The following is a 57,183-nucleotide window of genomic DNA, read 5'->3' as shown; positions in this document are numbered from 1 at the left end:
CTGCGTCCCGGTGCGATCTACCAGCGAATACTGATAAATCCAGCCGACGCCCGTGGCGTCCGGCCCAAGCGTGGCCTTGGCGGAAGGTGGCAATCGCGACTGCACCTGATTGAGATATTCCAGCACCCGGGATCGTGCCCAGTACAAGTCGGTGCCATCCTCGAACAGCACGTAAACGAACGAGTCGCCGAAGAACGAATAGCCGCGCACCGTCTTGGCACCGGGCACCGAGAGCATGGTCGCGGTCAGCGGATAGGTGATCTGGTTTTCCACAATGCGCGGTGCCTGACCGGGAAACGTGGTGCGGATGATCACCTGTACGTCTGACAGATCGGGTAGTGCATCAAGCGGTGTTTTGAGGACAGAATAGACACCCCAAGCGCTGACCATCACCGTGGCCAGCAGCACGAGAAAGCGGTTGACGATGGACCAGCGAATCAGCCTGGCAATCATGGCTTTTTTCCGGCTTTGGCCGCTGGGGCGGCGGGGACGGACGGTGCGGCTTTAACCTCTGGAGCCATCGGTGTGATGATCGTGATTTGCGGAATTCCTTCGGCCGCCTCATAGAACTCGAAGCTCACGCGATCCCCCGCCTGAACGTTACGCGGCAACCCCTTCTCCGGTGGCTTGAAATCCATGGTCATCGACGGCCACTTGATCGACGGGATCGGATCGTGCGACAGCGTGATGGCATCGCGGGTGATGGCTTCAACTTTCGCTTCGCCCTGATGCCGTTTGGCGGTGTTGGCTACGATGGGTTTGGGGGCGTCGTTGAGGCGCGCTTCAACCCCCTTCAAGCTCGCTTCCGAATCAATCAGGAATTGCGAGGACACGACGACGCGCTGGCCGAGTTTCAGGCCGCGTTTGATCTCGGTCTGGTTGTCGCTTTCGATGCCTGCTTCGACCTCGACGGGGCTGAACTTGCCGTTGTCTTCAGCCAGCATCACTACGGTGCGCTTCCCAGTCTGGATCACGGCTTCGGTCGGAATCAGGAGCGACTTTTCTGCGCGGTTGTCGGTCAATTGCATGGTGACGAACATGCCGGGCACCAGGCGCGCGCCGGGGTTGGCGAGTTCGAGTCGGGCCTTGATGGTGCGGGTGGCCGCGTTCACCTCGGGCAGGATCGCCTGCACCTTGCCCTCGAAAGTCGTGCCCGGCACTGCGGGGCTCCTGGCAGACACTTTCGCACCGGGGCGCAGCAACGCCGCCTGCGTCTCCGGCACTTCCGCATTGGCCCAAACGGTGCCCAAGCCATTGATGCGGAACAGCGTCGCACCAGACATCACGGTCATGCCTTCGCGTGCGAGCAGTTCGACGACGACGCCATGTTGTGGTGAAGTCAAGATGACACGCGGTTGCGTGATACCGGTCGTCTCCACAAGGCGAATCTGCGCCTCACTCATACCCACCTGCCGCATGCGCTGGCGCGCGCCGTCCACAAGAGAGGCGAGATCGGTGCCCTGCATGCGACGCACGGACAGAAACTCCTCCTGTGCCGCAATCCAGTCGGGCACATAGAGTTCGGCCAGCGCCTGACCTTTGGCAACGCGATCCAGCGTGGCACGCACATAGAGACGCTCGACGTAGCCCGTCGCACGCGCCTGTACGATCACTTGGTCGCGTTCGTTATAGGCGATGCTGCCGACGGCAGACACCTGCGGCGAGAGCATGCCCTGCACCACCGGAGCCGTGCGCACACCGAGATTCTGCTGGATGCGCGAGCTGACCGTAACTTTGCTCTGATCCGTGTCGCCATCGGTATAAACCGGCACCAGCATCATGTCCATGAAGGGGGACTTGGCGGGCTTGTCGAACTTGTTTCCCGGCACCATGGGGTCGTGGTAGTAAAGGATTTTTTTGCCAGTTTCGGGATCGACGTCACCGGCTTTGATGCCAGCCGTGATGTGTCGTTTGGTAGCCGCTTCGCCCTGGGCGATGCTTTGCGGGCCGCTGTCGGTGTTGGTCGCGCCGCTCGCACCGGTTTCGGAAGTACCACCCGTCATGCCCATACCCCGGTGCATGCCCAGTTGATACAGGCCGTAGCTGGCGGCACTGACGACCGCGATCACGGCGACGATTGAGAGGGTCGTTTTAAGGCTCATGGTGCGCTCCGACCAGTGGCAGACGTTGAGGTGTTGCCATGTCCTTCAGGATTGAGGTAGTTGAGCTGCGCCCACAAGCGCGCGGTATCCATCGCCAGGCGCAGGCGCTCCATGCGCGCATCAATCTCGCCACGTCGTGCTTCGAGCACCATAGTCAAGCTGCCTGCGCCGCCGCGATAGGCAGCGAGTGCCGCGCGAGTGCGCTCGCTGGCGAGAGGGATCAGCGCGCTGTCATGCCGCGTCAGGCGTTCACGATTGCTTTGCCATTCGATGACCATGCCGCGAATGTCTGCGGCGTGTTCCCGCGTCATCTCTTCGGTTTGCGCGCGGGCCTGCTCGACCAGCGCCAATTTGGCGGCGAGTTCGCGATCCTGCCGGTGCTTCTGATCCCATTGCAGCGGCACCGACAGATTGATCGAAATCATGTTGGAGAATGCGGAGCCGCGCTGGCTGAACATCAGCTCGGCGCTCCAGTCAGCGCGCTTGTTGGTTTGAGCGATGGCCACATCGGCCTGCGCGACATCTTCCTGCCGTTTGAGTACCGCAATTTGCGGGTGATGCGCGACCACGGTGTCCAGTTGCGTCAACTCCACGCCGGGCCTGTCCATCAAGGGCAGACGATCCAGCGGCTGAGTGGCGGCCTCGCCAATCCAGCGTGCCAGTTTGGTGCTGGCAGCCAGTACCTGCCGGTCGGCCTGTGCGATGCGGTCTTCGATTTGCGCGACGGCGGAGCGAGCGGCAAAGACATCCGCTTGAGCGCCCTTTCCGGTGCGATAGGTGGTGTCGGCTGCTTCAATTTGTAGCTTCGCTTCGTCGCGTTGCTGGATCAGCACTTCGCGCATGCGTTCGCTGTAATAGCGCTCAAGCCAGGCCATGGCAGTTTCTCGTTGCAGGTTGGCGATGGTCACGATTCGAGTTGCATACGCGACCTGCGCTTCACTTTCAAAGCGCACTGATCGCGCTTCGCGTTTGTCGCTACGTGTGAATTCCTGCATCACACCGACCGAACGCATGGTCATAAAGTCCCGCGACAGACTGAACCGATCCGAGCTGGTTACGGGCAGATTGTTGATGCCAAGTTTGAGCGTCGGGTCAGGCAACTGTCCTGCGGAGACGGCCATTTCGCGCGATGCGGTGGCTGCACTGTCCTGTGCGACTAGGAGCGAGGAGCGTGCCTGCGCAATCTTCAGTGCAGACTCAAGTGAAAGCGATCCGGGTGGTGCCGATTGGGCAAAGGCGATGCCCGATGAGAGGGCAAACGAGAGAAGTAGTGCGCACGCGGCAGGCAGGGTAGCTCTGCTACGCGCGCCACGAAGAATGGGGTGAAACATATGAATCCAGACAACAAGCAGTGAAGCCAGTGCGCTGCGCCGTGACGCGTCAATGCGTGCAAAGCATGCAAGACGTGAAAGCGGCGAGCGCGACGAACGCGGCAAGACCACCGTTCAGGCGGTCAGCGCGAAGTCGTCGTGATTGCTAAATGCGGAAGCAGCAGTGCAGGATGGCGTGCGGCGGGGGGAGTGCAGCGTGGAGAACGCTGGTTTCAGAGGGCTGGGTCAGAGGCTCGGCGAGCGCAGGAGTGGCTAGCCAGTACAGCGCGGTAAACAGCGCAGGAGGTAATGCTGGGGCATCAGCGTGGTCCGAGCTTTGCTCGTGGTTGTGGCAGTGGGCAGAACAGAGGTTGGACACGGCTGGGCCTAGTGTCCCTGCCATCTGGTCGCAATCAGCGGGCATCGATTCGGCGCTGGCAGTCGCTGCCACGGTATTCGCATCGCCTGTCGCCAAGTTCGGGCACGCATAGGCCGCAACTGCCATCTGGGCGAACAAAATCGCTCCGATCAGGAGTTGGCAGAGGGTACGGCTAAAGCTGCTTCTTGGTGACACGTCAATCATGCACGACCGCATTGAGTGGTCAGTGTAGCTGTTTCTCGGCGCAAGTAGAAACCCGCGCCATTGGCAAACCATGCGAATTGATGATTGATAACAATTGAAAACAAGGGGATTCAAGAGTAAGCAATTTGATCGCTGCTTGTTTTTTTCTTGAGATTGATGAGAGTCTGCCCGACGATACCGATTACTAGTTCAAAAGAGAGCTTACGCCTACAGGCTGGGCCAGTGCTTTCTACATATACAACGGTACAGTGGACGGGATGATATTCAGGTCAACATTGTCTCGACATCAGCTACCAAGTCTGCTCCGGAGCACTCAAGTGCCTTGGCCAACCGCAGGATCAGAACCAAGCTCGGCTGGTTCTCTCCGCGCTCAACTTTCCCGACAAAGCTTCGGTCCGTACTGGAAAGCAGCGCGAGCTGCTCCTGAGCAATTCCAAGGGCGAGACGCCTCCGTCGTATCACCGCGCCAAAAGCGATAGCGGTTGGCGCGTCAAACGTCTTTGTTCCTTTAGGTCGGCCGCGTTGAACCTTTGGTTTCGAGATAGAGGGGGCTGATGCCATCCCTCAAGGCTCGCAACAATGGTTTTCTTGAGCCACGGTTTATGTAATACTTTTATGATGATTAAATTCAATGCATCTGTATCCACATTTGTTCTTGGTATTTCGGCTGTACTTGCGCTGGAACTGGGTGGGTCAACAACCTACGCAAGCTGCGAGGCTTTGGTCGACATCAAGTTCATCTCCCCGCGTGGAGGCGACAATCCCGATGCGCCGAAAGAGAGCACGCTGTCGAAATTCCTTGTAGCGGGCGTGCTTCGAGGTGGGGGAGACGCGTTTGATCGCTACGACGTGAAGACCATCGAGGCACGTGCGACACGGACGATCCCGTCGAATCGGTGGGCAGTTGAACAACCAGCGCCACAAATAATTCCTGCCGTTGGATTGAGCAAAACAATTGCTGTCGGTGAACCGATTGCTCGTCTGGAGCGTTCTGTGAAAGAGCTACGCGCTAAGCTGCCAGAGGGACAATCGACACTGGAACTGCAAGTCAATGCGACACGCCCCTACACCCTATCGTTTCGGCCCGCCGCGCTGCAGCTTGCGGAGGCGATTGAGCTGAAAACAGGCGATACCTTTGCACTAATCCAAATACCCTATTCCGATGACAAGGGTAGTTCGCGCTACTTCATGATTGATATGGACGGCAACGTGTGTCGATACCTGTTGCATCACAATCCCGTTGCCTATGGTTCGGCCAAGAGTCTGATGCCCATTCTGAGTCCGACGTCGACCAGGCTGTCGTTTGTCGAACTGACGCGACCAATGCCCGCTTTAACGTTGCTTTTGGCCGGCGTGGGCACGACGATTGACGTTGAATTGCGCGAAACTAAGTCCGACGGATCCAGCGCCCTGAAGGAACGACGGTCGCTCGATAGGCTGAATGCCCGGCCTGTCAACATAGGACCATTCCATATGGTGGTGGAACGCGTCTAGGGAGCAACTGTAACGATCCGGTTGCAGTAGAAGTCGGCCGTTAACTATCAGCCACAAATTTGCGCAGGTGGCCGCACATCTGGCAGATATTGGCTACCTGAAAAACTGCAAGCGCCCTCGGCATTTTGATGCAAGCTGCAAGATGCACGATGCATGCTGCAAGAAGCATGCAGCTTGCAGCATGCAGAAGTGGCCCCATTCGTCAAGACAACAAACCCCGAAAGATAAGTGGAACTCGGAGGGTGGGTTGAGAGCGTAGCGTTATCCACGGCGCGCGCGAAAACTCGTCGTATAGAGCACGTTTCGCGCGCGCCGTGGGTAACGCGGAGCACGCCGGTTCGCTTCATTCTACGCAGCCGCCTTCAAGCTCCGTGCCGCCAGTTTCTCCCGTGAATTGTCGTAGGCTTGTTTCGGCGTCTGCTCCATTTCGTTGGAAGTGTGCGGTCGCTGCTCGTTGTACCAGTCGATGTACTCAGCCACGTCGGCGCGTGCCTGGCTCACCGTATCGTAGGCACGCTTGTAGATGCGCTCGTATTTGATTGTTCGCCAGAAGCGTTCGACGAAGACGTTGTCGCGCCACGCCCCCCTACCGTCCATCGATAGCTTGATGTTGCGCGTCGTGATCGCCTCAACGAATTTGAGCGCGGTGAACTGGCTGCCCTGATCGGTGTTGACGATCTCGGGCGTACCGAAGCGATGGATCGCCTGCTCGACGATCTCGACGGCGTGATACGCCTCCAGCGTGGTGCAGAGCTTGTGCGCGAGCACTCGGCGGCTGGCCACGTCGATCACGGCGGTGAGGTAGGCGAAGCCGTGACGCATCGGGATGTAGGTGGTGTCGAGCGCCCAGACCGTGTTGGCGTCCATCTGTTCGAAGTTGATGCTGCCGAGCAGGTAGGGGAACACCTTGTGCCGGGGGCCACGCCCTCGCTTGCTGGTGCCGGGCTTTGGACACTGCGCCTCAATCCCCATGCGCCGCATGAGGGTGGCGACGTGCTTGCGCCCCAAGGGTTGTTGCTCGATCCAGGGCTTGATCGATGCGTCGCGCCTGAGCATGCGCAAGAGGCCCCGCGAGCCCCAGAACGGCTGCTCCAGATGCAGCTCATCGATGCGCCGCATCAGCGCCAGATCGCGCTCGGAGACCGCCACGGCCTGGTAGTACACCGCCGAGCGGCTGATGCCAACCAGCGTGGCCTGCCGCGTCAGCGATAGTTTGTGCGTCCGGTCGATCATTTCCCGGCGCTCAGCAATCCGACCTTGGTGAGCGCGCGTTCTAAAAAATCAATCTCCAAGGCTTGTTGCCCAATCTTGGTCTGGGCCTTGACGAGCGCTTCGTCGTCGCCAGCGGCCAGCGTCGTGCTCCCGCCAAAGGCGAGTGTGGCGCGCTCCAGCAATAGCTTCTTCCATTCGCTGATCTGGTTGGCGTGAACGTCAAAACGTGCCACCAACTCGGCTGTCGTTGCGTCCTCCCGCAGCGCTGCCAGGGCAACCCTGGCTTTGAATTCCGGTGTGAGCTTGCGCCGCTGGCGCCGAATTGCGCTGCTCTTCTTCGTTGACATCGAATAGTCTTTCTCGCGGCTTCCGCCGCGTCATTTGCTATCCGAGTTTCCACTTATCCTGCTGTCTTGAAATGTGGGGCCACTTCTTGCAGCTTGCTGCAGGAGAAACGAGCGTTTTCAGTCGATTGAGCCGCTTTTTGCGCGCATGCTTATTCTATTGATATAGCCCCATACAAAACCGGCATGTAGTCAATGCAGTGATTGCTGTTCGAAACAATGCCTACTTTGTGCATCCACTGCAGCTAGCAGCACGCAGCTTGCAGCAAGATGCAAGCTGCAAGCATCAGTGGTTAGCATTTTGTGCCGCAGTTTTGCGCCACAAAGAGCGCCACAAAGTCTCGGCGCATTGGTCTCGAAGCCAGACAAAACGACGGCATTTGGACGCAGCCATAAATCGCGTTACACGTTGCGGGAAGGCGGACACCTGCGCAAGAAACGATAGTCCACGTCAGGTACTAAAAATGGCTCAATCGCCGCAACTCAATAGCCACACGCACTAGCGCCAAAGATCTCGGTGCCAAAGCGATTTGCGCCACATAGAAGTTACCCTAGCTGTGACGAGACCGGCAAACTAGAATTGAATCGGTTGCGAGCGCGCAGACAGATATTGCGTGCTGCCTAAGCCCGTCTACCTTTACTGCTGAAGCGGCGAGTGGGTGTGGTCAGTCAGCCGCGATGTCAATACACGCATGACTAAAGTACTTGCGGGAACGTGACCGACTCCGCGTGCCGTGACAGCCGCAATAGCTCGTGATACGAGCGCCGGGGCGACGTTTAATTGGCGGATCTCGTCGACGATTAGCTGAAGCGTGTGATCCGGACAGAATGCGAGGAACTGCTTTGCTTGGTCTGATTGCTTCTTCTCCAGCTCCGCTGCGCGCTGTTTGTCGAGTTGCTCCGTTGCAGACAGCTCAGCGCGGGCGACCGCCTGTAAACATTCGTTCATGGCTTTCACCCGTCGTAGAAGCGCCTCCTCGACTTCGCTCGGGAATTTGGTATGCGGTGACCGAACAATGGTCTCCAAGTCCTCCGCGCCGACAACACCCGATTCGATCATTTGACGGATGCGTTCAACGCACTTCTTGTCGCGCAGTCCATTGTCCCTTGGCCCGGTGCCCGCAAGCGCAGCCACTTCGGAAATTAGTTTGTCGAGAGAGGGACTGACTCTAAGCTCTCTTTCTTGTTCTCGATCTCTATTACCTAGTGATAGTGAGTGGTCATGCTGCTTCGAAAGATCGGTTGTGCGAACTTCCATGTCGTTTTTTTCACCCATCGAGATGGCACATTCAGGACAAATCGTTCTTAGGCGAACGAAATTGATTGACAGGAATATTCGTTGATCGAACGGCTGTTCCAGGTGTTGGGCATCGTGTACGACGCCAAGCTTACGAAGGTTGTTAAAGACGCGCCTGTATGGGTACTTACTCAGCAACAAGTCCTCTTGGCGACCGATATCGTTCCAGCCGACATAAGTGCGTCCTTGGTGCGCCACGCAGATCCACCTACGCTGCGGGTCTGAATTGGCGCAACGCATGCGAAAAAATAGTTGCTGGAGCACTAGCGCCTCCTCCAAGCCAACCGCGCGCGCCAGAATCGGCGATAACGCGATTGTTTGCCCTCCCACCAGCACTTTGTCTGAGCGTTGCCTCACCTTGCCGCCTCGCGATGTGCGACCATCCATGTCTCGAATTCGACCAAGTTGAACCGAAGTGTTCGACCAACCCGAATCGCTGCCGGAAAGTCACTGAACTGCTTACGCCAGCGAAAAATCGTCGCACGGTCAACACCTACGAGACTGGATATTTCTGCTTGGCTAACGTAAACCAACGAGCGATTTCGCGGCGCGGTATTGACAATGCGAATTGGAGTTACTAGCTCCCGGCCGGCCAAGCCGGATAAAAGGGACGGAGTCATGCATGTACCTCTCGACGCGCCGGAGAGCGCGTTCAGTTTTCAAAAAAAGACTGATGCTTCGGGAGAGGAGGGGCGCGAAGCGCGGCCCCTAGCGGGCAGTCGGCGGACGCGGCAGCACTGCCGAGGTTATGCCGTCACGGAGGTGAACAATTTCCTTGGCGATCGATACTTTCAGAACGCCACAGGACTTCATCAACGAGAAGTGAATCACGATGATGGATAAGAGAGCGAGAAATGTCAGCGCCAAATACCAGGCAGTAGCATGCTGCGCCATGGTGCCAATTCCAGTGTCTTCGGAAACTGCAACGCCGATACTGGCAAACACCATAAGCAGAAGTGCAAGGGTGAAAAATACGCCCAAGACTTTGAGACCGGACCGAGCGCCAGGCGCGTAAAAAGGCTTTTCCCGGAACAGACGCTGGAGCACATGCGCCAGTGAACTGCCGTTGCCGAGAGCGTCGATGGGTGTCGGAGCCATATACAGATCATAGCGCGATATTGCGCAACAGATGGTTGCATAGTGTTGCAGTTAGTGCACACGATTTGTCCCTGTGTCGACTTTTGTGCCTATCGATTTCTCAGTTTTTGAAAAAAGCAAATCGAATCAATAGGTAACGCACGCTTTTCAATTGACGCCGGGTCCACCAATACCAGAATCCCAACCCTTATCGGTTGGGATTTTTTTGCGCGTTCCCCCGGTGTTGGCGCCGATTGAGGACATGGCCTCGCGAGCGCCACCCCCGCGAAGTTGCCATTATTGCCCCCGACGACGCCTCTCTGTTCTCCGTTTTCTCTAGTGGTCGCGCCAGCGTTCTCCACAGCGCCTTCCTTTCTGGCGCGGGTTTAGAGGCGGTCGGTTGTGGTTCGCAATTCCTGTGTCTGTCGCCACCCAGGATAGACAAAGTGCGGAATACAAAGCAGCGGACGGTGCTCGGCCGACAGCAACTGCAGACATGAGTACCTGAGAGCTGTCTTTGAGCGTCCGCATCAATCCGGTGTCGTTATGGAGACTTGATTTCAGTGAACCTGCACGGGGAACCCCCGCGTGGTCATCAGGCCAGTGGCGCTTGCCTGGGTACCATCAGCAGGAACATTCCTATCGCGGCGACTGACATTACCGTCGATGCAGCAAAGGCAGCGCTCGGTGCGACGGCCCACAGGGCCCCTGCAATCAGGGATGCGGGCAGGTACATCACGCCAACGACAAAGTTGTAGACGCCCACCGCCGTGGCGCGCCGCTCTGGCTCAAGGTCGGCGATGAAGGCCTTGCTCTGTGATTCGTCGATGGCGTAGAAGATGCCGTAGATGGCGAACACGACAGCGATCTCCCAGCGGCTGTTGGCAAACACCAGCCACAGAGTGAGGCCTGCATACATTGAATAGCCCAGCAGGACGATGCGGGTGCGCCCGATGCGATCACCCAGCCAGCCGACCCATGGAGCAGCAATCACGCAGGTGGTGTTGAACAGCGCATACAACAGTACGGTCTCGGTCATGCCAAATCCCACGGTGTGAGCTTTGAGCAGAATGAAGCCAAGGCTGAAGTACGCGAGCGCAAAGACTGCGCTCGGCAACAGGAAGCGCTTGAAGGCCAGTGAGAGTTGCTGCCAGTTTCGCCGCACGCCCTCACGCTCATGAACGACTCCCGGCCGGTCAGGAATGCATGTGAGCACCAGAACGCTGATGACAGCAGGCACGAAGGCGACCAGGAACAGCGTGGCGTATGTGCTGGCCGACTCCCCCAGCCAGGACAGCAGCGCATAGGCCACGAGCGGTCCGATTACTGCGCCGGTCTTGTCGAGAGCCTTGTGCACGCCAAATGCAAAGCCCCGTGACTCTTTGTCCGAGAGGGATGCCAGCCATGCATCACGGGGCGGACCGCGAAAGCCCTTGCCCAAACGCTCGATGACACGAAAGATGCTGAGGCCCACGATAGACGACGACACCAGCAGGATGAGCTTTGCCACAGTGGAGAAGGCGTAGCCCAGGGTTGCGAACCACTTGCGCCGACCGCTGCGATCCGACAGCCATCCGGCGAGGTAGTTCAGCGATGAGGCAGAGAAGTCAGCCAGCCCCTCGATCAAGCCCAGCAACGCACTTGACGCACCGGCCACCGTCGTGAAGAAGACGGCGAACACCGCGAAGATCATCTCGGAACTGACATCGGTCAGGAAACTCACCACGCCGAGCTTGAGAACATCGGGGTGGAGTCTCTGGCGCCAGCGTTGTGTCATCAGTTTGAATCGGCGGTAACGAGCGGTAGCTGTTTCTGGGGGGCCGAAGAGTGAGATCGCCTCCAGTATCCCACACGCCATTCGACGCGGCCGCCAACCAGCCTGCCGCCCCCTGTTGCCAAGCCGCGTACTCCCTATGAAGGACATCAATTTAGCGACTACGTCCTGTTGGTTACGGATCGCAGCCCGCCAACCAGATTGGTGTAAAGCGTCGCAAAGAGGTATCATGCAACTCTTGCAGCAATTCCGCTTTCCCTTACTGCAAGCAGGTTCGAAACCGGTTGCGGCACTTTGAGGCCGCACACCCCCGCTGCACACCGCGTCGCTGTGTGTCCTTCACAGTGGTCTGACTTCTCCCCAGGCAAGCCTCACTCCCGCGATCTTTCATGATCGTTAGCGTCCATGCTGCGTCACGTTAGGCGACGGCATGAAACCGCGCCTTGCGCGCAGGAACCGCACTGTCTTGATGTCATTTGCTACTGCCACTCATCCGTTCGCCGTCGGCGAGCTCCGGATCACCCCATTGAGCCGTTCGCACGGCGCCAATCATCACACCGCACTGCTCGCGATCCGCACCGGACGGGGCCGTCAGGCCCATGACCGCATCCACGCCTTTGAGCCGGCGTTCCAATCCCGGGAGAGCGCGCTGATGTATGCCGCAGTGCAAGGCCGTTACTGGCTGCTCAACCCCGCGTCAATGGCGTAACCCTTAACCCCAGGAGGTTTCATGGCCAAAGAAGAACTGATCGAGATGCAGGGCAAGGTGGACGAAATGCTGCCCGATACCCGTTACCGCGTGACGCTGGACAACGGCCACAAGGTGATCGCGTACACCTGCGGCAAGATGCGCCAGCATCGCATCCGCATTCTGGCCGGCGACAACGTCACGCTGGAAATGTCACCCTACGACCTGTCGAAGGCGCGTATCACTTTCCGGCACATCGAAAACCGCCAGCCACGTGCGGCCGGCGCCGCTGCGTTTCAGCGCAGGCGCTGAATCCATTTACTTCCGTGTTTAACCCGCGTGCTGCCAATCGCGGTGCGCTCTCTCTGAAAGGCTCCACAATGAGCAACAAACTATTCGTCGGCAACCTGTCTTACTCGATTCAGGACAGCGATCTGCAAGAACAATTCTCGTCCTTCGGCCAGGTGCAATCTGCCAAGGTCATCATCGAACGTGAAACGGGCCGTTCCAAGGGCTTCGGCTTTGTCGAGATGTCGAGCAGTCAGGAGGCCGAGGCCGCTGTCCGTGGCATGAACGGCAAGAGCCTGGGCGGCCGCGACGTCAATGTGAACATTGCGCGTCCGATGGAGTCGCGTCCTCCGCGCAGCGGTGGTTACAGTGATGCCCGTCGCAGCAGCTATTGATGCCTGACTGAGCGTCGGAAAAAGAAAGCCAGCGTTCGCTGGCTTTTTTTATGTCGCACGGGGTTTGGCTACGATTGAGCTGACACGGAGATTCCTGCGGTCTGCGTGCCACACCCATCGACTCCGTCCAATGCTCCGCATGCGCGAACTTTTTCTCCTCGACCCAGACACTGTTTTCCTGAACCACGGCAGCTTTGGTGCCTGCCCGCGCGAGGTGTTTGACGCGCAGCAGCGCTGGCAGCTTGAGATGGAGCGCAACCCCGTGCAGTTTCTGGGGCGTCGTTCGGCGGGCCTGTTGCGGGAGGCGCGCGAGAGGCTTGGGGCGTTTCTTGGGGCGCGGGCGGACGATCTGGTCTTCGTGCCCAATGCCACCACCGGCGTCAACACGGTGGTGCAGTCGCTTGATCTGAGCGCTGGCGACGAGGTGTTGACTACCGATCTCGAATACGGCGCCTGCGACGCCACCTGGCAGCGCGTGTGTGAGCGCGCCGGAGCCACCTACCGGCGCGTCGAAATCCCGTTGCCGTATCGGCGCGACGAAGTAGTGGCGCGGGTGATGGCGGCGGTGACTGAGCGCACACGGGTGATTTTCGTCAGCCACATCACCTCCACCACGGCGCTGATCCTGCCAGTGGCCGAGCTTTGTGCTGCAGCACGTGCCCGTGGCATCCTGACGCTGATTGACGGCGCTCACGCACCGGGGCAGATCGCGCTCAACATTGATGCCGTGGCTGCGGACTTCTACGTCGGCAATTGTCACAAGTGGATGTGTGCGCCGAAAGGCTCAGGCTTCCTGCACGCGCGGCCGGAGCATCACGCACGGCTTGACGCACTGGTCACCAGCTGGGGGTATGCCGAGGGCACCGGTGGTCACTCCGGTTTTGACGCTTATCTTGGCCGCAGCACGCTGGAGCGCCGCATGCAGTGGCAGGGCACGCGCGATATCGCCTCATGGCTCACGGTACCGGCGGCGATCGACTTTCAGGCGCGGCACCGGTGGCTGGCGGTGCAGCAGCGCTCGCATGCGCTCGCGCGCCAAGCACTGGACGCGCTGACCCAGCGCTTTGGCCTGGCACCCATCGCGCAGGACGACGACTGGGCGCAGATGGTGGTCATCCCGGTCCCCAGGCAGGATGCCGACGCACTGCGCCGTCGCCTGTATGACGAAAGCCGCGTCGAAGTACCAGTCACCACCCATCGCGGTCAGGTGTACGTACGCGTGGCCGTGCAGGGCTACAACACCGAGCGCGATATTGCGGCCTTGCTGGATTCCCCGGCGCTTGCCCGGTAGCGGGGTGCTGGCGGATGTTGGCATCGTCCAGTGCAGATGACTTCGCAGCGGCCATGAGTTCAGAACTGTTCCCGCCCGCGCCTGCCGCCGCAGATGCACGCCTGAGGGCGGTTCGACCGCACGACTACGCACGTACCCGCAACGCGCTAGATGGCGCGGTGACCGGGCTCTCACCCTACATCACGCACGGTCTGCTGCCCTTGCACGCGGTGGTGAGTACGCTGCGCGCGCAGCACGGGCTTCAACTGCGCGACAAACTGATGCAGGAGCTCGGCTGGCGGGCCTACTTTCACCATGTCTGGCGACACGTGGGCGACGGCATCTTCACCAGCTTGCACGAGGGGCCGCTGCCAGACGCTGTGTATAGCCGCGAGTTGCCGAGGGACATCGTGTCCGGCGCCACCGGCGTGCCGGTGATTGATCAGGCAGTGCGAGCGCTTTACCGTGACGGCTACCTGCACAATCACGCCCGTATGTGGCTGGCGAGCTACGTGGTGCATCTGCGCAAGATCCACTGGCGCGCGGGGGCGGACTGGATGTACGCCCATCTGCTCGACGGCGACCTCGCCAGCAACCACCTTTCCTGGCAGTGGATCGCTGGCACCGCCAGCCGCAAGCCCTATCTGTTCAATGCAGAGAACGTGGCGCGCTACGCGCCGCCGTCATGGCATAGTTCGAGCAGCGTGATTGATACGGACTACGCCACGCTCGATCGCCTTGCGCGGTCGCCGGTGCTTACCGTAACGGCGTCTGGCGATCACACTACCGTTGTCGCGCCGCTCGTGCATCCAGCACCGCCCGCGCATGCGGGCGTCTCCGTGCCAGTGCCAGACGCCATTGCAGGGCGCGACGTCTGGCTGGTGCATCCGTGGTCGCTGGCGGATCCGCCGGACGGTGTGCTGCCAGTGGCCATTTTCGATCTGGACTTTCATCAACGCTGGCCATGGTCGGAGCAGCGATGGCAATGGGTGATGCAGCGCGCGCAGGCAATCACCGGTGTGTGCTGGATAGCCGCAGGTCACGAGCTGGTCGCCGCGCTGGCCGCCGCGCGCAGCGTCCACGGCTGGGCTGACCCGCATCTGCCCTGGCTGGCCGACGCCCTTGGGCTGCCCTACCCGCAGCGCCCGTTTGTTGAGCCAGCACGGCACTGTCAGTCGTTTTCGGCGTGGTTCTCCCGCCTGTCCGGGTTTGCCGATGCAGCGACACCGGCGCAGCAGGCGTTGTTCTGACCCTTGCGTTGGCTCGTGTCTGCTTGAACCCACGGTCGCGTTGTGTCAGACCGCAGGCATGGATAGACTGCCCGTACCGCCAATTTCCGCCACATCGCACGCCGCGCCATGTCTAAACTGGAAACCGATTACCTCATCATCGGCGCCGGTGCCGCTGGCCTTGCCTTTGCCGACACGCTGCTGACCGAGTCGCCGGATACGCACATCACGATCGTTGACCTGCGCTCACAGGTGGGCGGTCACTGGAACGATGCCTATCCTTTCGTTGCGCTGCATCAGCCGTCGTCGTTCTACGGCGTCAATTCGCTGGAGCTCGGCACTGGGCGCAAGTACGCGTCGGGCGTCAATGCAGGCATGTACGAAATGGCGACCGGTACCCAGGTCACCGCGTACTTCCAGCGGGTGATGGAGGAGCAGCTGCTACCGAGCGGACGGGTCGTCTATCGACCAATGAGCCGATTCGTTGATGGCAACCGTATCGTCTCGTTATTGAGTGGCGCAGAAACGCCGTTGACCATTCGCCGCAAGGTGGTGGACGCCACGCGCTTCAGCCCGCGCGTGCCGGCGACCGAAGCGCCACCCTTCAAGGTCGCGCCGGGCGTGCGTGTCGGCACGCCCACCGGGCTGGCGCGCCTCTGGCTGCCCGCACGCGACGGCGCAGCGCGACCCGATCACTACTGCATCGTCGGCGCTGGCAAGACGGGCATGGACACCGGTGTCTGGCTGCTTGATCAGGGCGTACCGCCAGAGCAGATTTCGTGGGTGATGCCGCGTGATTCGTGGATCGTCAATCGCGTCACCACGCAGAACGGCCCGGAGTTCTTTGACGAGGCCATCGGCGGCGCGGTGCGGCAACTGCAGGCGCTGGCCGAGGCGAGCAACGTGGACGATCTCTTTCTGCGACTCGAAGCGGCGGGACAGATGCTGCGGCTTGATCCGCAGGTAATGCCCCGCATGTGCCACTTCGCCACCATCTCCGAGGGCGAACTGGCGCAGCTCCGCCGCATCCCGCACATCATTCGCAAAGGGCGCGTGCAGGCGGTGGATGCACAGGGGCTCAACTTCGCCAGCGGCACCGAGACGATGCCAATGAACACGCTTTACATTGACTGCACCGCCTCAGCCCTCGATGTGCTGCGCACCACCGAGCCGATCTTTCAGCCGGGCAAGATCGTGCCGCAACTGGTACGTGCGCCATTGGTGAGCTTCAGCACCGCGCTGGTGGCCTATGTCGAAGCGCACTACGCTGATGACGCACAGAAGAACGCGCTGTGCCAGCCGGTGCCGTTGGTCGGGGGCCTTGGAGACTACGTCCACACGCAACAGCTCAATCTTGCCAACCAGTTCGCGTGGTCGCAGGACAAGGGGCTGCGCAACTGGATTCGTACTATCCGCCTCGATGCCTTCAGCCGACTGGTGGCAGCGGTTGCCCCCACCGACACCGACAAGGTCGCGCTGCTCGGCCAACTGCGCGCCGGCAGCTTGGCGGCGGCGGCGAATATTCCGAAGCTGCTGGCCGCATAGGGTTAATTGTTCGCTGGCGGCACTGCGCTGCTGTCAACTTCGCCGCGCCACCCAGTACGTGGCGCCTTCCGGGCCGTAGCGCTCGGTGTGTGGCGCGTGCGCCTGCAAGTGAAAGCGGTCGCCCGGCAGCAATCGCCGCTCGCTGCCGTTTTCGCCGAGCCACATCTCGCCCCGCACAACGATGGCATTGGCTTCGAAAGGGTGAGTGTGGGTGTCGACGACCGTGTCCGGCGCCCACACGCGTTCAAGCACTTCGTCGTAACCGGCAGCGAGCATCGTGGCGCGGAACTGAGCCAGCGTGGGTTGATCGGGCATAGCTATTTACTTCGTTCTTCGTGCCGGGAGAAATACCATACCGACGGTCGCAGGTTCTGCAGGCGCGCACTCGAGGGCGCTCTTCGCCATGCGCGAGCTTGCGCGCGCCCACAACATGCGAGCCGACTGGCAATGTGATGTGGCTACGCCACCACATTTCTGGCCCGTAGCGCGGCGATCGCCTCGGCGGCGAGGCCGAGCTCTGCGAGCACCGCGTCGGTATCGTCGCCCAGTCTCGGCGCGGACGACCGCACGCTACCGGGCGTTGCGGACAGCTTGGGCACGATGCCGGGCACCTCAATCTCGTGGCCGTCGCGCGTGACTTGCTTCAAGATCATGTCTCTTGCACGATAGTGCGGGTCTTCGGCGATGTCCTTGGCGGTGTACACGCGGCCGGCTGGGACCTTGGCTTCGCGCAGCACTTTCAATACGTCTGCCACCGTGCGCGACTGCGTCCATGCCTCAATCGCAGCATCCAGCTCAACTACGCGCGCCACACGTCCTGCGTTGTCGGCAAGCGTCGGGTCATTGCCCAGATCGTCGCGACCGATGGCGGTCATCAATCGCCGGAAGATACTGTCACCATTGCCAGCAATGAGCACCACGCCGTCGGCGCAGCGATAGGCGTTTGACGGCGCGATGCCGGGCAGCGCCGAACCGGCCGGCTCGCGCACTTCGCCAAACGCGCTGTATTCCGGCAGCAGGCTTTCCATCACGTTGAACACGGCTTCATGCAAGGCGACGTCGATTACCTGGCCCTGGCCGCCATTGACCTTGCGGTGATACAGCGCGGTCAGCACGCCGATGGTGCCGTGCAGCGCGGCCAGCGTGTCGCCGATGGAAATGCCGCAGCGAACCGGCACGCGCCCGGTCTCGCCTGTGAGGTGACGCAAACCGCCCATCGCCTCACCAATCGCGCCGAAGCCCGGCAGGTCGCGGTACGGCCCGGTTTGCCCATAGCCCGAAATGCGTAGCATGATGAGGCCGGGGTTGTCCTTCGCCAGCGTGGCGTAATCCATGCCCCAACCCTCCAGCGTGCCGGGGCGGAAATTCTCGATCAGCACATCGGCCTGTGCGATGAGCTGGCGCGCCAGCGCCTGGCCTTCCTCGTCGCGCAGGTCAATGGCAATCGAGCGCTTGTTGCGCGACTGCACTTGCCACCATACCGAGGTACCGTCGAGAATCTTGCGCCAGTTGCGCAGCGGATCACCACTGCCCGGCGCTTCGATCTTGATCACGTCAGCGCCGAAATCGCCTAGTGTCTTGGCCGCGAATGGCCCGGCGATGAGCTGCCCCATCTCGATGACGCGCAGCCCCTGCAGAGCGCTCACGCCTTCCAACATCTTTGCCGTTGCGTTCATGGTTGGCTGTCGTCGGTCAATCCACGGTTGCGCCAGCGTCCTTGACGATCTTCGCCCAGCGCGGCAAATCGTCACGCACCAGCGAGGCAAACTGCTCGGGCGACGACTTGAACGGCTCGCAGCCCACTCCCGCCAACCGTTCGATGGCGTCCTTCGACTCCAGCGCTTTGGCAATCTCGGCGTTCAGTTGCTGGATGATCGACTTTGGCGTGCCCGCAGGCACAAACATGCCGTACCACGGCGTGGTGCCGAAGCCCTTCACCGTCTCGCCAATGGTTGGCGAATCGGGTAGCGCGGGAACGCGCTTCTCGTTGACGACGCCCAGCACCTTGATCTTGCCGGCCTTGATGAACGAAATCGACGACGGCAGGCTCTGCACCGATACCTGCACTTGCCCGCCGACCAGATCGGTCACTGCAGCAGATGCCCCCTTGTACGGCACATGCACAAGATCAATGCCCGCGGCCTTGCCGAGCATCTCACCGATCAGGTGATTGAGCGTGCCGTTACCGGCCGAGCCGATGTAGATTTTTTTGGGTTGCTGCTTCGCGAGCGCGATCAGTTCCGCCACGTTCTTGGCCGGGAACGCCGGATTGGCCACCAGCACATAGCCCGCCGTTGCCAGCGTGCCGACGGGCTGGAAGTCCTTGACCGGATCGAACCCCGTGCTCTTGTAAAGCGAAGGATTGATCACCATCGAGCTGTCGGCCGTGATCATCAGGGTGTAGCCATCGGGCTTCGCCTTGGCCGCGACCACGGTGCCCACATTGCCGCCCGCGCCGGGGCGGTTGTCCACGATGAAGGTTTGCCCGAGCTGCTCGCTGAGCTTCTGTGCGATCACTCGCGCAATGGCGTCGTTGGCGCCACCGGCGGCCTGCGGCACGATGATGGTGACGGGCTTGCTTGGATATTTGTCGTCGGCAATGGCGTTTTGCATTGCAGCCAGCGCCAGCAGGCCAGTCAGGACTCGCAGAACAGTGGACATCAGAAGCCTCCTTGGAATGTGCCAGTGCGATGGTGCGCAGTCTACGGAGAATGGCACGACAACGGAATACGTTTCCTGGCAAACGAGGTTTCGCAAAACGCGAAAGCGGTAGCAGATCAGCTTGTACGGCTGCTGCCGCTACCTATTCGCGGTGAACCTCACTTTTTCGCTCGCGTCGAGCTTCACAAAGCCGTTCATGGGTCAATCGCCCGGCGGAACCGTCAAGTGCCTGTTGAGAGGCGCAATTTTGCGGAAAGGCGGTGGAAAGTGCAGCGATCTGCACGCCAGACATAATGCAATCAACTCACGCTGATCTTGCCCATGTTCGAACAAGCCTTCAAAAATATCGACGACGTTCTCTGGAAAGAGGCGGGCTGTACTACGGAGCTGGACTACACCGAGCAAACCTCCTGGCTGCTCTTCCTCAAGTATCTCGACGGCCTGGAGCAGGACAAGGCGACCGAGGCCGAGCTTGAAGGCAAGAAGTACACCCACATCATCGCCTCGCCCTATCGCTGGGACACCTGGGCCGCGCCGAAGGATGCCAGCGGCAAGCTTGACCACAACAAGGCGCTCACCGGCGACGACCTGCGCGAGTTTGTTGACCGCACGCTGTTCCCTTACCTGCAAGGCTTCAAGCAGAAGGCCAGCGGCCCGAACACGCTGGAATACAAGATCGGCGAAATTTTTGGCGAGATCAAGAACAAGATTTCCAGCGGCTACAACCTGCGCGAGATCATCGACCAGATCGACGCGCTGCGCTTTCGCTCACAGACTGAAAAGCACGAGCTTTCGCACCTGTACGAAGCCAAAATCAAGAACATGGGCAACGCGGGCCGCAACGGCGGCGAGTACTACACGCCGCGTCCGCTGATCCGCGCGATGGTGCAGGTCACCGCGCCGAAGATTGGTGAGACGATTTACGACGGCGCCTGCGGCTCGGCGGGCTTTTTGTGCGAGGCGTTCGACTACCTGCGCCCGCTCGCGACCAAAGCGGCCGACCTGAAAACCCTGCAGGAGCGCACCTTCTACGGCAAGGAGAAAAAATCTCTCGCCTACGTCATCGCGATCATGAACATGATCCTGCACGGCATCGAAGCGCCGAACATCCAGCACACCAACACGCTCGCGGAAAACCTCGCCGACGTCCAGGAGAAGGACCGCTTCGACATCGTGCTCGCCAACCCGCCGTTCGGTGGCAAGGAACGCAAGGAAGTGCAGCAAAACTTCCCGATCCGCACCGGCGAAACCGCGTTTCTGTTCCTGCAGCACTTCATCAAACTGTTGCGCGCCGGTGGCCGCGCCGCCATCGTCATCAAGAACACGTTTCTCTCGAACACCGACAACGCCTCGGTTAGCCTGCGCAAACAATTGCTCGAAAGCTGCAACCTGCACACCGTGCTCGATTGCCCCGGCGGCACCTTCCTCGGCGCCGGCGTGAAGACGGTGGTGCTGTTTTTCGAGAAGGGCGCACCGACCCGAAAGGTTTGGTACTACCAGCTCGATCCCGGCCGCAACATGGGCAAGACCAACCCGCTCAACGACGCCGATCTCACCGAATTCATCACGCTGCAAAAGACGTTCGCTGATTCGGGCAAAAGCTGGAGCGTGGACGCGGGGAATATTGACGCCACCACGTTCGACCTCGCGGTCAAAAACCCGAGCGCCGTTGAAACCGTCACCCATCGCCGCCCGCAGGACATCATGGACGAGATTGCGGCGCTGGATGCGGAGAGCGCCGAAGTGCTCGCCGGGATCCGGGCGTTGTTGTGAAGTCTCCGTCGGTCTACATCATGGCGAGTGGCCGCAACGGCACGCTCTACATCGGCGTCACGTCTGATCTGGTCAAACGCGTATGGCAGCATCGCGAGGGCATTGCTGAGGGTTTCACCAAAGACCACGACGTCAAATTACTCGTCTGGTACGAACAACACGAAACGATGGAAAGCGCCATTTCGCGCGAAAAGGCCATGAAGAAGTGGCTGCGGAAGTGGAAGCTCGACATCATCGAAAAGATGAACCCACAGTGGAATGACCTGTGGCCAGAAATCATCGGTGAGTGGCCCTTAAGCACTATTGCCACCGTTGCCGCTATTCCTGCCCCTGTCGCCGTTCCCGTCCCTCCCGCCGTGCCCACCCCTCCCGTTCCTCTCGTCATTCCCGCGAACGCGGGAATCCAGCCCCCCACCCCACGCGAAGCGTCTGAAATGCGCTGCGCGGAGGATTACGAACTGGATTCCCGCCTGCGCGGGAATGACGGGGTTGGAGGTGGGGCGTGAGTTCTGCTTGGCCAACGAAAACGCTGTCTGAAGTCTGTGAGATCAAGCCGCCGAAATCGGAGGCACGCCAGCGTCTGGCTTCGAATGATTCAGTTTCATTTGTTCCGATGGAAGACTTGGGCATTGATCAGAAGCAGGTCGTGCCCACACAAACGAGACTGCTGGCGGACGTGGCTGGCAGCTATACGTATTTCGCCGACGGCGATGTGTTGCTTGCGAAGATCACGCCGTGCTTTGAGAACGGCAAACTCGGGATTGCGGCCAATCTGACCAACGGCGTTGGATTTGGCTCCAGCGAATACATGGTCTTACGGCCAAGCCCGGCGTTAGACAAAGAATGGCTTTACTACTATCTCTCACGCGAAACCTTTCGCACCGAGGGCGCAGCGCGCATGAGTGGTGCGGTTGGTCACAAGCGCGTTGCGAAGGAGTTCATTGATGCGTATCCGATTCCGGTACCACCACTCACCGAACAGCAGCGAATCGCCGGCATCCTCGACGAAGCGTTTGACGGCATCGCCACCGCCAAAGCCAACGCCGAAAAGAACCTCCAAAACGCCCGCGCCCTGTTCGAAAGCCACCTTCAAGCCGTTTTCACGCAGCGGGGTGACGGATGGACGGAAACAACGCTGGAGGGTGTCGCGCACCGCGAATGCACGCTTTCGTACGGCATCGTGCAACCGGGAGAGGAGGTCGCAGACGGTTTGGCGATTGTCCGACCCACAGATATGACGTCGAAGGTTATTTACCTTGACGGTCTTAAGCGCATTGATCCCAAACTGGCTGATTCTTACAAGCGAACAACTTTGGTTGGTGGCGAACTCTTGCTCTGCGTGCGTGGTAGCACAGGCATGCTCTCGATGGCCGCGCCCGAACTTGTGGGCGGAAACGTAACGCGAGGCATCGTTCCGATTCGGTTCGATCCGGCACGCATGACCCGTGACTTCGGTTTTTACCTGATGAATTCTGCTGTCGTTCAGGAACAGATACGCGAAAAAACCTACGGTACCGCGCTAATGCAGATCAATATTCGTGACTTGAGAAATATTTCTTTTTCGTTTCCGCCTTTGAAGAAGCAGGAAGCAATTGCTGGGGCTCTCCACGAACTTGGCGAAGAAACCCAACGCCTCGAATCCCTCTACCAGCAAAAACTCGCCGCGCTGGACGAATTGAAGAAGTCGCTGCTGCATCAGGCGTTCAGCGGGGCGCTGTGACGCGCCTTTGCCGACACTCGCATTCCTCCGTTCGCGGGATGACGATGACTATATGGCTTTTTCGTAAAAGTGCCTATGGATAAGGGCTTGGCAGCTAATTTTGCCAATAGTCGATAATTGCCGAAATAAAGCGCTGAGCCCTTATTGAATAAGGGTTTGATAAAAAAGCTGATGCGTCAAATCCATGTTACTGGCGGTAACATCCGCCGCCAGCGATATGTCGTCAATCCAGCGTTTTGGCGACACATTGCGCCGATATGTCGTCACGAACGACATGAGTCCGAAACATGTCGGAAAAACGCAAAAACGCCGACATATTTGTTTGACGTGTTTGGCGTGTCGCCGCCTGCGACATAGTGTCAGTGACTTGACAAATAACTTGACTCATACTTGACGTTTGGCTAGCCTTTGCGCATGGCCTACGTTCCCCGTTTCACCATCAGCGCGACTCTGCTCAATGAGGTGGAGCGGGTCGCGGCGCTGCGGGAGCGCATTCAGAGCGCCGCAGTTGATCTGGCATGGATTCCTGCGTTGCAGAAGGACACCCGTACCCGCAACGTGCACGCCTCCACCGCCATCGAAGGCAATCCGCTGACGCTGGAGCAGGTGCGCGCGCTTGAGGAAGGGCGCACGCTGTCGCGCTCCGGCGAGCGCCCGAAACGTGAGGTGATCAATTATTTCGCCGGGCTGCGCTATGTCGAAAAAAATGCCGCTGTCGAGACGATTCGTCACGACGATGTGCTGGAGCTGCACCGCATTCTGGCCGGTGAGGTGATGGATCAGGGCGAGGCGGGCCGATACCGGACGATGGGTGTGCGCGTGGGGGACTATTTGCCTCCGCCTGCGGACGCTGTGTCGGGCCTGATGTTCGAGCTGCTGGAGTGGTGGAACACGGCGGCGACGAAGCTCTCGCCGGTGCTGAGCTCGGCGATCCTGCATCATCGTTTTGAGTCAATCCATCCGTTCGCAGATGGCAATGGCCGCACGGGCCGCGCGCTTTCGCTGTGGGAGCTGTATCGGCGCGGATTTGATACGCATCACATTTTTTCGGTCGACGAGTTTTATTGGGAAGACCGGCCGCGGTACTACGCCGAGCTGGACGCCGTGCGCCACGCGGGCGATGACCTGAGCGGCTGGCTGGAATATTGCGCCGCCGGACTGCGCACGACGCTGGAGCGGGCGTGGCTACGCATCCAGACGATTCAGGGCAATGCCACGCGAAAGCTCGCGCTGCGCCCGCGACAGGAGCAACTGCTGCACCTGCTGCGTGACCACGGCAGCATGGCGCCGAACGAAATCTGGTCGGCGCTGAGCGTGTCCCGGCAGGGTGCAATGGACCTGTTGCGACCATTGATTGAGGCGGGCCTGGTGGAAAAAGTCGGCGGCGCGAAGACTGGGCACTATGTGCTCAAGAATGTGTAGCGAATGAACGAAGCCGAAACTCGCGCCGAACACATTGACCCGCAGCTTGCGGCAGCGGGTTGGGGCGTGGTGGAAGGCAGCCGCATCCGGCGTGAATACGCAATTGCACCGGGGCGCATCGAGGGGCCACTGCGGCGCGGCAAGGCGCTGACGGCGGACTACGTGCTGATCTACCGCAACACCAAGCTTGCGGTGGTGGAGGCGAAGGCGTGGGATCAGCCACTGACGGAGGGCGTGGGGCAAGCTAAGCACTACGCCGCCAAGCTCTCGGTGCGCTTCACCTACTCGACCAACGGGCAGGGCGTTTACGGCATCGACATGGACACGGGGCAGGAGGGTGAGCGCGCCGCCTTCCCGACGCCTGACGAGCTGTGGAACCTGACCTTTGCCGAAGCGGACGCATGGCGCGATCGCTTTGCGGCGGTGCCGTTCGAGGATCGCGGCGGCTACTTTCAGGGGCGCTACTACCAGGACATCGCGGTGGAGCGTGTGCTGCAGGCCATCGCGGACGGGCAGCGACGCATATTGCTGACGCTCGCGACCGGTACCGGCAAGACCTTCATCGCGTTCCAGATTGCGTGGAAGCTGTTTCAAAGCCGCTGGAACCTGACGCGCGAACCCGCTCGCCGGCCACGCATCCTCTTCCTCGCCGACCGCAACATCCTGGCCGATCAGGCGTACAACGCGTTTTCAGCGTTTGCCGACGATGCGCTGGTGCGCATCGCGCCCGACGATATCCGCAAGAAGGGGCAGGTGCCGAAGAACGGGAGCATCTTCTTCACGATTTTTCAGACATTCATGAGCGGTCAGGAATCGTCACTCCCGCGCAGGCGGGAGTCCAGCGCAGACGGTCTGGATTCCCGCCTGCGCGGGAATGACGTGACCGCAGCGATTCAGACGCCCAATGACGCCGCCGTTGGCTCGCCGTACTTCGGCGAGTACCCGCCGGACTTCTTCGACTTTATCGTGATCGACGAATGTCATCGTGGCGGTGCCAACGACGAGAGTAGCTGGCGCGGCATCCTCGACTACTTCTCGCCTGCTGTGCAGCTCGGATTGACGGCGACGCCGAAGCGGGATGACAACGTTGATACCTACGCATATTTCGGTGAACCGGTTTACACGTATTCGCTGAAGGACGGCATCAACGATGGCTTCCTCACGCCATTTCGCGTGAAGCAGATTGCAACGACGCTGGACGACTATGTGTACACGCCGGACGACACGCTGATCGAGGGTGAAATTGAAGCAGGTAAACGCTACGAAGAGAAGGATTTCAACCGCATTATCGAGATCAGGGAGCGCGAGGCGCATCGCGTGAAAGTCTTCATGGAGCAGATTGACCAGCGAGAAAAAACACTGGTCTTTTGCGCCACGCAACTGCACGCGCTGGTGGTGCGCGACCTGATTAACCAGATCAAGGCCAGCAAGGAGCCGAATTACTGCGTTCGCGTGACGGCCAACGACGGCGCGCTCGGCGAACAGCATTTGCGCGATTTTCAGGACAACGAAAAATCCATCCCGACGATCCTGACCACCTCGCAAAAACTCTCAACGGGCGTGGATGCCCGCAACGTCCGCAACATCGTGCTGATGCGACCAGTGAACACCATGATCGAGTTTAAGCAGATCATCGGACGCGGCACGCGGCTGTTTGACGGCAAAGCGTACTTCACGATCTACGACTTTGTGCGGGCGCATCATCATTTCAACGATCCGGAATGGGACGGCGAGCCGCTGGCACCAGAACCACCGGCGGTTCATCAAGTGCGAGAGCCGCAACCTGAGTGGCCAGCGGAGGCGGAAGGTGGCGCGGCGGAGGAGGCTGGTGATGCCGCTGCGCAGGCACGCCGCACGGTGCGGGTGAAACTGGCTGATGGCAAGGCACGCAACATCCAGCACATGATGGCCACGAGCTTCTGGCACGCCGACGGCACGCCGATGTCGGCACAGCAGTTTATGGAAATGCTGTTCGGTCGCCTGCCGGAATTCTTCGCCAACGAGGATGAGTTGCGCGCGCTCTGGAGCGCCCCCGAAACCCGCCGCCAATTGCTTGATGGGCTGGCAGAAAAAGGTTTTAGCCGCGAGCAACTCGCCGAGATGCAGCGCGTGATCGGCGCTGAAAAGAGTGATCTGTTTGATGTGCTCTCTTACATTGCGTTCGCCGCAGAACCCAAGACGCGTGCCGAGCGCGCTGAATTTGCACGGGCGGCAGTTGCGCGCGACTTCGGCGAGAAGCAGCAGGCCTTCATCAATTTCGTGCTCGATCAGTACGAGACACAAGGGGTAGACGAACTTGATCTCGGGCAACTCGTCCCCTTGCTGCGTTTGCGCTTCGGTGATGCGATCAGTGACGGGCTTGCCACCCTTGGCGATGTGACCGCCGTTCGCCAAGCCTTCGTTGGCTTTCAGCCCGCGCTGTACGCGCGCTAGTTGCCGAAATCCGTAACCGACAGTCACCTGACAATCAAAGACTCGTTGTTCTATGTCTACATCACCCAACACGTCGTCAGCGACCTTCTCCCTGATCGTCGTGGGCGACGAAATCCTCTCCGGCAAGCGGCAGGACAAGCATCTGGCGAAGGTGATTGAGCTGCTATCGGCGCGGGGGCTGGCGCTGGCGACGGCGGAGTATGTGGGTGATGATCGGCCGAGGATTGAGGCGGCGCTGCGGCGCGCGTTTGCGCGTTCACGCGAGACTGGCGAGATTGTGTTCTCGACCGGCGGTATCGGCGCGACGCCAGACGATCACACGCGTCAATGTGCGGCTGCAGCGCTCGGCGTACCGCTTGCGTTGCACCCGCAGGCAGAGGCGCTGATCCGCGAGCGCATGCAGGACGTGGCGCGCGAGCAGGGCGTGGCGTACGAGCCGGACCGTGCTGACAATGTGCATCGCCTCAACATGGGCGTGTTCCCCGACGGCGCCGAGATTATTCCGAACCCTTACAACAAGATCCCAGGCTTCTCGGTGGGCGACGTGCACTTCGTACCAGGCTTCCCGGTGATGGCGTGGCCGATGATTGAGGGCTTGCTCGATACGAAATACGCGCACCTGCATCGTCGTGACGCCTACGTCGAAAAATCGGTGATCGTGTTCGGCGCGATGGAGGCAACACTGACGCCGCTGATGGAGGCGGTGGAGCGCGATCATCCGGGCGTGAAGGTGTTCAGTTTGCCAAGCGTTGATCACCCGCAGTACGGCAAGCACATTGACCTCGGCGTGAAGGGAACACCGGACGTCGTTGACGCCGCTTACATGCAGTTGCGCGCTGGTCTTGTCGCGCTCGATGTCACCCTTGGCCCGGAGCTGGCGCGTTAGGTACCGCCGTACTTCGCGTATGCCTTGGCGATCTTGGTGTCGTAGTCGAAGTCCTTGTAGTTCTTGCCGTTATAGCCTTCAGCGAACTTGGCCCATGCTTTGTTTTTCAGATGCACGATCAGCCCGTTCGTGACGCAGTAGGCCTCAAACGACTTCAGGTGATTGTTTTCTGATTCCTGCATCGCGCGAGCGAATGACACCGGATCGGGCCAACCGTTGTGATTGGAGCCCAAAACCTGAAACTTCCCCCACGAGCAGGCTTTGATGGCTGCGACGGGGTCGAGTACCATCGCTTCGAATAAACGACTGTACTGATTCCACGAGTAGTACTTCTTCGCGGACGCCCGCCGACACGAAAGATGAGGGTGGCTCAGGTCGAACCTTTTGGCGGTGTGCTTGCGAAAGTGGTGCGCTTCAAAAAGTATCTTGGCGCGGTATTGGTCGTCAAATCCGCTTCGGCCGCCCGATTCGACTTGCGCCACTGCTTTGATCGCCGCCACGCAGATGCCATTTCGGCTTGCGACGTCAGCGAAATTTGCGTCAGTCAATGGCGCCGGGCAGAAATTCGGCGAGGGCAGCGTATGCGTCACGTCGCGATAGAGCACGATCTGCGGCGAGGCAGCGCGCTGATTGTGCACGGTCCGCAATAACTGGCGAATTTCCCTGGTTATCGCTTCGCCACGAGACGCCGGAAGAAACGTCTTGTCAGCAAACGCCTCTGCGAGTAGCTCGGGAATGACTGCTTCGAGGTTGGCCGTGGCGGAAGACACTGCTGGCGCAGAAGAGGCAAGTTGCGACGGCTTCCGTGATTTCCCGACAAATCGGAACAGTAGTTCGCGAAGGCGCTGTGGTCCGACGGCGGTGCCGGCCTTCACCAATTCGTCCATAGTCATCGCATGCATCATCGTCCACAGCATGCGGTAGTTGTTCGATTCGACAGCGCTGAACAGGGCGCCCACCGCGAATGTCATTTAACCGCCCCACGCGTGGCGGGTTTCACGGCTAGCCGCTGCGTCACGTCAGCAGCGGTTCGAGCGCCGCGGAGCCTGGACTCGACGTCCGTCATGCGGACAAAGGCGGTGCCGGTCCACTTGTATACGCAGGCGGCGTAGTAGGGTGTCTGCTGCGGCCCGATCCGCACGGCCGAAAACAGGACGATCAGCTCTTTCGATGAATCCTGGTCAACGTTTCGGAACATCACCGCGCGTACCTTCATCATGAAAGCTGACTCCGGCTCGTCCGGCGGTGGCAACGGGTGAACGCTGCCGTCCGCGCCTGCTACACGGCCGCTGTACGGACCGTCATCAATCGTGTCCGACTGAGTCAACCACACACTTGCCTGCTGCCATGGGCCGAGTGCACCGGCGACTACCTTGTGCGCCATCTTCTCGCCAGCCGCGAGCTGGATTGCCGGCTTTGCTGAATCGACCGCAGCGGCGGCGGACGTGACGGTCAACGCCGCAGTGACTGTGGCGGCGAAAAATACGCGGCAAACTGAATGGAAGAATTTTTCTCGAAATCTCATGGCAGCGTGATACTTTGATGTTTTGGATGGCGGGCGAACGCGTAATTTCTTTAGACGGAGTTCACCCCGCCGAAGCGACATCCAAAGCAAAAGGAGTGGCGATGTCCTGCAGCGGGAGTCGGCTGGCTTGACGGAAATCACCGGGCCGCAGCGCGAGTGTCAGGGTCGAACCCCCGGTGTCTCCAGCGGCATTCCGGACGCACGCTTCATCAGGTAAGCCTCCAGATCGAGGAGTTCGCTGCTGCCGTACGGGTAGGGTTCGGCACGCACCGCTGTCATGCAGCCGCGCAGACGGCGTTGCAGGCTGCCCACTGCCTGCCATTCAAGGCGGTAGATCGGATATCCGGTCGGGTGCCCTTGCGGAATAATGTTGCCGCCCAGACGCTTGCCAGCCAGTCCGTCGTGGCAGTCGCGACAGCTCAGATCCATCTGCCCTATGCGCTGGCGGTAGAGCGCTTCGCCGCGCGCCTGCGCCGCTGCCAGCAAGGGCTGCACCGGCGGCGCAATGGGTAGCGTGCGGCTTTCGAACGCCAGTGCCGCTTCGAGCCCCAGCAATGACGCGTTTTCTGCGGGCCACGCGCTGGCCTGTTGCCGCTCGACGCGACACTGGTTGATCTGCTGTGCCAGGTTGATGACGCGTTGCGTGCTGGTTGCCGACGCTGTTGCGGCTGAAGGTGCTGCCATCGCAGGATAGCGCACTGCAACACCACGCATCTTCGCGATCTCGCCGTGACAGTCGGCGCAGGCCTTGTTGGCAGCACCGGTGCGCTCGGTCCATCGAGCCTGTCCGTCCTTCACCCACAACATGCCGGGGTTCTGCGCGTCGTCCTTTTGCAGCGTCTGCGTTGCAGCGGATGCGTAGTCGATGCCAGATTTGCGGGGCTCGGCGGCTGATGTGAGCGCGATGACCAGCGCCGCTATTGCGAGAGCAAGCCGCATTGGCGAACGATAGGCCCTCACGTGACGAGCAGATTCACCTGTTCGCGGTGGGCGAAACCATTGTCACCCGTCCAGATGAAAATCAGCGTGCCGCTTCTTTCCGCCCGGAAGTGAAAAGCGAAATAGGGATTGGCGGCAACGGCAGCATGCAGCGTGGCAGCAAAGACCAGACGGCTGCCCGGCTTGCTTGAACCGTCGCTGGTGCTCACCGACTGACCCGTGCCCTCGACGAAACTGCAGGTGAAGCGGCGGATCAGGTCGCGCGGCAGCAGTGCCCCTTCCGATGAGCGGCGGTAGCCTGTCTCCATCGCGTGCTGCACCAGGGCGCGTACCTCTATCACGTCGCCGGCACGGGCCGCCTTGGGCATGGTGATGAGTGCACTGGCCACCGCTGCTACTCCTCCACGCACGAAGCGGTGGTGACGATTACTTCCACGGTGTGCGTCCAGCAACTGCCGTCATTCATTTTGGCCACGGCAATCAGCTGCTGCGACGTAGCCAGGCGGATTCGCGTGGCCACACGTGCGCGCCCGCAGAGAGGCGTCAGTTCAAATACGGCGACATCGTTCTGCGGATTTTTCTCGTTGAAGATGGCGATACCGGTGACGTGCTGCGCGGTGGTCATCGGGCTGTCTACCGTCACCTCTACGGGAACGCTGTTGCCGTTTTCGACCAGCGGTGTAATGTCAAATTTCACGCGCCCTTCGCGTAGCGCGGCACCAGGGCCTGCGTAGGCGCGGGCGAGTTCGCTGAGGATGGGTGAAACGACAATATTTGCCGCCAGCGACCGCATTGCGATCAGCAGCGTGCCGGCGGCGCTGGCTCCGAGCAGGGTGCGGCGGTTCATCGCAGTGTTTGCAGCCAGGCAACCACGTCCTCGATCTGCTGTGCATCGAGGATAGTCTTGTCGCGCCACGCAGCACCGACGCGATTCCGTGGCGCGGTCTCAAAATAGGCTGGCATGATGGAAGCCGGGTTTTGCCGGCGCGGGTTCACCAGTCGCTGACGCAGTTGCGCCGCCGTCCAGCGCGCGCCAGCGCCGGCGAGGTTGGTCGAGATATCCCCCTGAAACGGCACCTCCAGCGGCGCCTGATGGCAAAGCAGGCACTGACTTAGCTGCCGCTGGGCCACCAGTGCGCGCCCGCGTTCGGCGCTGCCAGCGGTCGCTGTCAGCGGCTCCAGCAGTCCATCCTCGCCAGCCGTAGCGGTGCCGGCAGTGGCCGGAGCAGCAGCCATCGCGCCGCCCGCTCCGGTCAGCGCGAGTGACGCAGCGGCCACCATCGGCACGCCGAGACGAAGCGCGACAGGTGTCATGTCAGGCAAGACTCCACTGAATGACCGCAAGAGTGGCTAGGCCTTGCTCAATTGATCCTTCAGCGGCAGGTTGCGGATGCGCTTGCCGGTCGCTGCGAAGATCGCGTTGAGCACAGCCGGCGCGGCTACGGCAATGGTCGGCTCACCAACCCCACCCCAGAAGTCACCCGATGGCACCAGCACGGTCTCCACTTTCGGCATCTGCGCCATCTTCAGACTCGGATAGTTGTGGAAGTTGGTCTGCTCGATGCGACCGTCCTTCACGGTGCACTCCTGATACAGCGCCGCCGACAGGCCGTAGACGAATGAGCCCTCGACCTGTGCCTCGATCTGCTGCGGGTTCACGGCGTTGCCGCAGTCGGTGCCGGCCACGATGCGGTGAATGGTGAGTTCACCCCCCTTGCCAACCGACACTTCGGCAATCGCGGCGACATAGGAGCCAAAGCCCATTGTCTGCGCGATGCCCCGGAAGACGCCTGCGGGCGCGGGTTTGTCATAGCCAATCTTCGCCGCAACGGCATTGAGCACTGCGAGGTGCTTGGGACTCTTTGCCATCAGTTTGCGACGCAGGGCGAGCGGGTCCTGCTGGGTGGCATGCGCGATCTCGTCGATGAAACACTCGAGGTAGATCGTGTTCTGGTTCAGGTTCACGCCGCGCCAGAAGCCGGCAGGCACCGAGGGGTTGCGCATCGCGTGATCCACGCGCAGCGCCGGGAAGGTGTAGCCGATTGACGCTTCAGGGCCGGGAGGATTGAGGCCCTGGAAGACGACCGGGTCCTTGCCGTCGCGAATCATCTGCGGGTTCACCGTGGCGAGGATCGACTGACCGGCGATGCGCATGGTCAGCCCGGCAATCTCACCCTTGTCATCAAGCCCGGCAACCAGTTTGCAGTGGGTGACCGGATGGAAGCGGCCTTGCGCCATGTCCTCCTCGCGCGACCACAGCATCTTGATCGGCACGCCCGGCATTTCCTTCGCGATCAGCACCGCCTTGCGTACATAGTCGGTGGCGCCGCGACGACCGAAACCGCCGCCCAGGTGAATCTTGTAGACCTCGCATTGCGCGGGCTTGAGGCCTGCAGCTTCGGCCGTGGCGGCCAGCGCTGCTTCGCCATTCTGCGTGGGCAGCCAGACTTCGCAGCGCTCCGACGTCCACTTCACGGTGGCGTTCATCACCTCCATGCAAGCGTGGTTCTGATGCGGGTAGCTGTATACCGCCTCAATGCGTCGCGCCGCATTGTCAATGGCGCTGACCGCGTTGCCGACGTCATTGCCGATGACGGCGTCGGTGCTTTCCAGCGCTTCATTGAGCACCTCGGCGAACGCTTCGCTGCTGGCCTTGGCGTTGGGGCCTGGGTCCCATTCGACCTTGAGCGCATCGAGCGCGGTTTTGGCGCGCCACCAGGTGTCGGCGATCACGGCAACGCCACTGTCACCGACGCGCACCACTTTCTTGACGCCAGGGCGCTTCATCACGGCCGCTTCGTCGAAGCTCTTCACCTTGCCGCCAAAGATCGGGCAGTCGGTCATCGCGGCGTTGAGCATGCCGGGCAGCTTGAGGTCCATGCCGTAGACCTGCTTGCCGGTGGTTTTGTCAACAGTATCCAGGCGCGCAATGCGCTTGCCGGCGATCTTCCAGTCCTTCGCCGGCTTCAGCATGATGTCCTTCGGCTGCGGCAGCTTGGACGCAGCGACGGCAACCTTGCCGTACGTCGTGCTGCGTTTGCTGGGGCCGTGGGTGATAACGCCCTTGCTGACGCTGCATTCCGCAGCCGGCACTTTCCAGCCGTCGGCGGCCGCCTGCATCAGCGCCATGCGTGCGGCGGCGCCGCCCTTGCGCACATAGTCGTGCGATTGCCGGATGCCGCGACTGCCGCCGGTGGAGAAGTCTCCCCACACGCGCTCGCGCTTGAGGTTCTGGCCCGGTGTCGGGTATTCGGTGGTGACCTTTGCCCAGTCACATTCCAGCTCTTCGGCAACGAGCTGCGCGAGGCCGGTGAGCGTGCCCTGGCCCATCTCGGAGCGGGCGATGCGGATCACCACGCGATCATCGGGCTGGATCACCACCCAGGCGTTGATCTCGGGCGGCATGGTGGCTGCTGCGGCACCCTGCGCGAGCGCCTGCTGGCCCATCAGTGGCAGATGGAAGCCGAGCACCAGACCGCCGGTGGCGCCGGCGCTCTGCTTGAGGAAGTTGCGACGGCTCACGCGGGCGGGCGCGCCAGCGGCCGTGGATGCGGATTTGCGAGTGGGAGAATTCATGCCTTGGCTCCTTCCACGTGCTCAATGTTGAGCGAGGTCTTGCCGAGCTCTGCTTTCGAGTGCATCTTGCCGCCGCTCTTCGCAGCGGCCATCTCTTTGGCGGCGACATGAATCGCGGCGCGGACGCGGTTGTAGGTGCCGCAGCGACAGATGTTGGTCATCGCGTCATCGATGTCCTTGTCGGTCGGGTTCGGCTTGTCTTTCAGCAGCGCAGTGGCCGCCATGATCATGCCGGACTGGCAGAAACCGCACTGCGGCACGTCGAGCGCCTGCCACGCCTTCTGGATTGGGTGTGAACCATTGGGACTCAGGCCCTCGATGGTGGTGATCTTTTGCGTTGCCTTCACTACAGCGGCGGGCATGGCACATGAGCGCACGGCGACTCCATCAATGTGCACCGTGCAGGCGCCGCATTGCGCGACGCCGCAGCCATATTTGGTGCCGGTCAGGCCCAGTTGTTCACGCAGCACCCACAAGAGCGGGGTTCCCTCATCCGCTGAATACTCCAGCGGCTTGCCGTTCACGTTCAATCGGGCCATTGCACTCTCCTTTCGATCGAAGCGCGATTATTGCTCGCTGCCGCGCAAAAGTGATGCCGGGTTGATCCGAATCAAAACATTCGCGCCGGGAACAACTCTGGGTACTGGTGGCTTCGTTTTGGGTAGGTATCAGCTTTTCGAAATAAGTGCCATTGAATAAGGGCTTGACGCAATATTGTTCGCAAAGTCGACTTTCAAGCAAATCATCGCCAAAGCCCTGACTGAATGGCGTTTTTGCAGAAATGTTGAATGCGGTTGGATCTTCCTATTGCGCATATACCAACTGGTTGGTATGCTGACGACGCGTTGTCGCAGGATGGCGCGAAATAGTGCGCCGCGGCCGCACGACGACGCGACGGACGAAGCCTCGGAAGCGAATCAATCGCCGGTCAGCTCAATCATTGACAGTCGAAGGGGAGAGATCATCATGGCAACAGGAACCGTCCGCCTGCACCGCGTGTTGCGGGCCACGCCCGATCGCGTCTATCGCGCCGTCCTGACCGCGGACGCGGTCGTCAAGTGGCTGCCGCCGTTCGGCTTCACGTGCACGGTGCATCACCTGGACGCCCGCGTTGGCGGTGGCTTTCGCATGTCGTTCCACAACTTCTCGTCGGGCAAGGGCCACTCCTTTGGCGGGGAGTATCGTGAACTGGTGCCGGACGCGCGCATCCGCTACTCCGACAAGTTTGATGATCCAGGTTTGCCGGGTGAAATGGAAACGACGATCAATCTCAAGACAGTGCTTTGCGGCACCGAGATCGACATCGTCCAGACCGGCATTCCGGAAGTGATTCCCGTCGAGATGTGCTACCTCGGCTGGCAGGAGTCGCTCGTCCAGTTGGCGCAACTGGTGGAACCGGTGATTCCCGACTGACCATGCTGATAGCCAAACTGACCGGCGCACACCGCATCCAACCATGAACGCCGCCGCACTCAACGTCCGTTCCCGGCTGCTGGACGCCGCATTGCATGTCATTCGCAGCAAGGGTTACTCGGCGTCCACGGTTGACGACATTTGTACCGAAGCCGGGGTGACCAAGGGCAGCTTCTTCCACTACTTCAAAAGCAAGGAAGACCTTGCTCTCGCCGCTGTCGAGCACTGGAACACGATGACGGGCGGCCTGTTTGCGCAGTCGGCATACCAGACGCTGCCCGACCCGCGTGATCGCGTGCTTGCCTATATCGATCTGCGCGCCGAGCTGCTGCAGGGCGAATTGCCCGATTTCACCTGTCTGCTGGGCACCATGGTGCAGGAGACCTTCGACACGCATCCGCGCGTGCGTGATGCCTGCAACGCCGGCATTGCGTCGCACGCACACACGGTGGCGGTTCATCTGGCTGCGGCAAAGGCGCAGTACGCCGCCGACGCCGACTGGGACCCGGAGATGGTCGCGCTCTACACCCAGGCAGTGATCCAGGGCGCCTTCATTCTTGCCAAGGCGCAGGGCAGTGCTGCCATCGCCGCGCAATGCATTGCTCAACTGCGCACTTACATCGCCACCCTGCTCGGGGCGCCGGATGGCCTCTGCGCGCAGCAACCCACGCTGCGCACGGCCGCCAGCAACGCGCAATGACATCGACTTTGACCGGCACGTTCACAACATTTGAGGAACAACAGTCATGACCGATTCCACGTACGTTGACGGCTTTGTCTGTGCCGTCAACAACCAGAACAAGCAGGCCTACATCGACTATGCAAAGAAGTTCGGCACGATCTTCCGCGAGTACGGTGCGCTCGAGGTCGTCGACTGCTGGGGCGACGATGTGCCGGAGGGCAAACTGACCTCGTTCACCATGGCGGTCAAGCGCGAGCCTGACGAATCCATCGCTTATGGCTGGATCACCTGGCCATCGCGCGGCGTGCGCGACGAAGCGTGGGGCAAGATGCAGACGGATGCCCGCTTTCAGCCGGAGCAGCACCAGATGCCCTTTGATGGCAAGCGCATGATTTTCGGCGGCTTCCAGATCGTCAACCGGGCCTGAACAAATCTGGCCGCGCGCAGGTCCGCTGCAACGCCCAATTTCAAAACGGAGTCCACCATGTCCGACGACACCCAGAACTGCTTTACCGATGCGAACGGCTCGCACGAGCTGTCGATCACCCGAGTGTTCGACGTGCCTGCCGAAAAACTCTATCGCTGCTGGACCGAGCCGGCGCTGATGGTGCAATGGTTTACACCACCGCCGTGGAAGACCGTGCACGTCGAGACCGATGTGCGGCCCGGTGGTGCGAGTTACATCGTGATGCAGGGGCCGGACGGGACCCAGATGCCCAATCGTGGCGTGTATCTGGAAGTGATCCCGAACCGCAAGATCGTGTTCACCGACGCGTATACGTCGGCCTGGGTGCCGTCCGGCAAACCGTTCTTCACCGGCATCATCACCTTCGAGGACGAAGGCGGAAAGACGCGCTACACGGCGCGTGCGCTGCACTGGAGCGCAGAGGACAGCGCCGCTCATGAGGCGATGGGCTTCCACGAAGGCTGGGGCAAAGTCGCCGAACAGATGGCCGCGCTGGCCGCCACGCTGTAGTTTGCAAGGAGCCCAACATGCCACTGACACCCTGGATCGTCGCGCTATGCATGCTGATCGTCGCCTTCCTGTTGTACGTCAATTCGAAACCGGACCGTGGCCGCTTTGAGCGTTCACTGCTGATCAATGCGCCGGCAGAGAAAATATTTCCGCTGATCAACGATATGGCGGCATCGCTGACCTGGAACCCGTTCGTCAAGAAAGACCCCAACATCCGTGGTGAGCTCAGCGGCCCGGCCGCCGGCGTTGGCGCCCGCTATGCCTTTGTCGGCAATAAGGATGTCGGTACTGGCTCGGTGGAAATCACTGACAGCCGCGCCAGCGACTATGTGCACATGCACCTGCTGATGCAGGCGCCGTTCGCTGCTGACAATCAGGTGGCGTTTACCCTGACGCCTGAAGGCGGCGGCACCCGCGTGAGCTGGGCGATGGAGGGCAATACTACTTACCTGATGAAGCTGATCAGCACGGTGCTCAATATGGACAAGATGATGGCGCGCGAATTTGACGCCGGGCTCGCTGCGCTGAAACAGCAGGTTGAAGCGTAGAAAAAGGGGGCGCGATGCGCCGACTGTGCAGCCCGATGGCGGGGTGGGCGACGACCGGCCGGATTGAGCTGGCACGGTGACTATGGATCGCGCAGCTCGGTGATCAAATCCGGCCGCTTGCTGTCGAACAGCTCGGCGCGGTCGCGCCCTTCACGCTTGGCCCGATAGAGCGCATCGTCGGCACGGCGTACCAACACGTCGGCATCAAAAGTGTCGAAGTCGGGGTTGAAGGTGGCAATGCCGATACTGATGGTGACATTGCGATCGGCAGCCTGCGCGCCGACGATCGCCAGCGCGGCGACTGCCTCACGGACAGCGGCCGCCACATGCAGGGCGCCGCTGGTATCGGTGTTCGGCAGCACCACCACAAACTCTTCGCCACCGTAGCGCGCCAGATAGTCGCCAGGCCGGCGCAGCACGCGCTGCATGGCGTGCGCCACGGCGCGCAGGCACTCGTCACCCTTCTGATGGCCGTACATGTCGTTATAGGCCTTGAAGTAATCGATATCGACCATCAGGACTGCCAGTGGCAGGCGCTCCCGCGAGGCACGGCGCAGGTCACGCGGAAACTGGTCGATGAAATGGCCGCGGTTATGGGCGCCGGTCAGCGCATCCCGAACCGCGCGTTCCGCCAGTGCTTCGTGGGCACGTGCAAGCTGGCGATAGAGGTTTGACGTTTGCCACACCAGCACGCCCAGCACCACTGACGACGACACCATGCTCAGGCAGCGTGCGGCGTACCAGCCGGCGCTGTAGCGGGCGCCGGCGACCAGTGTCAGCGCGACATCAGCAAGGCTGGCGAGCAGCGCCACCGCAAGCCAGGCGCTCAGCAGGTCCCGCAGCCGCGTGATGGCGAGACAGGCGAGCAGCGCCAGCACATTGATGCCCAGCACCACGGGCGCAGCCGGGGAGTGAATCAGCCGCGTGTAGGCCGCGCCGTCGATCAGTGGCGGCAGCTGGCCACCATCAGCAACCGCCAATGTTGCCAGCGTGATCGCGGCACCTGCCGCAAGCGCCAGCTCGGCATGCGCCCAGCCAGACAGGACGCCGGCGCGGCGCCGTGCCACCGCCGGCGTCAGCAGCAACAGCGCCAGCAACACGAAGAACGGATAGCCGCCGTGCCAGAACGTCCAGATCCACACCGCGCTTTGCGCGCCGGCGCCGAGCAGGCCCGTCTCCGAAAACACGCCCGGAAAGATGAGCACCTGCACCGCCGCCATGATCGCCACAAACACCGAGGCGCTCGCCAGTGCGGCGAGATAGGCCATGCGGGACGAACGGAAGTGCGTGTAGAGCATGTACGCCGTCAGGTACTCGGTGATCACCACGGTGGTGGCAAACATCGGCAGAAACGGCTTGACTTCGCCGAGCGGTTGTTCAGCGACCGGCAGCAGCAGCACGGTAGCGACGATGATCAGCAGCGCGACAACGCCAGCCGCCACGCGCGAGCCGTCAGGTACCAGGTCGCGCAGGATCCGATTGGGTGAATTCACGCTGCTCCATCCGATGTTGCTGCGGTAGCGCAGAGAGGCTGCGCTATCGACAGTGGCAAATGCGGGGCGAGTTTAGCCCTGACCCGTCATTGCCGTCACGGATTTTTCAGGGCCTGACCGGGGCGCGACGTGGCTTCAGTCGTCGATGTCCACCGCCTTGTACTTGCTCGCCAGTTCGTGCTGCACGGCACCCGGCGCCTGGGCGTAGTGCGAGAATGCGATGCTGTAAGCGCCCTTGCCACCGGTCAGCGATTTCAGTCGGCCCTGGTAGTTCTCCAGCTCCGCCAGCGGGGCCAGCGCGCTGATGGATACGGTGCCGGCAAGCCGCGTCTGGGTGCCGGTGACATGGCCACGTCGCCCGGCGAGGTCACCGGTCAGGTCTCCCATCGATACATCCGGCGCCACCACCTCGACGGTCACCATCGGCTCCAGCAGGATCGGACTGGCCTTGCGCACGGCGTCGATGGTGGCTTTGCGGCCGGCGGTGACAAAGGCGATCTCCTTGCCGTCCACCGCATGCGTCTTGCCGTCGTAGACCGTGACCCGAATGTCCTGCAGCGGAAAGCCGGCAACCACGCCCGTCGCCAGCGCCTGCCGCACGCCGCGCTCGACGGCAGGCATGAACACGCTCGGGATCGCTCCGCCCTTGACCACATCGACGAACTCGAAGCCGGCGCCACGCGGGAGCGGCTCGATGCGCAGCATCACTTCGCCGAACTGGCCCGCGCCGCCGCTCTGCTTTTTGTGCCGGCAGTGGCCCTCGGCGTTGCCGGTGATGGTCTCGCGATAGGCGATCTGCGGCGGGCTGGTGTCAAGTTCCAGCTTGTACTGCTGTTGCATGCGGGCCAGCTTCGAGCGCAGGTGCATCTCGCCGATACCGCGAATCACCACCTCGTTGGTGGTGGGGTGCCGCTCGGTCCGGAACGACGGGTCTTCCAGCTCCAGCTTGTGCAGGATGTCAAACAGCCGCTGCTCGTCGCCCTTGCGTCTGGTCTCGACCGCGAGCCCCTGCATCGGTTGCGGAAATTCCAGTGCCTGCAGATGGATGTGATCTTCGTCGTGCGAGTCGTGCAGCACGCAGTCGAACTCGATCTCCTCCACCTTGGCCACGGCGCCAATGTCACCGGGCACCAGTTGCGGTACCTCGACGTAATCCTTGCCGTGCAGGCGATAGAGATGCGCCACCTTGAACGCGCGCTTGCCACTGCCCACAAAGAGCTGTGAATCCTTGCGGACCGTCCCCTGGTGCACGCGGAACACGCCGAGCTTGCCCATGAAGGGGTCCACGATCACTTGAAACACATGCGCCAGCACATGTTTGCTGTCATCGGGCACGGCGGAGAACGATTCATGCGGTTGCCCCGGCTCGCCGCGATAGAACGGCGGCGGATTGCCTTCGGCCGGGTTCGGCGCCAGCTTCGCGATGGCATCGAGCAACTGCGGGATGCCGGCACCGGTGCGGGCGGAGACGAACAGGATGGGGATCAAGTGCCCCGCCCGCAGCGCGCGCTCGAACGGTTCGTGCAGCGCCTCGGGGCTCGGGTCGGTGCCGTCTTCGAGGTAGCGCGCCATCAGGTCTTCGTCTTCCTCGACAATTTGGTCAATCAGTGCGCGGTGTGCGGCGGCTATGGAAGCAAAGTCGCTCTCACCGCTGTCATGACCGAGCAGCTCCACGACCTCTTGTCCGTGATGTACCGGCAAGTCGAGCAGCAGGCACTGTTTGCCGAAGCGGTCGCGGACATTGGCGACGAGCGCCGGGAGATCCACGTTGTCGGCATCGATCTTGTTGATGACGATCATGCGGCACAAGCCACGGTCGCCCGCGAGGTTGAACATGCGCTCGGTGGCCAGCTCAATCCCGGTTTGCGCGTTGACCACCAGCAGCGCGCAATCCACGGCCGCCAGCGCCCCGATCGCCTGGCCCATGAAATCGGGGTACCCCGGTGTGTCGATCAGGTGAACCTGGGCGCCAGTCCACTGGAAGCTGGCCATCGCCGCCTGCAGTGAATGGCCGATTTCCTTTTCCAGTGGGTCAAAGTCAAGCAGGGTGTTGCCGCGTTCGACGCTTCCGCGACTGTTGATGGCGCCGCTGGCCGCGAGAAGGCTCTCGGCCAGCGTGGTTTTGCCGGCCGCACCGTGGCCCACCAGGGCTACGGTGCGGATCTTGCTGCTCGCTGTATTCATGACGACTCCCTTGTTGCGGCCAACAGGGAATCGCTGGGCAAGTCCTCAACTCATGGGGATGCGGAGACTTGCTCAGTGCTTCCCTCCAGCCCATTGTAGGTAGGCCAACTCGTGTTGTGTTTTGCGCTGCATCATGAGCACGGTGCGGGTGTGGCGCTCCATCCACGTCGCGCTGCACCCGATGGCACAAATTGGCACGGATTGCCGTCAGTCGCTTTGGTGATTGCAAGCTGCGGCGCCGAATGGCCGTCCCTTCCTAGAATGCAGCTTGTCTGTGTTGCGCTACTACGGGCGCGCCTTAACTTTCGGAGACATGAATGAAGCGACTGCTGATGGCAGCGGCACTGATCGGGACTATCCTGCCCACCGGTGTTGCCACCGCTGACGAACTATTGCAGGCGCATTGGCGCGGGCGCTGGGTCAATTATGTCGAGCGTGCTGGCTATGCCGTGGTGGAAGGCGACATCATTATTGGTAGTGCCGAGCGGGTGAAAGCCGACACGCTGGCATTGCGCCAGCGATTGGCCAACGCCGGCGGGGTAACGGTTCCTGTGACAGAGTCGATCAAGGCGCTGACGGTTGACTCTGATCTGGGGCTTTGGCGCAAGGCCGCATCAGGCATTGTCGAGGTGCCCTACACCATCGAGGCGGGCGACAACGCCGCGATCGCTGCCGCCGTCACCGAGGCCAACCGCGCGCTGGCCGGCATCGTGCGCTGGGTGCCGCGCGCAGCGGAGACGGACTACGTTGCGTTCAATCTGGCGTCACCCGGTGCCGGCTCATGTGCCAGCGCGCTGGGCCGCGCTGGCGGGCGGCAGACGATTGTCGGCGAACCAGCCTGTCCGGCCGGCGTGTTGCTGCACGAGATGGGGCACGCAATGGGATTGCTGCACGTGCAGCAGGACGTTGATCCGGCGCCGTTCATCGAGACCCGGCTGAGCCGCATTCCACCGACGTGGCGCTCGCAGAGCGACCAGACCTTCTATTCGCGCACGCTGAATGGCTACGACTACGCGTCGATCATGCACTACAGCCGCTTTGGGTTCAACGCCTACACCGACCTCATCACGATGGAAACCCGACCGGCCGGCATTGATGTCGGCAGCCGGGTTACCTATTCCACGGCGGACGTTGATGCGCTCGCGCGACTGTACGCCACGGCGCCGATGGCCACGACCGTGGTCACTCATCCGGCTGGTCTCGATGTGGTCATCGACGGCGTGCGGGTTACCACGCCGGTCACCTTTCAATGGCCGATCGGGTCGGTGCATCGCCTGTGGGCGCCGGACGAGCTGCAGACGCAGAACGACTTTTCGTTCGGCTTCGCGCGCTGGAGCCAGGACGCGAGCGCTGCGCCATCGCGGCTGTTGACGTGGCAGGTGATCGCCGGCGATGGCACGCTCGGTGCGCCGGTGAGTGCTCCTTTGACCACCGTGCTGACTGCCAACTTTTCGCGGCTGACCCGAGTGAGCAGCACGGCTGCGACGCAGACCGGCGGCACCGTCACGGTCACGCCCCGCGCGGCGCCGTGGCGCGGCACCAGCAATCTCTACCCGCAATACAGCATCTTCGATATTCGTGCGGTGGCTGCACCCGGCTACAAAAACTACTTCACGGCGAGCGGCTCGGCCTATGTCTTCGGCGGCGGTACCGGCGTGCGCCCCGATGCATCGCTGCTGCTGTTCCCAACCCCGGACAACACCATTGGCGCCGCCTTCCACGCTGGCAACTCCATTGCGGTGGATGTGCAGGCCGATGGCCAGCTCGAAGGCGTGGTGGCGAGCATTTCTCCGCCGGGCGGTGGTTCCAGCGGCGGCATCGTGCCCCGCCTGTTGCGTGATACGGCAGGCACCTGGCGCGTCACCGCGTCAACACCACAGCCCCTGACCCTGTCCAGCCGTTATGCGATCGACGGTATCGACGGTCTCGATAACGCAGCGACTGGTGAAGTGGCGATGCCGACGGGTGGTTCGCGTACTGTGACCATACGGGCGCACAAGGAGTGGGTTACTTATCGTCAGGTTATCCCGTCCTGCGCAGCAACCATGACGCTGAGCGACACCGCCAGTTACGTGCGCTACGGCAGCACGGTCAGCGCCACGCTGGCTCCGGTGGTTGGGGTGACTAGCGCCAACTTTCTCGGCTGGTCGGGGATCGCCTCGGGCCGTGCATTGACTAGCGGTGCGACCATCGGCGACGTGATGCCCGAGTTTGTGGCGACCTTCAATACGGTGCCCGTAGCGCTCACACTGACCAGCATCACGCCGTCGAACTTTGGCGACGATGCGGCCACGTCAACCCTGACGCTCAGCGGCACTGGCTTCTCGGCAGAGACGCGGGTGTCGATCAATCGTGTGCTGCTGACGCCGCAGTACGTCGATGCCAACACGCTCAAGATCACGCTTACCCGCGCCAGCCTGCCGTTTGTGGGGCGCCTGCCGGTCTACGTCTACAACCCGCTCGCGGTGGGCTGCCCGGTCAACAGCAATTCGGTGGCGCTGGATGTGTTGCCGGCTGGCCAGAAGGTCGCCCGGGCGCTGACCGAGTACTACCACGCCGGTCTCGACTACTACTTCCTGACCGGGCGCGACGGTGACAAGGCTGCACTCGACCAGGTGCCGGCCTGGGCGCGCACCGGCAAGGAGATCAGGGTATTTGCCACGCCGAACTTGCGGACGTCGCCGCTGGAGCGCCATTATTTCGCCGAGGTCGCGCGTGGCGGCACCCGCGGATCCCACTTCTTCACGGCGCTGGCCAGCGACCAATTGATCCTGAGCGGGCTGAACCCGACCAATCAGCCGCAACCGGTGAAGCCGTTTCTTGAAGGGGTCGAGGGCTACGCCGTGCTACCCGATGCCACCGGCAAATGCCCTGCGGGTACGGCGCCGATTTACCGCGCCTTCAAGGGGCCGCCGCGCTACGTGGATGACGGCAACCATCGCTTCTCGACCAGTCTCGCCCAACATCAGGACATGGTGACGCGACTTGGCTGGGCAGATGAAGGCGTCGCGTTCTGCGCGGCGGAGTGACGCTGCTCAGGGATCGTCGCGCACACGAAGGAAGCTCGCGAAGCGTGGCTTGCCACTGGGCGTCACGTCGCGATAGGTGTAGGTAACCAGGCTGCCGACCGGCGGCGGGTTGTCGCGCTGCGCATCGCTGAAACCGGTGCCCAGCCGGAACACGATACCGTCACGGGTGCGCACTTCCAGCGCGCCCAGCCGCCCGGCGTTGCGGCCTTTGCCCGGGATGTGGCGGACGACGGTGGCTTCGGTATCGAGCAGTGGTTTCAGCTTGAGCAGTACGTCGCTGCGGCCGGTCACATAAGGCGCATTGGCCAGATGCAGCATCAGGCCCTCACCGCCGGCCTTCACCACGCGATCAAGCCGGCGCTTCAACTCCGCGCGATCAGCCACACGGGTTTGTTCGACCACTTGTAGCGAAGCCCACTGAGCCTTGGCAACAACCTCCCGGATACGGCTGTAGCGCTGTTCAAACGTTCCCAGGGCACCGGCTTCATCCGGTAACTCGAAGATCAGATAGTTAACCCGCCGCCAGTCGCTATCGACGGCCGGTGAGGTGCGAACGATGCCGGAAAGCTCATCAAACTTCCCGTGCGCGAGCCACAGCTCGCCGTCGAGTGGCGTCGCTGGCAGTTTCGCCAGCCACCACGCCGGCGCAGGCACGTCGCGCCCACTGCGGAAGCGCAATGTCTTGCCATCCCACACCGCACGCACGCCGTCGAATTTCTCGCTGACCAGATACTGGGTGACATCGACATGCGGCCCAAGCACGTTGGCGAGCAGGAGCGCGGGCTCCTTTGCCCACGCGCTGCACGCTGGCAGCACGAACGCAAACAGGGCGAGCGCCGCAAGCCAGCGTTGGCGGATGGTGATGATCATCCGCCGAATTTAGCGGATGGCAACCGCCGCGCTCGCCACCGGCAGCTTCCATCCCTTTGCCGCCGTGTTCGAGTAGTCGACGTATTGCACCAGCGCGCGCAGCGTCGCAGTAGACGGGTTGTTGCCACCGATGGTGAAGCGATCCTGCAGGTAGTACGGCGGGATCGACTGATAGTTGAGCGTTACCCGCACCGTCTTCACCTGTGCGGCGACGGCGGGTGGCATGCGATAGGTGATCAGGTCGCTGCCGCTGCCGTTGTAGTAGCCGGGGCTGCCGGTGGCGGGCACTGCTATCGGGGCAGTCCAGCTTGCGTAGGCGCCGTTTGGCGACCAGCCGACGGGCATCAGCCGGTTGTCCTTCACCGACTTTGCGAGGCCAAGGAAGCTGGTGGTGAGCAGGCCCTGCAGGTCCTTGGTGCGAACCTCATACGTTTGCACCTGATTGCTGCCGGTGATGATGCGCCAGTGCGGCTGCCATTGCGTCTTGCTGAACTCGGTGGCGAGCGTCTGTCCCTGATCGTTGATCAGTACGCCCTTGTCGGTGCTGCGTCCGGACGACCAGACCACCTTGCCAGTGGCATCCATCGCAGTGAACTCGATGAAGGCACGACGGAAGCCGACACCCGACGGAAACTTGTGACCGGTCTTGTTGACCACCTGCACGTCCACGTCGAGGCCGCTGGCGCTGCGTCGCTGGGCGACGATGGCGACGCTCGCAGTCGCGTTTTGCACCTGCTTCGTCGTTTCCTGAATCGACAGATCAAGTACCGGCACAAACTTGAAGGTGCTGGTGTCGTAGTTGGGATCATTGACAGTGAGACCGAGCTGCGGCGCGAACTGCTTGAACATTTCCAGCACAAAGACGTTGGCCCCGACGAAGGTGTGGCGGCCAAACTCGTTGCGCGGCTTCATCGTGATGTCGGCGGCCGGCGCAGTGTTCGGGAACGGCTGGCCCTGTGCATCGGTGTAGGTGTTGTCCTGGATGTTGGCGATCCTGGTGGTGATCTGCTGTCCATCCATCGTGCGCGGCATGTGGCACTGCTGGCAGGTCTGCGGCGTGGCGCCAGGCCCCGGTGGCGTCTTGGTCTGGTAGCGGCTGTTCAGCCATTCGAGGTAGGTGGTCTGCTCGTGCGATTTCGGTTGCTTGTAGAAACTCTCGCGGGTGTAGGTTTTGGTCTTGTCGAGGATCTCCGTTTCAACGACGTGGCAGGAGCCGCACATCGCCGGATCGGTGATCGCCGCGCCGTGTGTGGGCGTCATGCCGATCGAATTTTTCATCGGAAAGGTCACCACGTCCTGATACGGACCGTACACCGTCTTCGGGTCCGTCACCTTGAAGTTGCCGGTGAAGCTCGCCTCGGTACCCAGACCTTCGGGCGTCATGCGGTGGCAGGCGAGGCAGGAGATGCCGTCGCGGCCGAGGGCGCCGTAAGTGGCGTTGGGGCCAGTGGTGGCGATGAAGTCGGCGTGGGTGAAGAGGGCGTCCGGCTTGTCGGTCAGCAGTTGCCGCTTGCCCATGACGCCGTGGCAGGTGTAGCAGGTGTTGTCGATTTCTTTCGCGACCGAGGGATAGGTCAGCGTTTCCGATTCGCGCTGCGCCTGAAAGACCGGGTCGCGGCCGGCGAGCCCCATCATCGACGCGCCCCATTCGCCGAAGGGTGAAAAGTTGCGCAGCGGCGTGGTCGGGAACTTCGACGGCGGCAGGTTCTGCGGCCAGGTCATGTTGGCCTGAATGCCGAACGCGAGATTACTGGCGTCGTGGCAACCGGAGCAAACGTCGGAGCTGACGAAGCCGGTGGGCCCGGCGGCGCCGACGATCACCTTGCTCGCGCTTTGCGGCGGGATGTCGGTGGGGATCACCGGCGGCGCGCCGGGAACGAGGCTGCTTGCGCCCCCCGATGTGGCTGTTGCTTTGGCGGCATCGGTGGCGCTGGCGAGCGTCATCACCCGCGCATGCAACGAACCGCCGGAAAGGCCATTGCGTTGCGGCATTGCGGTGCCACCAAAGTTGCCGGTGATGTTGACCAGCGAAGAGAAGGTCAACTCGCGCGTGCTGGCAGACGCATGGCAACCCACGCAGTTCGGGTCGTAGAACTGGCCGCCGTAAAGCCCGTCGCCGCCGTTCTGCTTCTGCGGATCAACGTAGCCCCAGAACCAGCCGTCATAGGAGGCGTCCTTCTTCTTGACGATGATGGTCCAGCCATTCACCGCGCCCGGCTGGCCGTTGTTGTCGTTGTACATCTGCTTGATGATCAGCGCGCCACTCGGAATGCCGCCGTCCGGCCTGCCGGCCTTGAGCCAGGCATACACAGAGGGTGCGTAGTAATTGAGCACAAAACCGTGCACCGAGCCCTTGCCGCTGGGCGATGGCCCGGTCATCCGCGGTGTGCTGTCGTGCGGCCAGTTGAGCAATTGCGGGCACGCCGACCAGATGAAGTTGGCGACGCCTTGCAGGTTGGTCGCCGACAGCGGTTGCAGGCAGACGGCGGGGATCACATTGTGCGGCGCGCTGGCGGGAGCGGGGATCGGTGGAGGCGCCAGTTGCTGCGCCAGCGCCAGTCCGGCGCAGCTTGCCAGCACTGCCGCCGCGTATCGCCGCAGGGGCCGTGATGTGCGTTGCCAGCGTGTTGCGTTCACTTCAATCATGGTGTCCCCTGGTTGTCGGCGAGTCGGTATCGACTGCTGCTCGGCATTGTCACCACGACTTCGAGCGAGAGCAACCGCGTCACAAAGTGGACTAATCGTCCCATCAGCTTTTTCGTGAAACGACCACTGGAAAAGGGCTCAGTGCAGGAATCGATTAAAAGTCAACAATGGCGATTTATCGTCTTTGGCCCTTTTGCAACGGCCTTTATGGAGAAAAGTTGCTTGTCTGATAAACGGGAGTTCAGGCCTTCCGCTCAATTCGCCAAAAGGGTCAACTGGCCAAATTGCCAAATTGCCAAATTGCGATTGGCAGCGCCATGGCAAAAGGCTCCGACGGCCCCGCGCCGTGGATATGGGCAGCAGACTTGTCTGTCAACCACCGGCATCGGCCCGTCGTTACCTGCCCGCCGCCGCAACGCTCTTTGCGGCAACCACCGCTTTCGCTCAAGGAGCTGCGCCATGTCCTTTGTTGAATCCCGTCGTGATTTCATGCTCAACGGCGCGCGCGCCGGAGTTGCCGTCGCCAGCGTTGCCGCGCTTGCCACTGCGCCTGGCGCAATGGCTGCGGCATTGGGTGATGAACTGGTTACGCCAGCTGTCAGCGGTGATCTGCTGCACGCCTTGGGCGGCCGCATCGGGCTCGAAGTCGCGAGTGTGATCGGCAGCAGCGGGCAAGCACTGGCCATGGCCTATGTGGACGCAGCAGGCCCGTCCGTCGATGCCCTGCGGCTTGGCATGGAGCAGGGCATCGAATGGCAGACGCGTTGCGCCGCGCAGTGCATCGAAACGCAATCGTCACCATCGACCGTGATCGCGGTGGCGCACGTAAGCAACCCGGCCACGGGTCGCAGCGCCCGCGTCGAAATCGACGCCGTCGCGCTCAGCGTGATCGGCCTGATCGAATCGATCAACGCGCCGGGCAGCGCGCAGAAGAACGCGGTGCTGACGGCAAGCGCTGACAATCTCTATCGCATCCGCTACGACGCCTGAGCAATGCAGCCGCGCCGGGCTGATGCGCTTTCGGTTCGGCGTAAAATGCATTGGTCATCGGGGAGTAGCCGCCCACCAGCGCCACCAGCGTGGCGCAACGAGCGGGGCACGCGTCAACACACTTGACCATCCGGTCATGGCGCGTGCGGCAGCGGGGCCTGGCCCTGCGTCTGGCAAGACCTTTGACTGCACAGCCTCCGCTTGCGCCGGGGATGCCGTGCAGTCATCGGTTCATCTTCTGGCGCCGGATTACTCCACATGGAAGCCTTTCTCATCTCCACTGGCATCGTTGCGCTCGCCGAAATTGGCGACAAGACGCAGCTGCTTTCCTTCATCCTCGCCGCCAAGTACCGCAAGCCGTGGCCGATTGTGCTGGGCATTCTGGTCGCGACACTGGTCAATCACGCACTCGCCGGCGCCGTTGGGGCGTGGCTGATGCGTCTGATCGGGCCGGATGCCATGCGCTGGATCCTCGGCCTCGGCTTCATCGCGATGGCCGCGTGGATGCTGGTGCCGGACAAGATTGACGAGGATGAGGCGAACGCCGGCAGCGGCGCCAAATTCGGCATCTTCGGCACTACGGTGATTGCCTTCTTCCTCGCCGAGATGGGCGACAAGACGCAGTTCGCCACCGTCGGCCTTGCGGCCAAATATGCGTCGCTCACCGCCGTCGTTGCCGGCACCACGCTCGGCATGATGCTGGCCAACGCGCCCGCCGTGTTCATCGGTCACCGGCTCGCCGAGAAACTCCCGGTGCGGCCGGTGCACATTGTTGCAGCACTGATTTTTGCCGTGCTTGGGGTGCTGACGCTGACCAACGGCGACGCTTTGCTGTAACTCGAATCAGGTGGCCTCCCGCGCAACGACCGTGTCATACAGCCCATAGCGCGACAGCCCGGCGTGACTTTCGATGCCGGTGTAGGAGAGCGACGCGTCCTCGTAGCGGCGGAACGCAAACACCGCCTGATTCATCTGCTCGGTGTTGAAGACTTTCAATTGCACCAGCAGGTGAAAATCCTTGACCGTGAGCCCGGTCACGCTCAGGAACAACTCCGGCTCCAGCTTGGTGATGACGTCCCGCAACGTGTTCTCGCGAAAGTCCGTGAGATACATGAACGCCGGAATGCGCGTCGCAAATTTGATGAGCTTTTCCTGCACCAGCTTGCGTTTCGAACGGAATTCCTTCTCGGCCTCTGTCAACGCGGCTTTCTGCTTGGTTGTCAGGTCCTTTTCTTTGGCCTTGTTTTTAAGGTCTTTGACCTGCTTGCTCTTGTTGATGATGGTCTCGATCACGTTGTCGCCCAGCGCGCGCCAGCCCTCGATGCGCTCCACCGCCGCCATCGCCTCGGGGTTGTCGAGTACGCGTTGCAGCGTGTCGTTGTCCACATTCACCAGGAGTGCGCTTTCCCACTTGCGGGCGAGCAGCGTGGCCGAGGTGCCCGCCATCGCGATGTCCAGGATGCCGCCTGCGTCGATCTGCGTCATGTTGGCGCCGTCGTAGGCCAGCACCGGCAAAAACGCCACCAACTCCCGCACCGCGTTCTCCGGGTTCAGCTCGTTTGGTGAAAGGCCAATCGCGTAGTCCGAGAGTTGCCGCAGCGCCCGCGTCGGCGCAAAGTCGAACACGAAACACGCGGGCTTGAGGATTTCTTCCTCGTTCGGGTTGTCGCCATTCGGGTTCTTGATTGACCACGGCGACTGCACGCGAAACGCCGCCTGAAAGTACGTCTCCGGCGACTTCAGATTGCGCAGCATCAGGATTGATGACCACTGCGGCACCGTGACGCCCGTGGTGAGTTTGCCGCAGGAGAGTGTGATCGTTTTGCTGTCGAAGCCGCTGCCAATCGCATCGCGCACTGGCCCGAGCGCATCAAGCCCAATGCCCGCCGCCGCGCCCGCTGCAACCACAGCGGTGTAGTCGTGCCAGAACACGTTGTGCTTTTCGGCGAGCAGATTCGCCATCGCGTGGCAGGCCGCCACGTTCGGCAAAAACCAGAACGAATGCTGCAAGTACGGCAGCAGGCGAATGTCGGAGTACGGAAACGGCGGCCGCGTGCCGGTCTTCAGGCTTTCCACGGCGCGCGGCGCGTATTGTCCGCGAATGATTTCCAGCCACTTTTGCACATCGCGTTTGTGCGTGAACTTGGCCTTTTTCCCCTCGCCAGACGCCTCGAAGAACGCGTTCAGATCAAACTCATCAAACTCGCCCGAGCTGGCAATTGCCAGCAGCTCGTCGGGCATCTGGTAGGTCAACAGCCGCATCTGCGGCAGCGCGCCATACGGGTTCCACTTCGCGGGGTGCTTGCGGGCGAATTCGGCCTTGGCGCGCTGCTCGTCGGTGTAGGTCCAGTTAAAGATTTGCTCTTCGATGAACTCGCCCGTGGCCAGCGCCTTGAACGGCGTGCCAGAAAGATAGAGATACGCCCGCGTAGTGATTGGCAGAAACTCGCGCTCGCTCTCCAGTGGCTGTTGCCGGTCGGCCACGCGCTCGCGGTAGCGTTTGCTGTCTCGCACCGCTTCTTCAAGCGCGGCTTCGGTGCGCGCCAAGGCGTCTTCCTCGCCCTCAAACAACTCTTTCGCCGAGTCGCGCCACGCGCCAAAGTGGTATTCGTCGAACACCACCAAATCCCAGTTCACCGTGTGCAGCCATTCGTTGCGCGGCTTGATGTTGCCCGCCGCGTCGCGCCCGAGCAAATCCTGAAACGAGCCGAAGTAGACGACCGGCTTTTTGCGATCCACCTGCGTCGGGTCGCCGCCGGCATTGCCTGAACCGCGCGACAAATACTGCCAGCCGTCGAAGTCGGCGTGGTTCTCCAGATCGGTCTGCCACGCGTCTTCCACGGCTGGCTTGAAGGTCACCACCAGCACGCGCCGCGCGTTCATCTGCTTCGCCAGCTGGTAGGTGGTGAACGTTTTGCCGAAGCGCATCTTCGCGTTCCACAAGAAGCGTGGCACCGCGTCTCTATCCTCCGCCCAGCGCGACTGGTAGTAGGCCAGCGTCAGCTTCACCGCGTCCGCCTGCTCGCGGCGCATCGGGAACGTCTGGTGATGCGTACCCGTGAGTCGCTGACCGGTGGCGAGCTCGGTGAGCACGGTGTGCACGTCTGCCACCGTGCAGTGCATCCATTCCAGTTGTGCCTTCTTGAAGCCTTTGCGGGCCAGCGAGGCGCGCACCTCATGGTCGCTAAAGATCGAGCCATCGGTGCGCTCCGCCGGTTCATCGAGCACGATGCGATAGTTTTTGATCGCGGCCGTCTTCAACTGCTCCGCCACGCGCGCCTTCACTTCACGCGTGGTCTGGCCGACTTTCAGCAAGCCCTTGTGCGCGTCATCCGCGATGGCGTAGGCATAGATGCGCGGACGCGCGACGGGTTTGGGCGCGAGGACTTCGTCGATGCCCGGTTTACTCATCGTCGCTATCGTCGTCGACCGTGACATCGCCGAGGAGGTCACTCGTCAAATCCATCGGCCGCACAATCTTCTCAACGAATTCGATTTCGCTTGCGGAGAGCCCGTACTTGGCGTAAAGCTCAGCGTCCGTCCATGCCCGATCCCACGTCTGCGTTGGAACGAAGGTGTAGACCTTGCGCGTCGTGTCTTGCGACGGCTTATGCAACAGGATCAAAAGCCGCGTCAGGCGACACGTCAGGTAGGAGAGCGCGCTCTCAGCTTCGACTTTGCTCGCGAACGGGCCGATGCACAAATAGGTTTCAGAGCAAATGCTGCCCGGTTCACCGATGAACGGCGTGCTGAGGATGCGATGCGGATACGTGTCGCGATTTCCTGTGCCGGGTGCTGCGCGCCCGATGTAGATTTTCCATGCATCAATTAAATTTTCGCCTGTCGTAATCTCGCTTCGTGCGATGTATCCAATGCCGCCGTTTTGATGCACCGCGACGTCGCCGCGTCGTTTGTTCTCTGCGCCTCGGAAGAATGTCCGCAACCCAAACGGCCTTAGTGAACTCACAAGCTCATCGAACTTACTGCCATTTGGTAGTACGAGTGATTTCTCCGTGCCCGTCTCGACGGCAATCACCTTCTTCAGTATCGATAGCCCTTCGTTGAACCGAATGAACACGTCAGCGTCGGCTTCCAGCAGTGGCCGCGTAGCAACCGAAACTGGCCAGTCCTTGAAATGGGTTAGTACCTCGCAATCGCCCTGAGTGTCGCGCTCACGCAAGAAGAAGCAAACACCGCCCTTCAAGCCCACGCCGGGGAATACATCGGCAGCGCTTAGGTAATCGTGGATCGCTCGAATGTGGTCGTCTGCAAGCATTTGCTCGCGAAACTCATCGAGCCCCTTACCACCCGCGAACCAGCGCGACGGGATCACCATGGACAAATAGCGTGGCTCAAGCGCAATGGCCTGCTCAACAAACTTCTGATAAATCGGCGCAGCGCTGGTGCCATAACCGCCATCGTTGAGTTGGTACGGCGGGTTACCAATGATGACGTCGAACTGCATGTCGTCTCCAAACAGCTTGGCGACGCGCGCCTTGATGTTGTCGGTGTGAATGAACGCGTAGGCATGTGATTCGCGGTCGCGGCCACGGTCTAGTGCCTTTTTGCTGGCACCGCAGTGCTTGCAACTGCCATCCCGCCACGTGTGCTCGGTACGCTCAAACCACACATTCCCTGCATCACTTGCAAAGCCCTTCGCAATCGAATGCTTGCCCTTGGCGTGCTTCGAGCAATACAGGCTGCGCCGCGCCAAGAGGCTGGTGAGCTGGGTGATGCCAATCCCGTACACCTGCTGCGTGAGGATGTGGTTCACCCGCTGCTGCAAATCCGGCATCTTGTTGGCAAGCCCGTCGGTCAGGCGGCGCGTGATCTCTCGCAGGAACACGCCGGACTTGGTGCAGGGATCCAGAAAGCGCACGGTTGGGTCGGCCCACGGGCTCTTGCCGCCATGATCCTTGGCCCACGCCTCAGCCAGCGTGTCGAGCATGCGGTTGGCAAACTCCGGCGGCGTAAACACCTCGTCGTTGGACAAGTTCGCGATGCAGGTGAGCACATCGGGGTTGCGCCCGCGCAGCACAAAATCGGCCTGTGGCGCTACCGGGGTTGATGCGTTGTGGCTCATGGCTGCGCGGCCATTTGCGGTGCGTCCGCGTCGACCGGAGCGACCATCGCAGCAAGTTCGGCGACCGTCATCGGCGGATACTCACGAACCGGGGTGAAGATTTCATGCTTGCCGAGATGGGCGAACAAGGAGCCTTGCGGGTCATTCGCGCTGCCGCTGAACTTGGATGAGCCGGTGAGCACATCAAAGCGAAAATCTCGGCGCTGGAACTTGCCCTTGCCGAGGTAGCCCCACTCCGCAAAAGTGATCGGCTCGCCACCGTGCATGCGCATGGTGAGCGCGTCGCCGTGCACGATGTTTTGCGAGAGCACGAATGCGGCGGCGCGGTAGAACGGGTCTGCCTCGTCAATGGCGAGGTAGTCGGCAAAGATCTCCAGCACATTGGCGCGGCACTCGGCAATGTTGTCCGGCAGCAATTCAACGCCGTAGATGCACATCAACCCAGCGAGCGCAAAATGCCTGCGCTCGAAATCCGACTTGCCGTATTTGAGTTCGACCGCCGCGAGCTTGCGCTGCAGGATGCGCACGATGAAATTGCCGCTGCCACAGGCGGGCTCAAGAAAGCGCGAGTCGATGCGCTCGGTCTCGTGCTTCACCAGATCAAGCATGGCATCCACCATCCACGCCGGTGTGAACACTTCGCCGTGGTCGGCGATGCGTTGTCTTGATTTGATAAGCGTCATGGCGCTATCTGCCGGCTGCTGTCGGTGGAGTGACCACGCGCGGCGGCGCGACGTAACCGTCGGTTTGGCGAGTACACGAGTGAACGCATCCGGCTGATTCTAGGGCGCCGCGCCCTCCGCTACACCGACATCCCGCCCGACACTTCGATCACGGCGCCGTTGATGTAGCTGGCTTCGTCGCTGGCGAGGAATGCGTAGACGTTGGCGATTTCCTCTGCGGTGCCGAGGCGGTGCAGCGGTACGCGTGCCTTCATTTCATCGAGAACTTTGTCCGGCACCGTGGCGAGGATCGGCGTCGCAATGAAGCCCGGCGCGACGGCGTTGACGCGCACGCCCTTGGGGCCGAGCTCGCGGCTCCAGGTTTTGGTGAAGCCGATCACGCCGAACTTGCTGGCGGCGTAGTTGGTCTGGCCAAAGTTGCCGTAGATGCCGACGACGGACGAGGCGTTGAGGATCACGCCTGAACCTTGTGCCACCATCACATCGGCCACTGCCTGCGCGCAGTGAAAGACGCCGCGCAGATTGACGTCGATCACGCGGTCGAACTGCTCGATCGTCATCTTCTGCAGGCGCGCGTCCTGGGTGATTCCGGCGTTGTTGACCAGGACATCAATGCGGCCGAAATCCGCCTTCACTTTGGCGACGACCAGATCAATCGCTGCGCGGTCGGTGACGTTGAGCACGTAGCCCGCCGCTTTGGCGCCGAGTGCCTGGCATTGCTGCACCGCGTCGTCAACGCCCGCCTGCTTGATGTCGCAGACGATGACGATGGCGCCTTCGCGGGCAAACTTGAGTGCTGTGGCGAGCCCGATGCCTTGTGCGGCGCCGGTGATCAGGGAAACTTTGCCTTCGAGGCGATGGGCTGGATTCATGGTGGTTTGCTGAAGAGTCAACCTGCCAGTGTAGCCAGCCGCCGCATCGCTTTGTTGCGCCGCATCAGAGGCGTGAGCAGCAGACCGCAGACTGTCGTTCAGCTTTTTGCTGTAACCCTTATCAGAACTGGGCTACAAGCAATTTTTTGAAAAAGTCGACATCATGCAGAAATCACCACCGAGCCCAATGTGGACGAGGGTTTCGGCAGGAAGATGATGACTGCGGTCGGCCATTTTGGGAGAGGTTGCGGTGGCTACTTCGCTCCCGCGGCCTCCAGCATGGCGACCATTTCCCGATAGCCTCGTGCGCGCGCCAGGGCGAGCGGGGAGTTACCCTGGCGGTCTGCCAGCTTCAGGCTGGCGCCGGCGTCGATCAGTGCTTTCAGCGTCGCCTGATGACGCTTGCCGCCGTCGCCAAGGACGATGGCCTCGATCGTTGCTGTCCAGTTCAAGTTGTTTACATGGTCCAGCGGCGCGCCAGCCGCGATCAGTTGCCGCACCACGCCGTCGTGGCCGAGGTGTGCGGCGGCGATCAGCGCAGTGCCGTCGTAGCGGCTGGTAGTGAGTTTGGCGCTGGCGCCGCCCGCCAGCAGGATGCGCAGCGTTTCCTCGTCGTCAGCCACGGCGGCGATGGTCACCGCGTCATAGCGATCACTTTCCAGCAGCGACGGGTCGGCGCCGGCTGCGAGCAGGGCGCGCACAGCGTCGCGCTGGCGGGCGAAGGTGGCGACATGCAGTGGCGTGCGGCCGTAGGCCTCGCGGGCGTTGAGGCTGGCACCGGCCGCCACGAGCTGGCGTATTGTCGCCGCATCTCCGCGCTGGGCAGCCGCGTGCAGCCCGGTGTAACGGCCGACCTCGGCAGCGGTGGGGGCAACCTGCGCCACCACCGGTAGCGGTGCAACGAGCCCACCGGCGAGCGTCACCAGTGCGGAGGCAAAGAGAACTTGCAGCTTCATGAGGGCTCCTGGGCAGAACAGATGCTGGTCCTCACGGAGCTTACTTGAACGGGACACCAGCCACCGCTGACAGGCTGCTCCGGCGTATGGTCGATCGTGGGAGTTGCGGCCGGCCTGCTCGTTCTTGTCGTGGCGCTTGACGCGCCCGGTGCGGCGGGCACAATGCAACGCTCGGCCGCCAGATCGGCGCATCCGGAGTGAAAAAAGGAGGATCTATGAAGCAAGCAAACGGGCGCCGGGTGGCTGCTGCGATGTCAATACTGGTGGCGGCGTTCGCGCTGGCCGCTTGTGCCAGTCTGTCGGGGTCGTCCGGCTGGACGCTGCTGGTCGATGGCGCCAAAGGGATGGACAATTTCTACCCGATTGGTGACGCCAACTGGCGCGCTGAAGACGGCGCGATTGTGGCGGACAAAGCCAAGGTGGCGAGCTACCTGATCTCAAAGAACAGCTATTCCGATTTCGAGATCGACGCCGAATTCTGGGCCGATCACACCACCAACAGCGGCATCTTCCTGCGGCTGTCGAACACCAAAGAGGTGACGGCGGCGAACTCCTACGAAGTCAATATCTTCGACCAGCGGCCCGATCCGTTGTACGGCACCGGCGCGATTGTTGATATCGCGAAAGTGGCACAACCGATGCCGAAAGCCGGTGGCAAGTGGAACACCTTCCGCATCACTGCCAAGGGCAAGCGGCTGACCGTCGTGCTCAACGGCGAGCGGACGGTGGATGTTGAAGACGGCAAGTTCGCCAGCGGCCCGATCGCCCTGCAGTTTGGCAACGGCGCGAAGGACGCACCGGGTGGCATCATCAAATTCCGCAAGGTCGCGATCCGCGCCTTGTAGTGCAGGGGCAGGTTGGCGCCGGCCTGGCGGTCAGGCGATCACCTGAACAGACCGGCGTATCGATGGGACGGCCCATTTTGATCCCCGAAGACGCCAGCTTTACCCGAGCGAGAGACGTAGCGGGCGACGGCTTGGCCTTTGCCTCGCCGGCAGCGATACTGCCGTCATGAATGCACTGGCCGGCCTTGCCATCCTTCTTGTGCTGCAGACCTGCGGCGAACTGCTGGCCCGCGCGCTGGCGCTGCCGTTTCCGGGGCCGGTGATCGGACTCATGCTGCTGCTGGTCGCGCTGCGCGCAAGTGCGGTACAGACGCGCGTGGCAGCGGTGGCCGAATTTTTGCTGGCGCACCTCTCCCTGCTATTCGTCCCG

50 protein-coding genes, 1 pseudogene and 1 riboswitch (2 of these 52 cut by a window edge) are annotated in these 57,183 nt (G+C 61.5%); of the genes and pseudogenes, 23 read left to right on the top strand and 28 right to left on the bottom strand.

Annotated features, from left to right (window positions below; genetic code table 11):
• The 4 genes from FKL89_RS15285 to FKL89_RS15270 form a co-directional block, all read right to left on the bottom strand.
• A protein-coding gene (locus FKL89_RS15285) for an efflux RND transporter permease subunit (protein ID WP_156863619.1) crosses the window boundary here: on the bottom strand, window positions 1–453 show its 5' portion. It extends 2,721 nt beyond the left edge of the window; only the first 453 of its 3,174 coding nucleotides appear in the window; it begins with the start codon at window positions 451–453; the stop codon falls past the left edge of the window.
• Window positions 450–2,102: an efflux RND transporter periplasmic adaptor subunit gene (locus FKL89_RS15280; protein WP_156863618.1), complete on the bottom strand. Its 1,653-nt coding sequence runs from the start codon at window positions 2,100–2,102 to the stop codon at window positions 450–452. The genes FKL89_RS15285 and FKL89_RS15280 overlap by 4 nt, the downstream gene beginning before the upstream one ends.
• Window positions 2,099–3,223 (bottom strand): TolC family protein, encoded by a 1,125-nt coding sequence (locus FKL89_RS15275; protein ID WP_475393012.1) that lies wholly within the window; start codon window positions 3,221–3,223, stop codon window positions 2,099–2,101. The genes FKL89_RS15280 and FKL89_RS15275 overlap by 4 nt, the downstream gene beginning before the upstream one ends.
• Before the next feature lie 1,036 nt (window positions 3,224–4,259).
• Window positions 4,260–4,556: a helix-turn-helix domain-containing protein gene (locus FKL89_RS15270; RefSeq protein WP_395706849.1), complete on the bottom strand. Its 297-nt coding sequence runs from the start codon at window positions 4,554–4,556 to the stop codon at window positions 4,260–4,262.
• A 54-nt stretch (window positions 4,557–4,610) separates the two neighbouring features.
• On the opposite strand from FKL89_RS15270, the gene FKL89_RS15265 reads away from it, so the two are divergent.
• Window positions 4,611–5,489 carry a hypothetical protein gene (locus tag FKL89_RS15265; protein ID WP_156863616.1) on the top strand — a complete coding sequence of 293 codons (879 nt, stop codon included), beginning with the start codon at window positions 4,611–4,613 and terminating at the stop codon, window positions 5,487–5,489.
• A gap of 348 nt (window positions 5,490–5,837) precedes the next feature.
• Here the strand turns inward: FKL89_RS15265 and FKL89_RS15260 are convergent.
• The 4 genes from FKL89_RS15260 to FKL89_RS15245 form a co-directional block, all read right to left on the bottom strand.
• Window positions 5,838–7,048 (bottom strand): IS3 family transposase gene (locus tag FKL89_RS15260; RefSeq protein ID WP_156860844.1). Its coding sequence is split into 2 segments (ribosomal slippage): window positions 5,838–6,763 and window positions 6,763–7,048, totalling 1,212 coding nucleotides; the frame shifts between segments, so codons are not numbered across the junction.
• Window positions 7,049–7,682: 634 nt separating this feature from the next.
• Window positions 7,683–8,729, bottom strand: a complete 1,047-nt coding sequence (locus FKL89_RS15255) for a hypothetical protein (protein WP_156863615.1) — start codon at window positions 8,727–8,729, stop codon at window positions 7,683–7,685.
• A gap of 321 nt (window positions 8,730–9,050) precedes the next feature.
• Complete coding sequence (locus FKL89_RS15250; RefSeq protein ID WP_156863614.1) at window positions 9,051–9,440, bottom strand: hypothetical protein; 390 nt, start codon at window positions 9,438–9,440, stop codon at window positions 9,051–9,053.
• A 574-nt stretch (window positions 9,441–10,014) separates the two neighbouring features.
• Entirely contained in the window at window positions 10,015–11,196 is a 1,182-nt protein-coding gene (locus tag FKL89_RS15245) for an MFS transporter (RefSeq protein ID WP_238363381.1), read from the bottom strand.
• 466 nt (window positions 11,197–11,662) lie between these two features.
• On the opposite strand from FKL89_RS15245, the gene FKL89_RS15240 reads away from it, so the two are divergent.
• The 6 genes and pseudogenes from FKL89_RS15240 to FKL89_RS15215 all read left to right on the top strand — a co-directional run bounded on the left by FKL89_RS15240 (window position 11,663) and on the right by FKL89_RS15215 (window position 16,608).
• A complete protein-coding gene (locus tag FKL89_RS15240; RefSeq protein WP_156863612.1) occupies window positions 11,663–11,902 on the top strand; it encodes a hypothetical protein in 240 nt (79 codons plus the stop codon).
• Between the two features lie 21 nt (window positions 11,903–11,923).
• Window positions 11,924–12,193, top strand: coding sequence for a translation initiation factor IF-1 (infA, locus tag FKL89_RS15235; protein WP_156863611.1), 270 nt, complete (start codon window positions 11,924–11,926; stop codon window positions 12,191–12,193).
• A 68-nt stretch (window positions 12,194–12,261) separates the two neighbouring features.
• A pseudogene (locus FKL89_RS15230) lies at window positions 12,262–12,537 on the top strand (RNA recognition motif domain-containing protein); the annotation flags it as partial.
• A 166-nt stretch (window positions 12,538–12,703) separates the two neighbouring features.
• Window positions 12,704–13,855 carry an aminotransferase class V-fold PLP-dependent enzyme gene (locus FKL89_RS15225; RefSeq protein WP_156863609.1) on the top strand — a complete coding sequence of 384 codons (1,152 nt, stop codon included), beginning with the start codon at window positions 12,704–12,706 and terminating at the stop codon, window positions 13,853–13,855.
• 53 nt (window positions 13,856–13,908) lie between these two features.
• On the top strand, window positions 13,909–15,084 hold the full coding sequence (locus tag FKL89_RS15220; RefSeq protein WP_156863608.1) for an FAD-binding domain-containing protein: 1,176 nt from the start codon (window positions 13,909–13,911) through the stop codon (window positions 15,082–15,084).
• A 108-nt stretch (window positions 15,085–15,192) separates the two neighbouring features.
• Window positions 15,193–16,608, top strand: coding sequence for an NAD(P)-binding protein (locus tag FKL89_RS15215; protein WP_156863607.1), 1,416 nt, complete (start codon window positions 15,193–15,195; stop codon window positions 16,606–16,608).
• A 33-nt stretch (window positions 16,609–16,641) separates the two neighbouring features.
• Here FKL89_RS15215 and FKL89_RS15210 read toward each other — a convergent pair whose 3' ends face one another.
• The 3 genes from FKL89_RS15210 to FKL89_RS15200 all read right to left on the bottom strand — a co-directional run bounded on the left by FKL89_RS15210 (window position 16,642) and on the right by FKL89_RS15200 (window position 19,269).
• Window positions 16,642–16,923: a cupin domain-containing protein gene (locus tag FKL89_RS15210; RefSeq protein WP_156863606.1), complete on the bottom strand. Its 282-nt coding sequence runs from the start codon at window positions 16,921–16,923 to the stop codon at window positions 16,642–16,644.
• Between the two features lie 143 nt (window positions 16,924–17,066).
• The gene (locus FKL89_RS15205) at window positions 17,067–18,284 is read right to left on the bottom strand and encodes a CaiB/BaiF CoA transferase family protein (protein ID WP_238363380.1); all 1,218 of its coding nucleotides are present in this window, start codon (window positions 18,282–18,284) and stop codon (window positions 17,067–17,069) included.
• 16 nt (window positions 18,285–18,300) lie between these two features.
• Entirely contained in the window at window positions 18,301–19,269 is a 969-nt protein-coding gene (locus tag FKL89_RS15200) for a Bug family tripartite tricarboxylate transporter substrate binding protein (RefSeq protein WP_156863605.1), read from the bottom strand.
• 321 nt (window positions 19,270–19,590) lie between these two features.
• Between FKL89_RS15200 and FKL89_RS15195 the strand changes: the two genes are divergently transcribed.
• The 6 genes from FKL89_RS15195 (at window position 19,591) to FKL89_RS15170 (ending at window position 27,503) form a co-directional block, all read left to right on the top strand.
• On the top strand, window positions 19,591–21,042 hold the full coding sequence (locus FKL89_RS15195) for a class I SAM-dependent DNA methyltransferase (RefSeq protein ID WP_156863604.1): 1,452 nt from the start codon (window positions 19,591–19,593) through the stop codon (window positions 21,040–21,042).
• Entirely contained in the window at window positions 21,039–21,548 is a 510-nt protein-coding gene (locus FKL89_RS20510; RefSeq protein WP_162527539.1) for a GIY-YIG nuclease family protein, read from the top strand. Before FKL89_RS15195 ends, FKL89_RS20510 begins: the two co-directional genes overlap by 4 nt.
• Window positions 21,545–22,762 (top strand): restriction endonuclease subunit S, encoded by a 1,218-nt coding sequence (locus FKL89_RS15185; protein ID WP_156863603.1) that lies wholly within the window; start codon window positions 21,545–21,547, stop codon window positions 22,760–22,762. Before FKL89_RS20510 ends, FKL89_RS15185 begins: the two co-directional genes overlap by 4 nt.
• Window positions 22,763–23,176: 414 nt before the next feature.
• Entirely contained in the window at window positions 23,177–24,184 is a 1,008-nt protein-coding gene (locus tag FKL89_RS15180; protein ID WP_156863602.1) for a Fic family protein, read from the top strand.
• Between the two features lie 3 nt (window positions 24,185–24,187).
• Window positions 24,188–26,617 (top strand): EcoAI/FtnUII family type I restriction enzme subunit R, encoded by a 2,430-nt coding sequence (gene hsdR / locus FKL89_RS15175; RefSeq protein ID WP_156863601.1) that lies wholly within the window; start codon window positions 24,188–24,190, stop codon window positions 26,615–26,617.
• 52 nt (window positions 26,618–26,669) lie between these two features.
• Complete coding sequence (locus FKL89_RS15170) at window positions 26,670–27,503, top strand: competence/damage-inducible protein A (protein ID WP_156863600.1); 834 nt, start codon at window positions 26,670–26,672, stop codon at window positions 27,501–27,503.
• Here the strand turns inward: FKL89_RS15170 and FKL89_RS15165 are convergent.
• From FKL89_RS15165 to FKL89_RS15130, 8 genes are all read right to left on the bottom strand, one after another.
• Entirely contained in the window at window positions 27,500–28,474 is a 975-nt protein-coding gene (locus FKL89_RS15165) for an N-acetylmuramidase family protein (RefSeq protein ID WP_156863599.1), read from the bottom strand. The genes FKL89_RS15170 and FKL89_RS15165 overlap by 4 nt on opposite strands.
• Entirely contained in the window at window positions 28,471–29,028 is a 558-nt protein-coding gene (locus FKL89_RS15160) for a hypothetical protein (protein ID WP_156863598.1), read from the bottom strand. Before FKL89_RS15160 ends, FKL89_RS15165 begins: the two co-directional genes overlap by 4 nt.
• Before the next feature lie 159 nt (window positions 29,029–29,187).
• Window positions 29,188–29,967 carry a sulfur oxidation c-type cytochrome SoxA gene (gene soxA / locus FKL89_RS15155; protein ID WP_156863597.1) on the bottom strand — a complete coding sequence of 260 codons (780 nt, stop codon included), beginning with the start codon at window positions 29,965–29,967 and terminating at the stop codon, window positions 29,188–29,190.
• Window positions 29,968–29,984: 17 nt separating this feature from the next.
• Window positions 29,985–30,335, bottom strand: coding sequence for a thiosulfate oxidation carrier complex protein SoxZ (locus FKL89_RS15150; protein ID WP_156863596.1), 351 nt, complete (start codon window positions 30,333–30,335; stop codon window positions 29,985–29,987).
• Between the two features lie 26 nt (window positions 30,336–30,361).
• On the bottom strand, window positions 30,362–30,814 hold the full coding sequence (locus FKL89_RS15145; protein ID WP_156863595.1) for a SoxY-related AACIE arm protein: 453 nt from the start codon (window positions 30,812–30,814) through the stop codon (window positions 30,362–30,364).
• Complete coding sequence (gene soxX / locus FKL89_RS15140; RefSeq protein ID WP_238363379.1) at window positions 30,811–31,281, bottom strand: sulfur oxidation c-type cytochrome SoxX; 471 nt, start codon at window positions 31,279–31,281, stop codon at window positions 30,811–30,813. The genes FKL89_RS15145 and soxX overlap by 4 nt, the downstream gene beginning before the upstream one ends.
• 36 nt (window positions 31,282–31,317) lie before the next feature.
• Complete coding sequence (locus tag FKL89_RS15135; protein WP_156863594.1) at window positions 31,318–33,543, bottom strand: xanthine dehydrogenase family protein molybdopterin-binding subunit; 2,226 nt, start codon at window positions 33,541–33,543, stop codon at window positions 31,318–31,320.
• Window positions 33,540–34,082: a (2Fe-2S)-binding protein gene (locus FKL89_RS15130; RefSeq protein ID WP_156863593.1), complete on the bottom strand. Its 543-nt coding sequence runs from the start codon at window positions 34,080–34,082 to the stop codon at window positions 33,540–33,542. Before FKL89_RS15130 ends, FKL89_RS15135 begins: the two co-directional genes overlap by 4 nt.
• Window positions 34,083–34,509: 427 nt before the next feature.
• Between FKL89_RS15130 and FKL89_RS15125 the strand changes: the two genes are divergently transcribed.
• The 5 genes from FKL89_RS15125 to FKL89_RS15105 are packed head-to-tail and all read left to right on the top strand — an operon-like array spanning window position 34,510 to window position 37,162.
• Window positions 34,510–34,956 carry an SRPBCC family protein gene (locus tag FKL89_RS15125; protein WP_156863592.1) on the top strand — a complete coding sequence of 149 codons (447 nt, stop codon included), beginning with the start codon at window positions 34,510–34,512 and terminating at the stop codon, window positions 34,954–34,956.
• A gap of 43 nt (window positions 34,957–34,999) precedes the next feature.
• Window positions 35,000–35,656, top strand: a complete 657-nt coding sequence (locus FKL89_RS15120) for a TetR/AcrR family transcriptional regulator (RefSeq protein WP_156863591.1) — start codon at window positions 35,000–35,002, stop codon at window positions 35,654–35,656.
• Window positions 35,657–35,702: 46 nt separating this feature from the next.
• Complete coding sequence (locus tag FKL89_RS15115; RefSeq protein ID WP_156863590.1) at window positions 35,703–36,065, top strand: DUF1428 domain-containing protein; 363 nt, start codon at window positions 35,703–35,705, stop codon at window positions 36,063–36,065.
• A gap of 57 nt (window positions 36,066–36,122) precedes the next feature.
• Window positions 36,123–36,614, top strand: a complete 492-nt coding sequence (locus FKL89_RS15110; protein ID WP_156863589.1) for an SRPBCC family protein — start codon at window positions 36,123–36,125, stop codon at window positions 36,612–36,614.
• A gap of 17 nt (window positions 36,615–36,631) precedes the next feature.
• Entirely contained in the window at window positions 36,632–37,162 is a 531-nt protein-coding gene (locus FKL89_RS15105; protein WP_238363378.1) for an SRPBCC family protein, read from the top strand.
• Window positions 37,163–37,242: 80 nt separating this feature from the next.
• Here FKL89_RS15105 and FKL89_RS15100 read toward each other — a convergent pair whose 3' ends face one another.
• Complete coding sequence (locus FKL89_RS15100) at window positions 37,243–38,655, bottom strand: sensor domain-containing diguanylate cyclase (protein WP_156863588.1); 1,413 nt, start codon at window positions 38,653–38,655, stop codon at window positions 37,243–37,245.
• Window positions 38,656–38,790: 135 nt separating this feature from the next.
• The gene (fusA, locus tag FKL89_RS15095) at window positions 38,791–40,839 is read right to left on the bottom strand and encodes an elongation factor G (RefSeq protein WP_156863587.1); all 2,049 of its coding nucleotides are present in this window, start codon (window positions 40,837–40,839) and stop codon (window positions 38,791–38,793) included.
• 317 nt (window positions 40,840–41,156) lie between these two features.
• Here fusA and FKL89_RS15090 point away from each other — a divergent pair, with 317 nt between their 5' ends.
• On the top strand, window positions 41,157–43,868 hold the full coding sequence (locus FKL89_RS15090) for a M12 family metallopeptidase (RefSeq protein WP_156863586.1): 2,712 nt from the start codon (window positions 41,157–41,159) through the stop codon (window positions 43,866–43,868).
• A 6-nt stretch (window positions 43,869–43,874) separates the two neighbouring features.
• Here FKL89_RS15090 and FKL89_RS15085 read toward each other — a convergent pair whose 3' ends face one another.
• Together FKL89_RS15085 and FKL89_RS15080 are read right to left on the bottom strand one after the other, a co-directional pair.
• The gene (locus tag FKL89_RS15085) at window positions 43,875–44,738 is read right to left on the bottom strand and encodes a DNA ligase (RefSeq protein ID WP_156863585.1); all 864 of its coding nucleotides are present in this window, start codon (window positions 44,736–44,738) and stop codon (window positions 43,875–43,877) included.
• A gap of 9 nt (window positions 44,739–44,747) precedes the next feature.
• Window positions 44,748–47,384, bottom strand: coding sequence for a cytochrome P460 family protein (locus FKL89_RS15080; RefSeq protein ID WP_156863584.1), 2,637 nt, complete (start codon window positions 47,382–47,384; stop codon window positions 44,748–44,750).
• Between the two features lie 459 nt (window positions 47,385–47,843).
• Between FKL89_RS15080 and FKL89_RS15075 the strand changes: the two genes are divergently transcribed.
• Together FKL89_RS15075 and FKL89_RS15070 are read left to right on the top strand one after the other, a co-directional pair.
• On the top strand, window positions 47,844–48,374 hold the full coding sequence (locus FKL89_RS15075; RefSeq protein ID WP_156863583.1) for a hypothetical protein: 531 nt from the start codon (window positions 47,844–47,846) through the stop codon (window positions 48,372–48,374).
• A gap of 47 nt (window positions 48,375–48,421) precedes the next feature.
• Window positions 48,422–48,628, top strand: a riboswitch (yybP-ykoY riboswitch).
• 4 nt (window positions 48,629–48,632) lie between these two features.
• A complete protein-coding gene (locus FKL89_RS15070) occupies window positions 48,633–49,211 on the top strand; it encodes a TMEM165/GDT1 family protein (protein ID WP_156863582.1) in 579 nt (192 codons plus the stop codon).
• Between the two features lie 6 nt (window positions 49,212–49,217).
• Here FKL89_RS15070 and FKL89_RS15065 read toward each other — a convergent pair whose 3' ends face one another.
• The 5 genes from FKL89_RS15065 to FKL89_RS15045 all read right to left on the bottom strand — a co-directional run bounded on the left by FKL89_RS15065 (window position 49,218) and on the right by FKL89_RS15045 (window position 55,968).
• Complete coding sequence (locus FKL89_RS15065; protein WP_156863581.1) at window positions 49,218–51,785, bottom strand: GIY-YIG nuclease family protein; 2,568 nt, start codon at window positions 51,783–51,785, stop codon at window positions 49,218–49,220.
• Window positions 51,778–53,457, bottom strand: coding sequence for an Eco57I restriction-modification methylase domain-containing protein (locus tag FKL89_RS15060; RefSeq protein WP_156863580.1), 1,680 nt, complete (start codon window positions 53,455–53,457; stop codon window positions 51,778–51,780). The genes FKL89_RS15065 and FKL89_RS15060 overlap by 8 nt, the downstream gene beginning before the upstream one ends.
• A complete protein-coding gene (locus FKL89_RS15055) occupies window positions 53,454–54,140 on the bottom strand; it encodes a DNA methyltransferase family protein (protein WP_156863579.1) in 687 nt (228 codons plus the stop codon). The genes FKL89_RS15060 and FKL89_RS15055 overlap by 4 nt, the downstream gene beginning before the upstream one ends.
• Window positions 54,141–54,259: 119 nt before the next feature.
• Entirely contained in the window at window positions 54,260–55,012 is a 753-nt protein-coding gene (gene fabG / locus FKL89_RS15050; RefSeq protein WP_156863578.1) for a 3-oxoacyl-ACP reductase FabG, read from the bottom strand.
• A gap of 254 nt (window positions 55,013–55,266) precedes the next feature.
• A complete protein-coding gene (locus FKL89_RS15045; protein ID WP_156863577.1) occupies window positions 55,267–55,968 on the bottom strand; it encodes an ankyrin repeat domain-containing protein in 702 nt (233 codons plus the stop codon).
• 215 nt (window positions 55,969–56,183) lie between these two features.
• On the opposite strand from FKL89_RS15045, the gene FKL89_RS15040 reads away from it, so the two are divergent.
• Both FKL89_RS15040 and FKL89_RS15035 read left to right on the top strand, forming a co-directional pair.
• Window positions 56,184–56,813 (top strand): 3-keto-disaccharide hydrolase, encoded by a 630-nt coding sequence (locus tag FKL89_RS15040; protein WP_156863576.1) that lies wholly within the window; start codon window positions 56,184–56,186, stop codon window positions 56,811–56,813.
• 166 nt (window positions 56,814–56,979) lie between these two features.
• Window positions 56,980–57,183, top strand: the 5' portion of a protein-coding gene (locus FKL89_RS15035) for a CidA/LrgA family protein (RefSeq protein ID WP_156863575.1). The gene runs 192 nt beyond the window's last position; the window shows 204 of its 396 coding nt (coding positions 1–204); it begins with the start codon at window positions 56,980–56,982; the stop codon falls past the right edge of the window.

This window comes from Casimicrobium huifangae (assembly GCF_009746125.1).
GTDB classification, from domain to species: Bacteria; Pseudomonadota; Gammaproteobacteria; order Burkholderiales; family Casimicrobiaceae; genus Casimicrobium; species Casimicrobium huifangae.
This window is presented reverse-complemented; position numbering and strand designations above follow the sequence as displayed.

Excerpts from the sequence above, each read along its gene's own strand:
- soxX (WP_238363379.1), bottom strand. The coding sequence starts at position 31,281 with ATGACACCTGTCGCGCTTCGTCTCGGCGTGCCGATGGTGGCCGCTGCG.
- FKL89_RS15065 (WP_156863581.1), bottom strand. The coding sequence starts at position 51,785 with ATGAGTAAACCGGGCATCGACGAAGTCCTCGCGCCCAAACCCGTCGCG.
- FKL89_RS15275 (WP_475393012.1), bottom strand. The coding sequence starts at position 3,223 with ATGGCCGTCTCCGCAGGACAGTTGCCTGACCCGACGCTCAAACTTGGC.
- FKL89_RS15145 (WP_156863595.1), bottom strand. The coding sequence starts at position 30,814 with ATGAACCGCCGCACCCTGCTCGGAGCCAGCGCCGCCGGCACGCTGCTG.
- FKL89_RS15040 (WP_156863576.1), top strand. The coding sequence starts at position 56,184 with ATGAAGCAAGCAAACGGGCGCCGGGTGGCTGCTGCGATGTCAATACTG.
- FKL89_RS15180 (WP_156863602.1), top strand. The coding sequence starts at position 23,177 with ATGGCCTACGTTCCCCGTTTCACCATCAGCGCGACTCTGCTCAATGAG.
- FKL89_RS15150 (WP_156863596.1), bottom strand. The coding sequence starts at position 30,335 with ATGCCCAAGGCGGCCCGTGCCGGCGACGTGATAGAGGTACGCGCCCTG.
- FKL89_RS15115 (WP_156863590.1), top strand. The coding sequence starts at position 35,703 with ATGACCGATTCCACGTACGTTGACGGCTTTGTCTGTGCCGTCAACAAC.
- FKL89_RS15070 (WP_156863582.1), top strand. The coding sequence starts at position 48,633 with ATGGAAGCCTTTCTCATCTCCACTGGCATCGTTGCGCTCGCCGAAATT.
- FKL89_RS15080 (WP_156863584.1), bottom strand. The coding sequence starts at position 47,384 with ATGATTGAAGTGAACGCAACACGCTGGCAACGCACATCACGGCCCCTG.
- FKL89_RS15270 (WP_395706849.1), bottom strand. The coding sequence starts at position 4,556 with ATGGCATCAGCCCCCTCTATCTCGAAACCAAAGGTTCAACGCGGCCGA.
- FKL89_RS15055 (WP_156863579.1), bottom strand. The coding sequence starts at position 54,140 with ATGACGCTTATCAAATCAAGACAACGCATCGCCGACCACGGCGAAGTG.
- FKL89_RS15220 (WP_156863608.1), top strand. The coding sequence starts at position 13,909 with ATGAGTTCAGAACTGTTCCCGCCCGCGCCTGCCGCCGCAGATGCACGC.
- FKL89_RS15240 (WP_156863612.1), top strand. The coding sequence starts at position 11,663 with ATGTCATTTGCTACTGCCACTCATCCGTTCGCCGTCGGCGAGCTCCGG.
- infA (WP_156863611.1), top strand. The coding sequence starts at position 11,924 with ATGGCCAAAGAAGAACTGATCGAGATGCAGGGCAAGGTGGACGAAATG.
- FKL89_RS15075 (WP_156863583.1), top strand. The coding sequence starts at position 47,844 with ATGTCCTTTGTTGAATCCCGTCGTGATTTCATGCTCAACGGCGCGCGC.
- FKL89_RS15060 (WP_156863580.1), bottom strand. The coding sequence starts at position 53,457 with ATGAGCCACAACGCATCAACCCCGGTAGCGCCACAGGCCGATTTTGTG.
- FKL89_RS15170 (WP_156863600.1), top strand. The coding sequence starts at position 26,670 with ATGTCTACATCACCCAACACGTCGTCAGCGACCTTCTCCCTGATCGTC.
- FKL89_RS15125 (WP_156863592.1), top strand. The coding sequence starts at position 34,510 with ATGGCAACAGGAACCGTCCGCCTGCACCGCGTGTTGCGGGCCACGCCC.
- fusA (WP_156863587.1), bottom strand. The coding sequence starts at position 40,839 with ATGAATACAGCGAGCAGCAAGATCCGCACCGTAGCCCTGGTGGGCCAC.
- FKL89_RS15200 (WP_156863605.1), bottom strand. The coding sequence starts at position 19,269 with ATGTCCACTGTTCTGCGAGTCCTGACTGGCCTGCTGGCGCTGGCTGCA.
- FKL89_RS15205 (WP_238363380.1), bottom strand. The coding sequence starts at position 18,284 with ATGAACGCAACGGCAAAGATGTTGGAAGGCGTGAGCGCTCTGCAGGGG.
- FKL89_RS15160 (WP_156863598.1), bottom strand. The coding sequence starts at position 29,028 with ATGAGATTTCGAGAAAAATTCTTCCATTCAGTTTGCCGCGTATTTTTC.
- FKL89_RS15210 (WP_156863606.1), bottom strand. The coding sequence starts at position 16,923 with ATGCCCGATCAACCCACGCTGGCTCAGTTCCGCGCCACGATGCTCGCT.
- hsdR (WP_156863601.1), top strand. The coding sequence starts at position 24,188 with ATGAACGAAGCCGAAACTCGCGCCGAACACATTGACCCGCAGCTTGCG.
- FKL89_RS15195 (WP_156863604.1), top strand. The coding sequence starts at position 19,591 with ATGTTCGAACAAGCCTTCAAAAATATCGACGACGTTCTCTGGAAAGAG.
- FKL89_RS15045 (WP_156863577.1), bottom strand. The coding sequence starts at position 55,968 with ATGAAGCTGCAAGTTCTCTTTGCCTCCGCACTGGTGACGCTCGCCGGT.
- FKL89_RS15105 (WP_238363378.1), top strand. The coding sequence starts at position 36,632 with ATGCCACTGACACCCTGGATCGTCGCGCTATGCATGCTGATCGTCGCC.
- FKL89_RS15165 (WP_156863599.1), bottom strand. The coding sequence starts at position 28,474 with ATGACATTCGCGGTGGGCGCCCTGTTCAGCGCTGTCGAATCGAACAAC.
- FKL89_RS15280 (WP_156863618.1), bottom strand. The coding sequence starts at position 2,102 with ATGAGCCTTAAAACGACCCTCTCAATCGTCGCCGTGATCGCGGTCGTC.
- soxA (WP_156863597.1), bottom strand. The coding sequence starts at position 29,967 with ATGCGGCTTGCTCTCGCAATAGCGGCGCTGGTCATCGCGCTCACATCA.
- FKL89_RS15215 (WP_156863607.1), top strand. The coding sequence starts at position 15,193 with ATGTCTAAACTGGAAACCGATTACCTCATCATCGGCGCCGGTGCCGCT.
- fabG (WP_156863578.1), bottom strand. The coding sequence starts at position 55,012 with ATGAATCCAGCCCATCGCCTCGAAGGCAAAGTTTCCCTGATCACCGGC.
- FKL89_RS15090 (WP_156863586.1), top strand. The coding sequence starts at position 41,157 with ATGAAGCGACTGCTGATGGCAGCGGCACTGATCGGGACTATCCTGCCC.
- FKL89_RS15120 (WP_156863591.1), top strand. The coding sequence starts at position 35,000 with ATGAACGCCGCCGCACTCAACGTCCGTTCCCGGCTGCTGGACGCCGCA.
- FKL89_RS15135 (WP_156863594.1), bottom strand. The coding sequence starts at position 33,543 with ATGAATTCTCCCACTCGCAAATCCGCATCCACGGCCGCTGGCGCGCCC.
- FKL89_RS15245 (WP_238363381.1), bottom strand. The coding sequence starts at position 11,196 with ATGACACAACGCTGGCGCCAGAGACTCCACCCCGATGTTCTCAAGCTC.
- FKL89_RS15130 (WP_156863593.1), bottom strand. The coding sequence starts at position 34,082 with ATGGCCCGATTGAACGTGAACGGCAAGCCGCTGGAGTATTCAGCGGAT.
- FKL89_RS15265 (WP_156863616.1), top strand. The coding sequence starts at position 4,611 with ATGATGATTAAATTCAATGCATCTGTATCCACATTTGTTCTTGGTATT.
- FKL89_RS15110 (WP_156863589.1), top strand. The coding sequence starts at position 36,123 with ATGTCCGACGACACCCAGAACTGCTTTACCGATGCGAACGGCTCGCAC.
- FKL89_RS15250 (WP_156863614.1), bottom strand. The coding sequence starts at position 9,440 with ATGGCTCCGACACCCATCGACGCTCTCGGCAACGGCAGTTCACTGGCG.
- FKL89_RS15255 (WP_156863615.1), bottom strand. The coding sequence starts at position 8,729 with ATGGATGGTCGCACATCGCGAGGCGGCAAGGTGAGGCAACGCTCAGAC.
- FKL89_RS15225 (WP_156863609.1), top strand. The coding sequence starts at position 12,704 with ATGCGCGAACTTTTTCTCCTCGACCCAGACACTGTTTTCCTGAACCAC.
- FKL89_RS15085 (WP_156863585.1), bottom strand. The coding sequence starts at position 44,738 with ATGATCATCACCATCCGCCAACGCTGGCTTGCGGCGCTCGCCCTGTTT.